The sequence below is a fragment of the Mesorhizobium sp. P2_D5 genome, from assembly GCF_056404355.1.
The window spans coordinates 109,663-167,333 of the sequence record NZ_JBFUEE010000001.1 but is presented as its reverse complement, the minus strand read 5'-3'; the positions used below and the strand labels follow the sequence as shown (position 1 = coordinate 167,333).

Annotated in this window: 38 protein-coding genes (1 of these 38 running past the window's edge); 27 read left to right on the top strand and 11 right to left on the bottom strand. The window is 62.2% G+C overall.

Annotated features, from left to right (window positions below; all coding sequences use genetic code 11):
- The first annotated feature begins 264 nt into the window (after positions 1-264).
- From AC1DYW_RS00775 to AC1DYW_RS00755, 5 genes are all read left to right on the top strand, one after another.
- The gene (locus tag AC1DYW_RS00775; protein ID WP_477224780.1) at positions 265-15,312 is read left to right on the top strand and encodes a hypothetical protein; all 15,048 of its coding nucleotides are present in this window, start codon (positions 265-267) and stop codon (positions 15,310-15,312) included.
- A 250-nt stretch (positions 15,313-15,562) separates the two neighbouring features.
- Positions 15,563-16,063 (top strand): phage tail protein, encoded by a 501-nt coding sequence (locus AC1DYW_RS00770; RefSeq protein ID WP_477224779.1) that lies wholly within the window; start codon positions 15,563-15,565, stop codon positions 16,061-16,063.
- Between the two features lie 12 nt (positions 16,064-16,075).
- Entirely contained in the window at positions 16,076-16,579 is a 504-nt protein-coding gene (locus AC1DYW_RS00765; RefSeq protein ID WP_477224778.1) for a phage tail protein, read from the top strand.
- A gap of 12 nt (positions 16,580-16,591) precedes the next feature.
- Complete coding sequence (locus AC1DYW_RS00760) at positions 16,592-17,110, top strand: phage tail protein (protein WP_477224777.1); 519 nt, start codon at positions 16,592-16,594, stop codon at positions 17,108-17,110.
- A gap of 7 nt (positions 17,111-17,117) precedes the next feature.
- Positions 17,118-17,636: an N-acetyltransferase family protein gene (locus AC1DYW_RS00755; protein WP_477224776.1), complete on the top strand. Its 519-nt coding sequence runs from the start codon at positions 17,118-17,120 to the stop codon at positions 17,634-17,636.
- Between the two features lie 309 nt (positions 17,637-17,945).
- On the opposite strand, the gene AC1DYW_RS00750 is transcribed toward AC1DYW_RS00755, so the two are convergent.
- Complete coding sequence (locus AC1DYW_RS00750; RefSeq protein WP_477224775.1) at positions 17,946-18,524, bottom strand: 2OG-Fe(II) oxygenase; 579 nt, start codon at positions 18,522-18,524, stop codon at positions 17,946-17,948.
- Between the two features lie 72 nt (positions 18,525-18,596).
- A complete protein-coding gene (locus AC1DYW_RS00745) occupies positions 18,597-18,872 on the bottom strand; it encodes a DUF6916 family protein (protein ID WP_477224774.1) in 276 nt (91 codons plus the stop codon).
- A gap of 279 nt (positions 18,873-19,151) precedes the next feature.
- Between AC1DYW_RS00745 and AC1DYW_RS00740 the strand changes: the two genes are divergently transcribed.
- Positions 19,152-19,940 carry a SapC family protein gene (locus tag AC1DYW_RS00740; protein WP_477224773.1) on the top strand — a complete coding sequence of 263 codons (789 nt, stop codon included), beginning with the start codon at positions 19,152-19,154 and terminating at the stop codon, positions 19,938-19,940.
- 180 nt (positions 19,941-20,120) lie between these two features.
- Here the strand turns inward: AC1DYW_RS00740 and AC1DYW_RS00735 are convergent, their stop codons facing one another.
- The 4 genes from AC1DYW_RS00735 to AC1DYW_RS00720 form a co-directional block, all read right to left on the bottom strand.
- On the bottom strand, positions 20,121-20,450 hold the full coding sequence (locus tag AC1DYW_RS00735) for a hypothetical protein (RefSeq protein ID WP_477224772.1): 330 nt from the start codon (positions 20,448-20,450) through the stop codon (positions 20,121-20,123).
- Positions 20,451-20,554: 104 nt separating this feature from the next.
- On the bottom strand, positions 20,555-21,151 hold the full coding sequence (locus AC1DYW_RS00730; RefSeq protein ID WP_477224771.1) for a hypothetical protein: 597 nt from the start codon (positions 21,149-21,151) through the stop codon (positions 20,555-20,557).
- Between the two features lie 26 nt (positions 21,152-21,177).
- Entirely contained in the window at positions 21,178-22,509 is a 1,332-nt protein-coding gene (locus AC1DYW_RS00725) for a gluzincin family metallopeptidase (RefSeq protein ID WP_477225551.1), read from the bottom strand.
- A 137-nt stretch (positions 22,510-22,646) separates the two neighbouring features.
- Entirely contained in the window at positions 22,647-24,524 is a 1,878-nt protein-coding gene (locus AC1DYW_RS00720; protein WP_477224770.1) for a TPR end-of-group domain-containing protein, read from the bottom strand.
- Positions 24,525-24,952: 428 nt separating this feature from the next.
- Here AC1DYW_RS00720 and AC1DYW_RS00715 point away from each other — a divergent pair, with 428 nt between their 5' ends.
- From AC1DYW_RS00715 to AC1DYW_RS00695, 5 genes are all read left to right on the top strand, one after another.
- On the top strand, positions 24,953-25,813 hold the full coding sequence (locus AC1DYW_RS00715; protein WP_477224769.1) for a DUF1963 domain-containing protein: 861 nt from the start codon (positions 24,953-24,955) through the stop codon (positions 25,811-25,813).
- 130 nt (positions 25,814-25,943) lie between these two features.
- Entirely contained in the window at positions 25,944-26,576 is a 633-nt protein-coding gene (locus AC1DYW_RS00710; protein ID WP_477224768.1) for a DUF1963 domain-containing protein, read from the top strand.
- A 567-nt stretch (positions 26,577-27,143) separates the two neighbouring features.
- Positions 27,144-28,358 (top strand): glycosyltransferase family protein, encoded by a 1,215-nt coding sequence (locus AC1DYW_RS00705; RefSeq protein ID WP_477224767.1) that lies wholly within the window; start codon positions 27,144-27,146, stop codon positions 28,356-28,358.
- A 1-nt stretch (position 28,359) separates the two neighbouring features.
- Complete coding sequence (locus AC1DYW_RS00700; protein ID WP_457154935.1) at positions 28,360-29,604, top strand: glycosyltransferase family 4 protein; 1,245 nt, start codon at positions 28,360-28,362, stop codon at positions 29,602-29,604.
- Entirely contained in the window at positions 29,601-30,782 is a 1,182-nt protein-coding gene (locus tag AC1DYW_RS00695; RefSeq protein ID WP_477224766.1) for a glycosyltransferase family protein, read from the top strand. The genes AC1DYW_RS00700 and AC1DYW_RS00695 overlap by 4 nt, the downstream gene beginning before the upstream one ends.
- 81 nt (positions 30,783-30,863) lie before the next feature.
- On the opposite strand, the gene AC1DYW_RS00690 is transcribed toward AC1DYW_RS00695, so the two are convergent.
- Complete coding sequence (locus AC1DYW_RS00690; protein WP_477224765.1) at positions 30,864-31,538, bottom strand: class I SAM-dependent methyltransferase; 675 nt, start codon at positions 31,536-31,538, stop codon at positions 30,864-30,866.
- A gap of 80 nt (positions 31,539-31,618) precedes the next feature.
- On the opposite strand from AC1DYW_RS00690, the gene AC1DYW_RS00685 reads away from it, so the two are divergent.
- From AC1DYW_RS00685 to AC1DYW_RS00670, 4 genes are all read left to right on the top strand, one after another.
- Complete coding sequence (locus AC1DYW_RS00685) at positions 31,619-31,876, top strand: hypothetical protein (protein ID WP_095083927.1); 258 nt, start codon at positions 31,619-31,621, stop codon at positions 31,874-31,876.
- Between the two features lie 16 nt (positions 31,877-31,892).
- Positions 31,893-34,607, top strand: coding sequence for an ABC transporter transmembrane domain-containing protein (locus AC1DYW_RS00680; protein WP_477224764.1), 2,715 nt, complete (start codon positions 31,893-31,895; stop codon positions 34,605-34,607).
- Between the two features lie 182 nt (positions 34,608-34,789).
- Complete coding sequence (locus tag AC1DYW_RS00675; RefSeq protein ID WP_095083929.1) at positions 34,790-35,239, top strand: cyclic nucleotide-binding domain-containing protein; 450 nt, start codon at positions 34,790-34,792, stop codon at positions 35,237-35,239.
- Positions 35,240-35,368: 129 nt separating this feature from the next.
- Positions 35,369-36,223 carry an MBL fold metallo-hydrolase gene (locus AC1DYW_RS00670; RefSeq protein WP_457154172.1) on the top strand — a complete coding sequence of 285 codons (855 nt, stop codon included), beginning with the start codon at positions 35,369-35,371 and terminating at the stop codon, positions 36,221-36,223.
- 1 nt (position 36,224) lies between these two features.
- On the opposite strand, the gene AC1DYW_RS00665 is transcribed toward AC1DYW_RS00670, so the two are convergent.
- Together AC1DYW_RS00665 and AC1DYW_RS00660 are read right to left on the bottom strand one after the other, a co-directional pair.
- Complete coding sequence (locus tag AC1DYW_RS00665; RefSeq protein WP_477224763.1) at positions 36,225-36,989, bottom strand: polysaccharide deacetylase family protein; 765 nt, start codon at positions 36,987-36,989, stop codon at positions 36,225-36,227.
- The gene (locus AC1DYW_RS00660) at positions 36,986-38,074 is read right to left on the bottom strand and encodes a glycosyltransferase family 4 protein (protein WP_477224762.1); all 1,089 of its coding nucleotides are present in this window, start codon (positions 38,072-38,074) and stop codon (positions 36,986-36,988) included. Before AC1DYW_RS00660 ends, AC1DYW_RS00665 begins: the two co-directional genes overlap by 4 nt.
- A 74-nt stretch (positions 38,075-38,148) precedes the next feature.
- Here AC1DYW_RS00660 and AC1DYW_RS00655 point away from each other — a divergent pair, with 74 nt between their 5' ends.
- The 8 genes from AC1DYW_RS00655 to AC1DYW_RS00620 all read left to right on the top strand — a co-directional run bounded on the left by AC1DYW_RS00655 (position 38,149) and on the right by AC1DYW_RS00620 (position 49,185).
- Positions 38,149-39,327, top strand: coding sequence for a DUF3095 domain-containing protein (locus AC1DYW_RS00655; RefSeq protein WP_477224761.1), 1,179 nt, complete (start codon positions 38,149-38,151; stop codon positions 39,325-39,327).
- 85 nt (positions 39,328-39,412) lie between these two features.
- The gene (locus AC1DYW_RS00650; RefSeq protein WP_477224760.1) at positions 39,413-40,756 is read left to right on the top strand and encodes a nucleotide sugar dehydrogenase; all 1,344 of its coding nucleotides are present in this window, start codon (positions 39,413-39,415) and stop codon (positions 40,754-40,756) included.
- A 263-nt stretch (positions 40,757-41,019) separates the two neighbouring features.
- A complete protein-coding gene (locus AC1DYW_RS00645; RefSeq protein ID WP_477224759.1) occupies positions 41,020-42,348 on the top strand; it encodes an adenylate/guanylate cyclase domain-containing protein in 1,329 nt (442 codons plus the stop codon).
- Positions 42,349-42,524: 176 nt separating this feature from the next.
- Positions 42,525-44,420: an ABC transporter ATP-binding protein gene (locus AC1DYW_RS00640; RefSeq protein WP_477224758.1), complete on the top strand. Its 1,896-nt coding sequence runs from the start codon at positions 42,525-42,527 to the stop codon at positions 44,418-44,420.
- Between the two features lie 50 nt (positions 44,421-44,470).
- Entirely contained in the window at positions 44,471-46,315 is a 1,845-nt protein-coding gene (locus AC1DYW_RS00635; RefSeq protein ID WP_477225550.1) for an ABC transporter substrate-binding protein, read from the top strand.
- Positions 46,316-46,317: 2 nt separating this feature from the next.
- Positions 46,318-47,316, top strand: coding sequence for an ABC transporter permease (locus AC1DYW_RS00630; RefSeq protein WP_457155012.1), 999 nt, complete (start codon positions 46,318-46,320; stop codon positions 47,314-47,316).
- Positions 47,313-48,494, top strand: coding sequence for an ABC transporter permease (locus AC1DYW_RS00625; RefSeq protein WP_477224757.1), 1,182 nt, complete (start codon positions 47,313-47,315; stop codon positions 48,492-48,494). The genes AC1DYW_RS00630 and AC1DYW_RS00625 overlap by 4 nt, the downstream gene beginning before the upstream one ends.
- Before the next feature lie 211 nt (positions 48,495-48,705).
- Positions 48,706-49,185, top strand: coding sequence for a class I SAM-dependent methyltransferase (locus AC1DYW_RS00620; RefSeq protein WP_184872685.1), 480 nt, complete (start codon positions 48,706-48,708; stop codon positions 49,183-49,185).
- Positions 49,186-49,433: 248 nt separating this feature from the next.
- Here AC1DYW_RS00620 and AC1DYW_RS00615 read toward each other — a convergent pair whose 3' ends face one another.
- Entirely contained in the window at positions 49,434-50,849 is a 1,416-nt protein-coding gene (locus tag AC1DYW_RS00615; RefSeq protein ID WP_477224756.1) for a DUF5939 domain-containing protein, read from the bottom strand.
- 204 nt (positions 50,850-51,053) lie between these two features.
- Between AC1DYW_RS00615 and AC1DYW_RS00610 the strand changes: the two genes are divergently transcribed.
- From AC1DYW_RS00610 to AC1DYW_RS00600, 3 genes are all read left to right on the top strand, one after another.
- Positions 51,054-51,878, top strand: coding sequence for a hypothetical protein (locus AC1DYW_RS00610; protein WP_477224755.1), 825 nt, complete (start codon positions 51,054-51,056; stop codon positions 51,876-51,878).
- A 74-nt stretch (positions 51,879-51,952) separates the two neighbouring features.
- Positions 51,953-52,471 carry a GNAT family N-acetyltransferase gene (locus AC1DYW_RS00605; RefSeq protein ID WP_457154896.1) on the top strand — a complete coding sequence of 173 codons (519 nt, stop codon included), beginning with the start codon at positions 51,953-51,955 and terminating at the stop codon, positions 52,469-52,471.
- A gap of 119 nt (positions 52,472-52,590) precedes the next feature.
- A complete protein-coding gene (locus tag AC1DYW_RS00600; protein ID WP_477224754.1) occupies positions 52,591-53,976 on the top strand; it encodes a hypothetical protein in 1,386 nt (461 codons plus the stop codon).
- 14 nt (positions 53,977-53,990) lie between these two features.
- On the opposite strand, the gene AC1DYW_RS00595 is transcribed toward AC1DYW_RS00600, so the two are convergent.
- Positions 53,991-55,760, bottom strand: coding sequence for an adenylate/guanylate cyclase domain-containing protein (locus tag AC1DYW_RS00595; RefSeq protein ID WP_477224753.1), 1,770 nt, complete (start codon positions 55,758-55,760; stop codon positions 53,991-53,993).
- A 240-nt stretch (positions 55,761-56,000) separates the two neighbouring features.
- On the opposite strand from AC1DYW_RS00595, the gene AC1DYW_RS00590 reads away from it, so the two are divergent.
- On the top strand, positions 56,001-57,671 hold the 5' portion of the coding sequence (locus tag AC1DYW_RS00590) for an ATP-binding protein (RefSeq protein WP_477224752.1). 1,629 nt of this gene lie beyond the right edge of the window; 1,671 of the gene's 3,300 nt are visible here — the first part of the coding sequence; it begins with the start codon at positions 56,001-56,003; the stop codon falls past the right edge of the window.

The window sequence follows — 57,671 nt, the reverse complement described above, 5'->3', positions numbered from 1 at the left end:
TTTCCCTGCCAGGTATTTTCATCAGTGGCGTTTGATACAACACTCGGGACTGTTTCGGAAGCTAGGCCGGCGCCAAGAAAGCCGGCAAAAGTACTGTGGCCTTTCGGACACACGAAAGAAAATTGGAGGAAACCCCTAGAAATCGAAGGAGCCGAGACTCGCTATACAATACAATCTGCGTAAAACTTAAACACGCGGGACGTGCAGTCCCAGAAGGACTCGCCTGGGATGGGAACTACCGAGAAATCTCGGCAAGTTGGTGAGATGGCGGCGCGTGGGGAGGACTTCCGCGTGCGCGCCGGCTATCGCCGTTCGCAAATTGCCAGGCATCTGTGGAAGACGACGGCGCTTACGACGCTGGCGCTTGGCCTTTCAGGCATGTCGGCTTATGCCGACCCGAACGGGTTGTGGCAGCCGCAGGTGCGCGCCATCGTCGGCGCCGACAACAATGGCGGCAACGCCGCGCTCGAAGGCTTCATCCCGCTGAAGCAGACGGCCGAATCGGTGCTGTTCCTGGATGTCAGGGCCAAGCACGATTTCAAGGACGGTTTCGGCCAGGATGTCGGCCTCGGCGTCCGCCGCATCGTCAATCCGGATCTGATGATCGGCGGCTACGCCTATCTCAACGTCGAGAACTTCAACAGCAACCAGTTCACCGCCGCGACGCTCGGCGCCGAGGCGATCACGCCGCATTTCGACGCGCATGTGAACGTCTATCTGCCGATCAAGGGCGACTACAAAGACCGCTCCACTGACTCGACCCTGTCGATGGTCGGAAACCAGCTGCTCGAGCAGATATCGGTGATCGATCATCGCCAGTACGCGGCCTGGGGCATCGAGGGCGAGGTCGGCGCACAGGTGCCGATCAACCTGCCCGACAAGCATTCGCTGCGGCTGGATATCGGCGGCTACCACTTCGAGGATCCGCACGGCGACGACCACAGCGTCACCGGCGCCAAGGCCGGGTTCGAGTATACGATCGGCGATGTCTTCGGCAGCAACACCTCGCTGGTGTTCGCCGGCGAGGTCCGCAACGACAATCGCGACGACACACAGTTCGCCGGCAGCGTCCGGCTGAACATCCCGTTCAACCCCGGCCACGGCTCTGACAATGCCGACAATGGGGCCGACAGCGGGCCGGAGCCGGTCTATCCGGTCAGCGAAGGCCTGCGCAAACGCGTCAACGAGCGCGTGCGCGGCGATGTAGGCGTCAGGATCCAGTCGCAGGACGTGAACGGCGGCACGACGACGCGCCTCGCCATCAATGCCGCCACGGGCGCTGCTTTCGGCAAGTTCTTCTTCGCCGACGGCGGTAACTCGCTCGGCCTCGGCACCATTGGCGATCCGACGACGCTGGACGATGCGGTGACCAAGGCCGGCAACGGCTTCGTCGTGGCGCTTGGCGGCAGCGGCAATATCACCACCGGCGGCGTGACGCTGACCAATGGCCAGACCGTCATCGGCGGTGGCAGCAGCGTCACCGCCCTGCTTTTCGGCGGCGGCACCAGCAGCTTCAACCTGGGCGGCAGCAACGGCACGATCCAGGGCACCAATCCGGCCAACAACGTCATTACGCTGGGCAATGGCAACACGCTGAACGGCATCACCATCACCGGCGGCGCCAACGGCATCTTCGGCAACAACATCTCCGGCGCCACGCTGACCAATGTCACTGTGACTGGGGCCGGTGGCAATGGCGCCGACTTCACCGGCACCTCGACCGGCATCAAGGGCTCGGACTTCACGGCTGAGAACAACGGCCTCGACGGCCTGCATATCGAGGGCGACGGCACCTACAATTTCACCGGCACGACGCTGCTGCTGGGCAATGGCGACGACGGGCTCGATGCCACCGGCAAGGGCACCTATACGTTCGCGACGCTCAATGCGAAGGACAATGCCGACCGTGGCATTACCGTGCAGGGCACCGCGACATCAGGCAGCTTCACCACCAGCGGCGGCACCGTGTCGGGCAATGGCGGCACCGCCGTCTTCATCGACCCGATCACCGCGCATGTGGTGCTGGATTCGATCACTCAGTCCGGCGGCACGTCGGGCGTGGTGCTCGATCAGGTCTCGGGCAGCTTCACCGTCAACGGCGCGACGACGATCTCGAACACAACCGGACCGGCGATCGCCATTTCGAATTCGCCGGCGGCGATCCGCTTCGGCGACGTTGCCATCTCGGCCCCCGGCGGCGACGGCATTTCGTTTGCCGGCGTCAATGCAGCGGTGGTCGCCGGCAACATCGTCATTTCCGGCCTCGGCGTCGGCACCGGCCTCGACTTCTCCGGCAGCCGTACGAATTTCACCGCACTGTCGCTCAACGTCACCGGCACCGGTGCTGCTGGGTCGATCGGCATCGATCTCTCGTCGCCGACCTCGGGCGGCGCAACGATCGCCATCACCAATGGCGGTACGATCGCCGGGGTCGACACCGGCGTGCGCTTCGGCATTGCCGGCTCGCCGGCTAATTCGGCCAATGCCGAGTTCAGCTTCGGCGGCGGTTCCATTGCCGGCATCACCGCTTCGCTCGACGCGCGTGCCCTCAACCAGACGCTCGGCCACTATGCGTTCGGCTCGACCACGTTCAGCGGCCCGCAACTGTTCGACGTCCAGAATCTGATCTTTGTCGGCGCTTCCGCGACCGGCTCGGGCAACGGCTCCTCGCTGCTGGACCTGGCCACGATCGCGACGGCCGATGCCAACACCGACGCGGATGCGATCTTCGTGCTGGTCAATCGCGGCACGGCCATCGACGATGTCAACGGCTTCTCGCTCAGCGCCGGGCAGACGCTGGCTTCGTTCGGCAACGGGCGGACCTTCTCGCTCGGCGGTATCCCGGTCAACATTACCGGCGACAACATCACACACACAGGCGTCGTCTCGGATGCAGGGGGTGCTGCGACGCTGACCGATTCCGGCAGCGGCGATGTCGTCACCCTGGCCAACAACAGCTCGCTGCGCGATTTCAACATCGCCGGCGGCAGCGCCAACGGTGTCCACGGCAGCAACGTCAGCAATGTCACGATTTCGGGCCTGAATGTTTCGGGCGCCGCTCTCGATGGTCTGCTGTTCGATGGCGTCAACAGCGTCACCGCCAACAATTTGAGCTCGACCGGCAATACGAGCGACGGCCTGCAGATCGACGGCAGCGGCCCGCCGATCGACGGCGCCGGAGCCTACAATTTCACCGGCACGACGACACTCTCGAACAACACCGGCCACGGCCTGTTCGTCGTCGGCGGAGGAACCTATGGTTTCGAGACGCTCGACGCGAAGGACAATGGCGGCGATGGCGTCTTCGTCAATTCGATCGGCGCCGCAAAGCTGACGATCACTGGCGGCACGATTTCGGGCAACGGCCTGGCAGGCTTCACAGTCCAAAGTCTCGGGCTTGCCAACAGCACCCAGCTCGATGTCACACTGGACGCGCTGAGCCAGTCCGGCGGACAGGGTGGAGTCGGCCTGTTCCACACCTCCGGCAATTTCTCCGTTACCGGCGCGACGACGGTCTCCAACGCCCTTTTCGACGGCATTACCATCTGGGACAGCTCCACCACGGTTGGTTTCGGTGGCGCGGTCACCATCACCAATCCATCCCGCGACGGCATCTCGCTCAAAAATGATACCGGCGCCGTCACGTTCGGCCAGGTGAAGATCAACCAGGCTGGTGTGAACGGCATCCTGCTCAGCGGCAATTCCGGCGCTGTAACGTTCGGCGATGTGAGCATCAGCCAGCCGACCCAGAACGGCATCGACGTTTCGGGCACCAACGGCACGATCGGCTTCGGCAACATCGACATCACCGGCCTGCCCACCGGCCGGACCGGGCTCGACCTGTCGGGCAGCCAGTCGACCTTCACCGCCACCTCGCTCGACATCGCCGGCGCCGGCAGTTCGACCGGCATCGATCTTTCCGGCACCACCGGCGGCTCGGTGACGATCGGCACCGGCACCATTTCAGCCGGCACCGGCGTGCAAATGGGCACGCATGGCGCGGCTGGAGCCACCGCCGACACGACCTTCTCGTTCGGCGGCGGATCGATCACCGGCACGACGGCTTCGCTCGACATGCGCGGCCTGAACCCGGGCAGCGGCACTTATGCCTTCCATGACACGGTGCTGAACGGGCCGCAGCTGTTCGACGCCGCCAATGTCATCTATGTCGGCGCCACCAGCACCGGCCCCCTCGGCGATGGCTCCAGCGCCAGCAATTTGATCAATGCCGCCGCCGCCGATGATCTGACCACCAGCGCCAGCACGATCTTCGTGCTGGTCAAGACGGCGGCTGTCCAGACCACCGACACCGACGCCGATGGCTTCACGCTGGCCAACGGCCAGTCGATCGTTTCCTTTGCCAATGGCGGTACCGTCACCCTGGGTGGCCCACCCGCCAATGTCACCGGCACCCATGTCGTTACCGGCGCGACGCAGGCCGATCCATTCGGCTTCGGCGGGGCGACGCTCAACAACGCCGCCAACAGCACCATCGACCTCGCCAACGGCAACCTCGTCAAGAACCTCAGCGTCAGCAACGGCATAGGCGTTGCCATCGATGGAACTGGGGTCAACGGCCTGAACGTCGGTGGCGTGACGATCGCGGGTGCCGCCACCGGTCTCGTCCTCGACGGCGCGTCGGGCACCGTTACAATCAACAATCTGCACATCCAGGCCCCAGGCCAGACCGGCATCGTGCTCGCCAATTCGGCCGCAAGCGTCAACTTCACCGGCAACACGACAATTACCGGCAGCAGCGTCAACGCCGTGCTGGCCAACAATTTCGACGGCACAGCAAGCTTCAACGATCTCGACATCACCGGCGGCAGCGGCTCGGGTGTCGCGGTCCTCAATGGTTCGAGCGGAACCTTTACCTTCGGCGCGGCGAGCTCGATCAGCACCACTTCAGGCACCGCCGTCAACATCGATGCGTCCGCGCCGAACCTGACCTACAACGGCACGATCAACCAGACCGGCGCGGCAAGCGCGGTGAAGATCAACGCGATGACCGGCGGTAGCGCCAGCTTCACCGGCAAGATCACCGCCAGCACCGGCGCCGCCAACGCGATCGACCTGAGCGGCAACACCGGCGGGAAGATAAACTTCACCGGCGGGCTCGACCTGACCACCGACGGCGGTTACGGCTTCAGCGCCATCAATGGCGGTACGCTGACGGTGACCGGCGCCAGCAATACCGTGGCGACCGGCGCCGGGCCGGATGAGAAGGGGATTCTCATCGGCGGTACCGGAATGACCATCGGCGCGGCTGGTGTGAACTTCGCAAGCGTCACCGTGGATGGCTCGGGCGGTATCGTTTCCAGCGGTATCGTCATAGCAAACACCAGCGGCGGCAATGTCACCTTCGGCGCCGTCGACATCAGCCGCGTCAATGGCGATGCCATCCGTTTGACCAATGTCGCCAGCGGCATCTACACGTTCAACGGCACGACGAGCATCGCGACAGTTGTCGGCAACGGCCCCGGCTTCGTGGTGCAGGGCAGCGGCGCGACCGTCAATGTCGGCAACCTGGTGACGACGCTGGTTTCGGGCGCCGACGTCAGCCTGACCAACAACACCGGCACGATCGGCATCGGCGGCACCATCACCAATTCCGGCAGCGGCGATGGCGTCGTCGTTTCCGGCGGCAGCGCAGCGATCACGGTTTCGGCCGGCATATCCAGTTCGGCAAGCGCACCAGGCACGGCGGTCAAGATCGACGGCACCACCGGCGGCTCGGTGACCTTCAGCGGCAGCGTCACGTCGACCGGCACGGGCAATCTGTTTGCCATCGGCACCACGACGGCGCCGACCAACAGCGCGATCAGCTTCACCGGTTCGGCGCTGACGGCGACCGGCGGCGGCGGGGCCGTGATTGGCGGGCTTGGCGCCGGCGCGAGCTTCAGCGCTACAACTCCGCTCTCCGTCACCAATTCAACCGGAACCGGGCTTGCCGTTTCGAATGTCGCCGGTACGGCGATGTTCGGCGCGGTCACGGCCAGTGGCAGCGCGACGGGCATCAGCCTGTCGGGCAATTCGGGTACCGTCACCTTCGGCGCCACCAACGTCACCAATGTTGGCCTGAACCAGAGCGGCGTCAGCGTTGCCGGCACCAATTCGGGCACGCTGTCCTTCGCCAGCCTCGGCATCGCCATGACCGGCAATGGCGCGACCGGCATCACCTTCGCCAATGCCGTGGTCAACGGCACCATCACCGCGCGCGATTTCGACCTGACCAGCGCGAGTTCGACCGGCACGACGGCGGTCAACCTCACCAACACCACCGGCACCGGCACGATCCAGCTCGGCGATCCCGGCGCGCCGGCCAACACCACCGCTTCCGCCATCGGCGGCCCCGGCGCTGGCCCCGGCATCGGCTTCCAGTTCAGCAACACGACCGCGGTCAACTTCATCTATGGCGACGGCGAGGGTGCCGCCGACAAGCTGTCGACGGTCAAGTCGGTCGACATCCTGAATTCAACCGGCGGCTTCCCGGCCGGCGGCACCTACAATTTCAAGGATGTCAACGGCGCCACCGGCGGCTTCATCGGCGATATCTCCGAAGCGCAGGGCTCCACCATCTATTATGTCGACCCGAACGGCACCGGCGATGGCACCGCCGACAATCCAGGCTCGATCGCCGGCGCCGAAGCGTCAGGCGCTAAGATCATTGCGCTGATCGACAGGTCGCAGAACGGCACCAGCAATTTGATCAACATGATGCTGGCGCAGCAGAATGGCGGCGGCAACAACACACTGAACCTCGCCGACGGCCAGATCCTGATCGGCCTCAAGGCCGGCGACTCCATCGACACCGCGCCCTATGGCGGTGTCGGCGGCACGCTCGGCGGCAACTTCAAGTTCAGCAACATCAATTCGTCGAGCATCATCGATGCGCCTGCCGGCGTCGACACCGTGCTGCCGACGCTGACGACGGCGAGTGGCAACACGGTCGATTTCACCGGCCGCGCCAGCATCGACAACGTCATCATCAGCAACACCGGCACCGGCATTGGCGTGCATGGCACCGCCATCACCGAGTTTGTGCTCAACCGGGCGACGATCGCCGGTGGCGACGGTGGCGCACTGTCGATCGTCGACGGGGCCGCCAACAGCGAGGTTGCGCTGTCGAACCTCACCCTCTCGGCCACGGGCGGCAACATCGCTTCGGTCGACGGCACGGCTGGCGCCGGCACCATGAAGGTCAGCGCCTTCTCCGACATCACGCTTCTCGGCAACAAGGGCGAAGCCGGCGGCTTCCTGTTGACGACCGCCATTTTCGACGCCAATGCGGCCACCCCCGGCATCGACCAGGTCGATGGCGGCGCCTTTGTCGCCGGCACCACGACGAACCGCGTCGGCGGCTATGGCCTAGTGCTGGTCGGTGTGGCTGGCGATCTCAAATTCGATACCACCAATGTCGCGGTCAAGACGGCGACCAGCACAACGTTCCCCGGTCCGAGCGCCTTCGGTGTCGTTGCGAACGGCGCGGCGGCAAGCGGCACCAGCATCGACCTCGGCACGGCCACTCTCAATATCGACGGTACCGGCGCCAGCGCCGGGCTCAACAGTGCCTTGTGGGCGAGCATCATCCCGGGCAACCGTGTTGGCTTCTCGGGCGTGGTCACTGTCAACACCGTCGAGGCGGCCGGCCTGGTGTCCGATCTCGGCGGCACGCTGTTCTTCGGCGCGGCCGGCAACACTGTGACGACCACCGGCCTGCCGGCGATCTCGTTCAGCAACGGCACAAGGGTCGAAAACGGTTCCGGCGGCTCGGCGCAGTTCGGCGCCATCAATTCGAGCGGTGGCGGCCAGAACGGTATCTTGCTGTCCGACCTCGCCGCGTCGCCGACGCTGCTGTTCAACGGCCCGGTGACGATCGACGGCACGACGTCCAACGCCATCCAGATCCAGAATACCACCCTCGCCGCGGCATCGGTGACCTTCGCCGGCGCGGTCTCCATCACCAACGCCACCGGCGGCGGCGTCGAGTGGCAGCGTCTGGCCGGCAGCACCGACACGCTGACCTTCTCGGGTGGCCTCGCCATCCAGAACAGCGGCGGCGTCGGCTTCTCTGCCGACCATGGCGCGGTGGCGCTGTCCGGCACAAACACGGTTTCCACCACCAACGGCACCGGCGTCAGCATCAGCAACGCCAGTGTCAGCGGCGGTTTCACCTCGGTCAGCGCCAGCTTCGCCGCCGGCAACGGCATCAATTTGCAGAACCTGACCGGCTCGCTCAATCTCGGCACCGGCACGCTGACCAACACCGGTGCGGGCGCGGCCTTCAACGTCGGCTCGGCCACCAATGCGAGCGGCGGCAATGCGGTCATCTCCTATGGAGGCACCATCGCCAGCAACGGGTCCGGTGCGGCGGTTTCGATCCGGGAACTCACCGGCGGCTCGGTGACGCTGTCGGGCAACCTGACCGACGGCAACGCCGCGGCCGGTGGCAACATCGTCGTTGGCAACATCGACAACGGCACGGCGGCAACCGTCACCTTCTCCGGCGCCAGCAAGCAGATCAGTTCGGGCACCACCGACGCCGTCAGCCTCGGCATCCTCGGCGCGTTCCCTGCGGGTACTCCGGCCCCCAACACGAACGGCACGATCAATTTCACGAATGGCGGTCTCGACATAACGACGACAGGCGGGGCGGGCTTCGTCGCGTTCGGCAGCAGCGTCAGCGTAACCGGCACCAACAACACCATCGCTTCCGGCGGTGACGGGCTGCTGGTGGGCTCTACCAATGTCGGCAGTGGCGGCATCACCTTCGACGACATTTCGTCGGTCGCCACCACTACCGGTGGCGTGCTGTTGAACAACGTCAACCTCGCCGGCAATGTGAACATCGGCGGGCTGACCAATACGGGTGTCATCGGCGTCACCGTGTCCGGAGTGACGACCGGCTCCGGGAAGTCCGTAAACTTCACCGGAACGACCAACATCGACGTCGACACTTCCGGCGTCCAGTTCAGTGGCCAGGTTGCAACGGTGAACATCGCCAATGTCGCCGGGTCCAGCCTGACCATCGACGGCGGCACGCGCGGCATTGATTTCAACGGCGTGATGGGCGGCACCGTCAACATCGGCGGCAATGGCGGCACCGCCAGCATCGGCGCGACGACAAGTACCAGCGACTTTGCCATCGCTGTCGGCGGCAATACCGGTGGCACGCTGAACTACAACGGCTCGGTCAAGGTCAATGCGGGCAGCGTGGTGAGCGCCGGCGGTGGCGACCTCGCCACCCTCAACCTCAGCGGTTCGGTGCTTTCGACCACGGCGTCGACGGCCTTCGTCTTCAGCGGCAACGCCGACGGCGTTTACAACATTTCGAGCACCATAAATCACACAGGCGGCACCGGTGTCCTGGTCGACGGCTCCTCGGAAGGAACGATCACCTTCTCCGGGGCGACAAAGACCTTCAGCACCGGCGCCAACGACGCTATCGTCAAGCAACCGAGCATCGGCCCGGGACAGGGCACGGCAACGCTCGCCTTCACCGGCGGCGGCCTCGGCATCACCACCACCAGCGGCACAGGCTTCACCGCCAGTACCTTCGGCGCCGGCACGGTCACCGTCAACGGCAGCAACAACACCATCACCACGACGACCGGCACCGCGCTCAAGCTCGACAACGCGACGGTCGGCGCGGGCAGCCTCAACTTCAGCTCCATCTCCACCAATGGCGCCGCCACCGGCGTCTCGCTCAACAATGTCGGCGGCGGCGGCATCATCCTCGGCACGGTCAACCTGCAAGGCATCACCTCGCGTGGCTTCGATGTCGCAGGCACGCTTGGCTCGGCGCTGAGCATCACCAGCCTCAACATCGGGCTCGGTGGCGCAAACGCCATCGGCCTCGATCTCAACGGCGCGGTCATCAGCACCGGCATCAACGCCGGCGATTTCGACGTCGCCGGCGGCGGCTTTGCCGGCACGCTCGGCATCGACATGGCCGGGACCACCGGCGCGGCCACCATCCAGCTCGGCGACACCGTCAATCCCGGCGGCACCCAGACGTCGACCATCACCAATGTCGCGCAGGGCATCCAGTTCTCCAGCACGACCAATGCGACGCTGGTGTTCGGTGACGGCGCGGGTCCGGCCGAATCGCTGATCTCGACCACCGGCGGCCAGGTCATCCACGCCACCGACACCTTGCCGCTCAGCGGCAATTACGATTTCGACGACGTCACGTTCGTCGGTGACATCTCGAACCTGTCGGCGATCAGCGTCTACTACATCGACGCCGCCGGCGAGATTTCGGGTACAGGTGACGGCAGCTTCCTCAATCCGGGCAGCGTCGCCCAGGCGGAGGCTTCCAGCGCCAATGTCTTCGTGCTGATCGACAAGACCGTCGACACGAACCAGGCGACCATCAACATCGGCAACAGTTCGCTCGACCTCAAGGACGGGCAAGCGGTGATCTCGTTCATGGCCGGCGATGCGGACATCGACGTGGGCCCGCTCGGCGTTGGCGGCGGCCTTGGCGCGCCGTCCTCCTTCCACTTCACCACCATCCAGGCTTCGACGGTGGTCACGAACCCCGGCGGCCTCGACAATTCACACCCGATCCTGGCCAGCAGTGGCGCGGCCGCGACGATCAACCTGCCATTCAGCGGCACCGGCGTCATCACCGCCGGGGTTCAGAACGTCACGGCCATCAACAGCGGCAGCGGCGCCGGCATTTTCGTCAATGCTACGCTTGCCTCCAATTTCGTGCTCAAGAACAACACCATCACCGCCGGCGGCAACGCACTCGACTTCTCGACGAGCGGCGCGGCGACAGCCGACAAGCTTATCCTCTCGATCGACGGCAACACGCTCAGGTCGACCGCGTCTGGACTGGCGGCGTCCTTCGTCGGCCAGAACATCAATGCGACGGACAATTCGATCGCGATCAGGTCGTTTGCCGGCAACAAAGTGACCGGCGGCGCCGGCAGCGGCGGCATCGTGTTCAACAATGTCCGCTTCGATTCCAACGGCGCCGGCGGCACCGTCAGTGCCGGCACGCTCGGCATGGGCACTCCCGGCACCCGGATCCAGGGCAATGGCCTCAGCTTCACCAACACCAGCGGCACCTTTGATCTGGGTACGCTCAGCCTCGCCAACACTGGTGGCACCGGTGTCATCGCCAACACCAAGACCACCACCTTCACGCTGAACAGCAGCGCCGGCGTGGTCACCACCATCAACGGCGCGGCCTTCGATCTCGATCCGCTGACCGTCAACATGACGTTCTCCAGCGTCAGCGCCGTCGTCAACGGCGTCGCCAGCGGCATCACCTTCGACGGCGTTGCCGGCACCTTCACCGTCACCGGTGCGACGAGCGTTTCCAACACGACGGGCTTCGGCATCGATGCCATCAACACCAACACCGGCACCTTCAATTTCAACACGGTGACGGTGAACAACGCCTCGACAACCGGTGGCGGCATCCACGTTGCATCCGGCACGCTCAATGTCACCGGCCTCGCCAATATCGACACGACCAGCGGCATCGGTCTCTCGCAGGGCGGCGGCACGACCAGCTTCACCGGTGGCCTGACCATCGACACCACCACCGGTACCGGCATCGCCGGCACGGGCGGCACGATGGGCATCACCGCTTCCGCGGCCGCCGAGACCGTGAACGCCACCGGTGGCCAGGCGATCAACCTCTCCGGGGTCATCGCCACCATCGCGCTGGACTCGACCTCGTCGGCCGGCAGCGTCAACAATGTCAGCCTGACCAGTGTCGGCGGCACCATCGGCCTCGGCTCCGGCGCACTGAGCGGCGCTTCGGGCGCTTCGTTCAATGTCGTCGGCGGCACGGCCGCTGTCACCTATGGCGGCAACATCACCCAGGCGAACAATGCCGCCCTGGTCAGCGTTTCGGCCGGACACACCGGCACGCTGACCTTCAACACCGGCACGCTTTCGGCGACCAACGGCACCGGCCTGCAGTTCGCCAATGCGGACGGCACCTACAATTTCAACGGCACCACCACGCTCAATGGCGGCGATGCCGGCGTCGATATCACGACCGGGTCGAGCGGCACCTTCACCTTCGGCGCCGGCACTTCGATCACCAGCCCGACCGGCACGGCGTTCAATGTCGACACAAGCTCGGCGAGCGTCACCTACAACGGCAACATCACCCAGGCCAACAACGCCGCGCTGGTCGCGGTCACGGGCCACACCACCGGAACGATCACCTTCCAGACCGGCACGCTGTCGGCGACCAACGGCACCGGCCTGCAGTTCAACAATGCCGACGGCACCTATCTGTTCAACGGCACGACGACGCTGAATGGCGGCGACGCCGGCGTGGACATCCTCACCGGATCGGGCGGCAGTTTCGGCTTTGGCAGCGGCACCTCGATCACCAACCCGACCGGAACCGCGTTCAACGTCGTCGGCGGCACCGCAGCCGTCACCTACGGCGGCAACATCACCCAGGCGAACAACGCCGCCATGGTCAGCATTTCGGGCGGCCACGCCACCGGCGCGATTACCTTCCAGACCGGCACATTGTCGGCGACCAACGGCACAGGCCTGCAATTCGACAATGCCGACGGCACCTACAATTTCAACGGTACCACGACGCTGAATGGCGGCGATGCCGGCGTCGACATCCTCAACGGCTCGGGCGGCACGTTCAGCTTCTCCAGCGGCACTTCGATCACCAATCCGAGCGGTGTCGGTTTCCTTGTCGCCGGTGGTACATCAACCGTCACCTACAACGGTACGATCGGCAAAACCGCCGCCGCAGGCAAGATCGTCGACATCTCCGGCGTCACCGCCGGCACCATTACGCTGGCCGGCAATCTCACCGCCACGGGCGGATTCGACAACGGCATCTTTGTCCATGGCAACACCGGCGGCACCTTCAATTTCAGCGGCGGCACCAAGACGCTGACCACCGGCGTCAATACGGCGGTAGACCTGGCGACGAACGCTGGCGCGACGATCAACTTCAGCAATGGTGGGCTGGCGATCAACACCACCTCCGGCACAGGGTTCAATGCCACGGGCGGTGGTACGGTCTCGGTGACAGGCGCCGGCAATTCGATCACGACGACGAGCGGCGTCGCCGTCAATCTCGACACGGTCATCGTCGCCGCCGCGGGCGTGAATTTCGCCACGACCACCAAGGGCGCCGGCGGCGGCAGCGCCGTCATCATGGATACGGTCACCGGCACCGGGACGGTCAGTCTCGGCGGCGGCTCGCTGGTCGGTGGCAATGCTGCCGTGATCCGTATCGGCGACGGCGCTGGCGGCGCCAACACCGGCGGCACCGCCGGTCTCACCTATACCGGCACCATCACCAGCGGCACCGGGCGGGGCATCGACATCCAGGACCGGGCGCTGACCGCGCAAAACATCACCCTGTCGGGCAATATCAGCCACAGTGTGGGGGGCCAGACCGGCATCTTCCTCGACGGCAACGCCGCCGGCGCCATCACCTTCTCCGGCGCGTCGAAGTCGATCAGCTCGGGGACGGCTGCCGGCGTCAGCCTGACCAACAACACCGGCGCGACGGTCGACTTTACCGGCGGCGGCCTGGCCATCAACAGCACCAGCGGCATCGGTTTCAACGCCACCGGCGGCGGCACGGTGACGGTACAGGGTAGCGTCAACACGATAACCTCGACCACGGGCACGGCGCTTAACGTTGCCAACACCACAATCGGCGCAAGCGGCCTCACATTCCGGAGTATCTCGGCCAACGGTGCCGTCAACGGCATAGTGCTCAACAACACCGGCGCCAACGGGCTGACCGTGACCGGCGATGGCGCAACATCAGGCGGCTTCCTCGTGCTCAATGGCACCGGCGGCACGATCCAGAACACAACCGGCGACAGCGTGGTGCTGACCAACGCGTCAAACGTCAATCTGCGCCAGATGAACATCACCAATGCCGGCCTGGACGGTGTGCAGAGCATCGGCGGCGGCAACATCAAACTGTCGGCCGTCAACATCACCAATCCCGGCGCGTCCAACCCGGCGTCCGATGGATCGAGCGGCAATCCGGCAGGCTTTGGCGGCGGCAATGGCTGGTTTGCCCAGAACATCACCGGCGTCAACGCCTTCGACAACAACTCGAAGGTTTCCGGCTGGCAGTCGTCGCAGTCGAACGGCGTCCTTCTCTTCAACACCAACACGAACTTCACCTCGTTCACGGTCGACCATGCGCTGTTCACGACTTCTGCGACCGGCGCGGACGGCTTCCTCGCCAACCTGTTCGGGACGACTTCCGGCACGGTGAACGTGACCAGCAGCGAATTCACCCTGATCGATCAGGACGGCGTGCAGATCAGCAACCAGGGTTCGGGCACCGTCAACGCCATCGTGCAGAAGAACAATTTCCACGACGCGGACAATACAAGCGGCGACGGCAACAACACGCTTTATTTGTCCAATTCCGCCAACGGCATTCTCAACTTCACCATTGGCGGACCGACCGCGGCCGACGGCAACATCTTCCACAATCTGGCAAGGTTGACGACCCTGGCCGGCGTGGTTCAGGTGGACGCGGCCGGTGGCAGCGCCGCGACACCCGATGGCGGGCAGATCAACGGCTCCATCCGCAACAACACCATCAGCAACGACGCCGGCTTCGTGAACGGCCGCCGCGCCATCGACGTCCAGGTCGAAGCGGACTCACACGATCTCGGAAAGCTTGCCGTCGCGATTTCCGACAACACGATCAACAACGTCTCCAAGCAAGGCGTTCACATCTCGGTTGTCTCGGTCGGCGGCGGCAGCGTGAACGATGCCAACTGGACCGTCCAGAACAACCACATCGGCGACACCTCGCCGGTCGGCACCGAGGGCAACGTCGACAGCGGTTCGGCCATCGAGTTCGAAACGAATTTCGATACGTTTACGAGCGGTGCCGACATGGTCAACAATCTGCTGATCCAGGGCAACATCGCCGTCAACAACGCCAACAACGCCACCGGCGCAACACTGGATATCACCAACATAGGCGGCACGGTGGCGTCGGGGACGACGGCGGTCCTGAACGCCACGATCCTCAACAATGTGTTTACCAACAACAGCACAACCGGCGGCCACGTTCTGGATGTCCTGAACAGCAGCGCCGGCGACGGCGAAACGCTCAACCTTAACATTTCCGGCAACAACACGACCTTGGGTGCATCGACACTCGGCGAAATCCGGCTGCGGCAGCTGAACGGCACGTTCAACATCCAGGGTGGCGTCGGCGCCGTCAGCGGCAACAACAATGGCGATACGGTCTCGCAGACCGGTTCGTTCGGAACCGTCGGTTCCGTCACGCTGCCGAGTTTGCCGACCGGTGGTTTCTGAGGGTAGTTCGCCTCCATGCGTAGGCTGTCCCGAGGAACCGAATCGGGACGGCCAGCGCCCTGTCATGATAGGAGCGTTGGCCATTAGGTCACTGGCAGCGCTGTTGTTTTGTGCTGCGCGGCGCCCATGGTTGTTTGCCGGCGAAATTTAATAAAAGGCAAGTTAAACAAATTCTTTTAGTTGCCTCTTGCATGACGTTGCGTAAATTAGCAGTATCTGTTTAGTATGGACCAAATGTGAGGGAGCGGCGATGTCGGAACCATTTCTTTCCGAAATCAGAATCATGTCTTTTGTGTTCGCGCCCAAGGGCTGGGCGCTTTGCAATGGGCAGTTGCTGCCCATCAACCAGAACCAGGCGCTGTTTTCGCTGCTGGGAACGACGTTCGGCGGTGACGGCCGCGTGACTTTCGCGCTGCCCAACTATCAGGGACGTACGCCGATCCACGTCGGCAGCGGTCACACGCTCGGCGAGCGCGGCGGCGAGCCGGCCCATACGCTATCGATCTCGGAATTGCCCACGCACACGCACATGATCAATGCCAATAGCAATCCCGGAGGGGTCGCCAATCCGAATGGCGCGATCCTCACCAAAGCTCCTGCCAACACCTACGGCACAGCCACTCAGCTGGTGGCCATGGCGCCGGCTTCGGTCTCGAATACCGGTGGCAGCCAGGCGCATATCAACATGCAACCGTTTCTGACGCTGAGTTTCTGCATTGCCCTGCAGGGCATCTTTCCGTCGCCGAATTGAGGGAGCGCAACCATGGGACAACCCTATGTAGGCGAAGTTCGTATATTTGCCGGTAATTTCGCGCCGGCCGGCTGGATGTTCTGCAGCGGACAACTTCTGCCGATCTCGGAGTACGAGACGCTGTTCCAACTGATCGGCACGAGCTATGGCGGCGACGGTCAGAGCACGTTCGCACTGCCGGATCTGCAAGGCCGCCTTCCGATCCATCAGGGCAACGGCTTCATCCTGGCCGAGACCGGCGGCGTCGAAACGGTCACGCTTACAGTCGCCCAGATTCCGGCGCATTCGCATCCGCCGTTGGGGTCCACGGCGACGGCAACGTCGCAGCTGCCGACCAGTTCGGTGTTGGCCAACACGCAGGCTCAGACCTACTACAATCTGGCTGACAACGCGTCACCCATGGCGGCCAATGCCATCTCGAGCACGGGCGGCAGCCAGCCGCATGACAATTTCCAACCCTACCTTTGTGTCAATTTCATCATCTCGCTGTTCGGGATCTTCCCCTCGCAGACTTAAAGAGGTCCGTCCATGGCCAACCCGTTCGTCGCCGAAATCCGCATCTTTCCGTTCAATTTCGCGCCCAATGGCTGGGCGTGGTGCGACGGGCAATTGCTGCCGCTGTCGCAGAACACCGCTTTGTTCTCACTGCTCGGCACCACCTATGGCGGCAACGGCAAGAGCAATTTTGCCTTGCCGGACCTCCAGGGCAACGCGCCGATGCATCCGGGGCAAGGCCCCGGCCTGTCGTTGCATGACCTTGGTGAAACTGGCGGTTCCGAGACCGTGACGCTGCTTGAGAGCGAGATGCCGTCTCATGCGCACACCATGCTGGGCGCTGAAGACGATGGCTCCTTCAAGACGCCCCAAGGCAACTTCGTGGCGGCGGGCAACCAGATGTACCTGGGCTCAAACCCAGCCGTTAATGTCCAACTGGCGCCGGAAGCGCTCGCGCCTGCCGGTGGCGGACAGCCACACAACAACATGCAGCCCTATCTGACCTGCTATTTCTGCATCGCGCTGCAGGGCGTGTACCCGTCGCGCCCCTGATTTTGCGATGAACGACTTTCACGTGGCGGTTTCGGCCGGTTGGGTACGGGCGGCTGGGGCCGGGCTGACGTTTCGTCCAGTGACTGATGCCGATCTGCCGTTCCTGTCACGGGTCTATGCCTCGACCCGTGCCGAGGAACTGGCCGTAACATCCTGGACCGAGGCGCAGAAGACCGCCTTCCTCGACATGCAGTTTCGGGCGCAGCACACACATTACATCAAGCATTATTCGCAAGCCGACTGGCTGGTGGTGATGTCTGGCGCGGCAGACATCGGCCGCCTCTATGTCGAGCGTTGGCGGAACCAGTATTGCATCATCGACATCTCCTTGTTGCCGGCGTTTCGCCGCAAGGGGTTCGGCGCGGCGCTGCTCAGCGACCTCATCGACGAAGCAAGTTCCGCCGGCAAGGCGGTGTCGATCCATGTCGAGAAGAACAATCCGGCCAGGCGGCTCTATACGCGGCTGGGATTCGTCGTCACCGAGGACATGGGCGTCTACGACCTGATGGAGTGTTCGCCGCGCTAGCCAAAGCGCGTCGCGTGAAACCTCGTGCAAACGCGTTGAACTAGGGATCGTTGGTCCGCGCCGCCCCTCATTGTCCTGCCGGACATTTCTCCCCGTATAGGGACGCGGAGAAAGAGGCTGGCCGCAACGCTGTCGCTTCTTCTGCAACGCTGGCGGTTGGCGAACCGTCGATGACAGCGCCCCTCTCCGCGTCACTATACGGAGAGGATGCAGGCAGGCAGGTGAGGGGCAGCGCCTACGCCTGAAGCGTGTCCTGAGTTCGGTTCAACGCGACGTGCATTCGAGCGGCCGTGACGCCTACGCCGACCGTCACGCCCCGCGATACCACGACACGATGGTGAAACGCTCGTTGCGCGTGACCGGGGTGACTTCGTGCGTTGTTTCCGAACGAAACGCGACGAGGGAGCCTGGCAATGCCGGCATGGCGACGCGCAGGTGCGGACCGCTGTAGGGACCATGCAGGACCAGCGAGCCGCCAGCATAGTTTGCCGGCGAAGGATCGTCCGACTGGTGGTTGAGAAAGATCACCGCCGAGATCCGTCTGAACCGCGACTCGTCGTGGATGAGCGGCGTGTTGCCGTCCTGGTGCGGCACGAAGAAATCACCTTCCCGATAGTGAAGAAACTGGGGTTTTTCAGCACTGCCGAGCGCGAGACCGAAATGCCGTTCCAGAGTCGGCTTCTGCTGCGACAACAGGGCAATCACCAGCCCTTCGGTCGCTTCCGAGACCTCGGCGCGCGTGGTGCGGCGAACCTCAGGCCATGCCGGCTTCTGGTCGTCACGCCCCAACAGGCCGGCCGGCCGACCGCCGGCCGCCCGCATTTCCGCGCACAGCGCGCTGCATGCCGCTTCCTCAAGCACGCCCGCGATCCCGAAATGGTCGATCATCTGTCCAGCTGTCCCCCCTTTCGGAGTACCCTGATCGTCGCCCTGACCGGCCTGACCGCCGAAAATCAAGAATCAGTTGAAGACAGCCTCATAGACATAGCCGGCCGAGTCGACCGAAACCGGGACGATGAAGATGTCGTCGGTGATGGCATCGCTGGTGAGGTGGTAGATGGCCTGCGGCAGCCCTATGTCGCGCGGCCCCTTAAACAGAAGCGTAAAACCGCCGCCGGGACGCGGGCTGGCGGCAATCTGGCGGACTGCGGTCAGCTCGAGGGAAACCATCCTGCCGCCAATCTCGGCAGTGAAAACCGACCCGACCGCCTGTTCGAAATCCGATGCCAACGCCATGCAATTCGCCTCACTCTGCCTGCTGCCGGCGGCACTGTCGCCGCTTCGCCGCAAGCTGTCCAGAGGGTCCCGGCCGGCACCGGCGTCGCGCCAAGTCAATTCGTCGGCACAAACCCCAAAATACAGCACCGCCTGTCCTTTTATGCGCGCAAGAGACGCTGTAGTACTTTGTTCCTGCGCGGGATTGTTTCCAGACCAAGGTCAGCGCAACAAGAACGGATTCCGGGGTTCGGGGTCCGGCAGTGGCGGCCTGATCGGCTTGCGGAAAAGGGACGGACGATGGCAGATGCAAAGACGGAAGTGGCAAGCGATACGATGCCGTTGTTCTACTCGACGCCGGAGGCGCTCAACCCGGTGCGGCATGGCTCGCTCGGCCTGACGGCGCGCAGCGACTTCGGCTTCGCCCGCTCGGCGCACGCCATTCCGGTGGTGGCCTCGGAGATGCCGGCGGCGATGCGCTCCTACCCGATCGTCTTCATCGGCCCGGCCAAGGCGCCGGTGATCATCACCGGCGTGCGCAAGGACGAGAATCTGTTCGTCGATGCCGACGGCAAGTGGACCGGGCCGCACTACATCCCGGCCTATGTCCGCCGCTATCCCTTCATCCTGGCCGAGGATCCGAAGTCGCCCGGCCGGCTGACGCTGTGCATCGACCGGGCAAGCGACCGCGTCGTCGACCAGTTGCTGGCGCCATTCCGCGACGAAAAGATCCTGCCGTTCTTCAACGGCACCGAGGCGACCGAAGCGACCAGGCAGGCGCTCGCCTTCTGCAACCAGTTCCAGCTCGATTTCAACGCCACCCGCGTGATGATCGAAAGGATCGACGCGCACGGCCTGTTCGCGCCGCGCCAGAGCAAGGTGACACTCGAAGGCGGCGAGGTGCTCAACCTCACCGACTTCCAGGTGATTGATGAGCCGGCTTTCAACAAGCTGAGCGACGAGGCGTTTCTCGACCTGCGCAAATCAGGCGCGCTTGGCCTGCTCTACTGCCACCTCGCGTCGACCAACAGCTGGACGTCGCTGGTCCACCAGGCGTCGCTGCGCAAGGCGGGGCTGCCGGCGGGCTGATTTTTCGCTGGCCCTCATGTGGTGAAGGACTTGAGGAGGCAGCTGAGGAAGCCGATCAAGCAGACACTCAACCGCAAAACGTCAAGAACCCGGCAAGATTTTGCCGGCGTGACGGCAAAGCCGTTGATGCCGATGTGACTTGCAGTCGGTCACTGAGTATTTGTTTGGCAGTGACCAGCTTTAGGATACAGTGATAGTTCCATCGTCAGGGCCACTTGCAATCGTTTCACCTGAAGATTTTTTCTTGATCTGAACATAATACTCTCCAGGCGAAGCGCCATGTTCTGCTTTAACCTGAAAGTTGATTTCTGTTGCATTCTCGACTGTTATATCGTCATTGCATAGATATTCGGTGCTCTCTAAAGTAGCAGAGTAAATAAATTTAATTGCCAAGTCTTCTGCCTCTTTAAACCAGCCTGGCGCCACCGTCACACCGACCGTAACCGGATCTTTGCCTCTTACGGCATTCCCTTCAGGTGTAGCGACATGCACTATCTCGACGTTTGCCATGGTCCATCTCCTTCGGCATTTCTCAATTAACGATCAGAAACGCTATCTCCTCGTTTTCAGGCAAATCCGGACGGAAAACCGCTCTCACTTTTCCCGGAATTGCCCTAGTCCAAATCGCCGCGCCCGCCGCGGTTCATGGCGCCACCGGACCGTCCCATCGCACCGCCAGACCTGCCCATCGCGCCGCCTGATCGCCCCATCGCACCGCCGGATCTGCCCATTGCTCCACCCGATCGACCAAACGAACGCGGGTCCAGCTCTGCATTCAACAGGACATCTTCCAGTGTTCCGGTGTCGAGTTCCAGCCGCATTGTCAGGTCACTCTTGTCGTACACCCAGACCAGCATTCCGCGCGCAAACGAGCCTATCTGCGATGACAATCCGGTATAGGCAGGGTCGCTTGGACCGCGGCTCATGACCTTGAGATCGGTGTTTCCCGGGGCTGGATAATCAACCGCGGTGCCAGGCCCATGGACAAGAAGTATGGTCGGTCGGGCCAGCTCGTAGAACTGCGCCTCGAAGGTGAACGCATAGATCCTTGCCAGCAGGCTACCGGAGGCGTCGATCTGGTTCTGCAGGAATCTGTTGTTGCCAGGCCTTGGGGGCCGTCCCCCATCGATCCTCTTCTTAAGCTTCAAATCTTCAAGAACTCTACCGAACAAATGTATGGCCGAGGTATTTAGAATGGTTTCAGGTATCATGGATCACCCCATCTTCTGCATGTCGATCAAAACTCAGCGCCACTTCTGGACATCCAATATTTCTCGAAATAGCTCATGTCCGGCAGACGCGCCTGGTCCAGCGGAAGAGCGATTCGGCCCTCGTGAAAATGGCTCTTTCGGCTTGGTTTCGTCAGGCGAGGCCCGGCGCGGTAGCGAAAAATCCCTCTCCGGTCGAAATCTCGGAAGATGATCCTCGATAGTTCTCCCCCGGTCACACTGTCGTCGACTGCGAGCATCGCTCTCGCCACGTCACCGTAGTCCAGGAAATCCGGGGCGAGAGCCCACAGCGTCTCGGCAAGAAGGGTACCCACGATATCCCGCGCGTCGAGCAGCGCTTCGACGAAACCTTCTGGATTGCGAGCGAAATCGCGGTCGAAGACTTCCTGGACCGGCAGCTCCGCTGCTGGGTCGATCTCGGCGAGGTCGGCAAGATTTTCGGCCTCCGGCGAAATCAGTCCTCGAGCCACCAGGCTCTCGTGAAAGACATCGACCAGAATGTCGAAGACGGCGCCCGTGAGAGGTTGCGACAGTGCATGCTCGTCGGTCCAGCCGTCGGCAAAGTCGGCCATCGTCAGTTTGTTGTTGGCCTCGCGTATCTGGCGGTGCGGCGAGAATTCCGAGAAGCGAGAGAGTTGGTTGGCGATGTAGAGATTCCCGCGTGTCGTCGTCAGAACATTTTCGATCACGGAGGGAAAATGCATGGCCGAAATCAACGAAACGCAGTCGGAAAAGGCCTCCTGAAAGCCCAGATATTCGGGGAACTCAGCTCCCGGGTCAGGTATGCCGAGGACGCTGTAGACGAATGCATGGCCAACCTCGTGCGCGATGATATCGAAGTCGAGGCTGAAGGGGAGCGCGCGTCCGTCTTTCAGGAATTGGCTGCCGAGCTCGAGGAAGCCATAGCCGTATTGGGCGTTATCCCAACCCGGCAGGATCGAGATTTCCAGACGGTCGTAATGATCGCGGAAATGCCAGGTGAGCGGCTGGCCGATGTAACGCTCCCAGACGTCGAGCGTGAAGCGCACGCAACCGAACGCGTGCGCTGCTTCGAAGCCAGGCGTCGAGGGCTGATAGTGATCGAAATTGCCCTCTTCGTCCGGAACGGCCGGATCGAGGATCGCTCGCGTCCAGGGCGGCAGGGAGATGACGGGCGTGCCCAACGGGCCGTGGTTGACGCCATAGGGCCGCGTCTTGTCGACCGGCTCGACGACATACATAAGATCGTCGGACGGGCCAGGTCCGACGCTGCCTCGCGGGGAAGAAACCGTAATGATCTCAGGGCTTGACGTAGGGTCCTCGAACGGAGGCTGAACGAACAACCTGAACCGGGTACCCATTCCCCACCTCTCGGTTATATTAGTAAGATAACATAATATCCGTGGAATGGCGAGGGCGTTGGTTTGTCGGGTAAATCTTCCTGAAGGCCGGTTCTTGATTGTCGGCAATAAAATTGCCTCAAGAACAATGCCTATCGCTACTGCAGGAGCTGGAGCAACTTCTGGTAGCGAGGATGACTGCGAACAGAGGCGAAATCGGAATCGTTCTTGAACCAGAGTCTCATCTCGGCGCCAGCCTGCGGCAGCCACGCTTCCAAAAGGTCGATCGAGCGTTCGAACTCCCCCAACAACGCATAGGTGCAAGCGGCGTTGTATTGGGTGTTCATATCGCTAGGGTCGATCGCCAGAGACCGGTCAAGCCACTTCGCTGCCCTATCGCCTTCACCAAGGAAGGCCAGCACGATCGCGCCCAGGCAGGCACAATTGGCGTTCTCCGGATGCAGACGGAGTTCCTCTTCAGCTCTCTCCATCGCGATCCGCGCATAAAGCTCCGCGTCGTTCTGCTGGCCGAGAGTGCGGAAGACGTTCACCAGCATGACCGGTGCGCCGTAGTCGGTCGGTTTGATCTCCATCGCACGCTTGAAGTACGTCGCGGCGAGCTCGAACTGGCCGCCGGTTACGCAGAACTCGGCATAGTAGCGGTTGGCCTCGTGGCAATTGGGGTCGAGCGCGAGAGCCTGTTCGAACGCCGCGGCGGCCTCGGAACGGCGGCCGGCGAGGGACAGGGCAAAGCCCCTGGCTGAATGCGCCTCGGCCAAATTCGGGTCCAGAGCCAGGGCTTTATCGGCGGTCGCGAAAATGTCGTCCACTTGGATCGGTGAGCCGTACATCGACTGAAGGCGTACGTCGCTGACCGCCAAGCCTGCATATGCGCGGGCATATCCCGGATCAAGCTCGATGGCCCTGATATAACTTTGTCTGGCCATCAGGTGGTTCGCCCTGGTCGCGATGTGGCTGTAATCGCGGCCTCGAAGATAATGCGTATAGGCGTCCACATTGTCCGTCGGCGCCTTCTCAATAGCCTTCTTCTCCTCGGGCAGGAGCCTGACCCTGAGTTGCGCCACGACCGCCTTGGCGATTTCGTCCTGCACGGCGAAGATGTCGGTGAGGTCGCGGTCGTAGCGGGCAGCCCAGACGTGTCCGTCTGTGGCGCCCTCGATCAGCTCGGCATTGATCCTGACCCGGTTTCCCGCCTTGCGGACGCTGCCCTCGACAATGTAGCCGACGCCAAGCTCCCTGGCGATGCGTTCCATCTTGTCGGTCCTGCCCTTGAAGGCGAAGACCGTATTGCGGCTGAGCACGAACAGGCCGGAGACGTTCGAGAGGTCGGTTATGATATCTTCAGTGATGCCGTCACTGAAATACTGCTGGTCGGGATCATTGCTCAGATTGGCGAAGGGTAGGATCGCCACCGACGGCTTGTCGGACCGCACCAGCGTCTGGACGCTCCCGGCCGCAACATGCGTCTCGACATGCGCGGCGCCCTGGTCCCAGTTGGCGAAATAGACGTGCAGCGGCTGAGCAATGTTCTTGACGGTCCTGGCGCCCTGATCGGCGAAGTCGACGCCCAGCTTGTTGCCGACCGCATGGCGCACCGCTTCCGAGCAGGCGATGCCGCCGGGTATCGCGAGGCCCTGCAGCCGCACCGCAAGATTGACGCCGTCGCCGTGGAAATCATCACCGTCGACGATGATATCGCCAAGGTTGATGCCCATGCGAAACTTGAAATGCCGGTCCTCGGGGATGCCGGCATTCCGCTCGGACATGCCGCGTTGGATCTCGACCGCGCAGCGCGCCGCATTGATCACGCTGCCGAACTCCACCAGGAAGCCGTCACCCATCACCTTAAAGATGCGCCCACCATGCTTGGTGACGGTCGGATCGAAGAACTCCCGTCGATGCTGCCGAAGGAGATTGAGAGTGTGCTCTTCGTCAACCTCCATAAGACGGCTATAGCCGACCACATCTGCGGCCAGGATCGCCGCCAGCCGACGTTCAACATGCTCCTCGGACATGTCGTCTCCTGAAATCGCAGACAATCGTTCTGCCTGATTTAGTTCTATCTGATTTACCTCCTCGGCGCCAACGTCGACGTCGTTCGCGGGAGTAGGAACGAACGGAAGTGACCCAGGACATCTATGACGATCCCGAATTCGTCGAAGGCTACAGCCGGCTGGGCCTTTCGGCCGAAGGCTTGGCAGGAGCGATGGAATAGGACGCTTCAGGGCTTCCGAGGCGCTTGGCCTGCTCTACTGCCATCTCGCGTCGACCAACAGCTGGACGTCGCTGGTCCACCAGGCGTCGCTGCGCAAGGCGGGCGGCCAGCCTGGCTGATTTCAGCCGCTGCACTGCCTGATCGGCCCCTTGCTTGCGCAAGGCCTCATATAACGGCAATAATTCGGCTTCGGGAGGAGGCGACGCAGCCGACGATGGGGGTAGCGTCATGGCGAATCTGATGCCGTTGCTTGTGGCCGGGGCGATGCTCCTGATCGTTGGCAGCCTGATCTATCGCGGCATTGCCGGGCTGTTTTCCGGTTCGGCTTCAAAAGGCAAACCACAGGACAGTCCCGCCTTGCCGGTCGGCAAGGCTCGTCAACGCACGCTGGCATCGTCTGAAGCGGCCCACGCCGCATCGCCTCGGCCCAACACTGCGGCGGAAAAGTTGATCGCCGACTTGCAGCAGCAAGCCAAGGACAGCGACGACCAGCGCAAGGCGAAGTCCAAAGCGCATGTCGAGCGCAAGATCCCGCCGATTTCCGTCGATGGCCGCGAAGCGATCGAACGGGGGCAAGCGGCGCGCATCGCGATCAGGCACGTCTTTCCGCCGCGTCTTCCCCAACGCAGCATGAGCTATTTTGGCGGGCTGCCGATCGTCCCGGATGAATTCGACTGGCCGACGGTTCACAATCGGCAGGGATTGCTTGAGCGCCTCAATTTCATGGCGCAAATCGACTGTTCGGACCTGCCACCGGGACCTGGCCGCGACCTGCTGCCCGACAAGGGCTACCTCTATTTCTTCGCGCCGATGTCCGACACGTTTGGGTCGGACGCGCTACACTTCGTGACCCGGTATGAACCGCGCCGGGTGACGCAGAAGTGGCAGCCGCTCGACATGCCCTCCACCGCCAAGATTCTGGGATCGGATCCGACGGACGAAATCCTGCGGGGCAAGCGAACCCACTATGATCGGGTCGAGGTCGAATTTGCCTGGATCGAGGAGCCGACCGACGCCGAAGTCGCGGCGCGTGCGGACGAAGGGTCATGCCTTCGAGGTCGCGGACAAGATTCGCGCCGAAAGGGTTGAGGCCTTCTACGGTTCGCCTGTTACCCCCGATCCGCTGCTTTCCGCTCATCAGGCGCCGAAGGACACGCTTTGGACGCCATATCCGGGTTTTCCGGCCAATTGGCATACTGCGCGGATCGTTCGAAAGCTCGTGGAAGCATATCACCGCGAAGAGACGGCCGACGTCACGGCACAGCTGAAGGCGCTTGGTGATGTTGTCGAAGACGATCCGGAGGCCAAGCGACTACGGCTGGTGCAGCGCGAACTGTCGGCATTCGGTTCGAAGATGTTCAACGCTTTCTTTCCGACGGTCAATGCCGGACTGAAGGAATATGACGCACCTCCAGCCGAGGTGAAGCAGCAGATCGTTGCCTTCCTGGAAGACTTGCGCGCCAACGGCATGCCGTCATCTTCTCCGGCGCGGCGGCCGCATCATCGCCAACTTCCGCAGGTGATGAACCATTGGCTTTCAATCGCGGCGATCCGGGGCGCCGAGGGTGGACTGACAGATCCGGACGGTGCGGCGTTGATAGGCCGGGAAGTCGTAGCCGCCCTGTCTCACCGCCACTCACCCCGTGGCCATCAGATGCTTGGCAAGGGTGAAGTCATCCAGGTCGCAGCCGACGAGATGAAGGACCGCTACCTGCTGTTGCTCCAGATCGGGCCGGATATGGCGGTCGATTGGACCGTTGGCGAGATGGGGCCGCTTCAATATTGGATCACGCCCGAGGACCTTGCGGCCAAGCGGTTCGAGAACGCACTTCTGACAGTCGAAGCCTACTGACCGGTGTTTGGTCAGGGAGCGTCTGAGCGCTTTGGCATCCTCGCCGGCTATCGCAATGGCGGGATCGGATCACGGCCTGCGGGTCGCAATTGCAAGTCGAGATTGGGGAACTATCCCGCTCGTCCCCAGTGCCAGGCAGCAAAAGAGGTCCGGTTACCCGCCCCTTTGTTGTTTTCAGACATAACGAAGATTTGGAGGCGGTTGAAGCGATTCGAACGCTCGACCCCAACCTGGCGATATGAATCTGTGCCAACGCTGCCCCATCGGAATCTCCGCCACGGATGCGATAAACCGTTGAATTTGCTATCTATCGACCAATCCTGGCTTCGCCCTGATGCGCGATTGGCACCCCGTTTGCTGTCGCCTCTGCTTCCATTGCGCCTGGACATGTGGCAAGCGGGCAGCTGAGCAGACGCGGCTTCCTGGCTTCAGCATATGGACCCTCTCGGGTAATACGAATTGAAAATTGCGCTGTCATGTTTCAAAACAGGTCGGTAGACCCGCGAGTTTCGAAGCCTGCGGGGTCGCCACGGTCCTCAGGGCGAGAATCCTAAAAGACGTTCAGCAATGACCCAGCACGTACAAAACGCTCGAATTCTCATGTACAGCCACGACACGTTCGGGCTCGGCCACTTGCAGCGCTGCCGGACGATCGCGCATTCGCTGGTCGAGGATTTCCGCGGACTTCAGGTGCTTATCATTTCGGGCGCGACCATCGCTGGCGCCTTCGACTACCGCGCCCGTGTCGACTTCGTGAAGATCCCCAGCGTCATCAAGTTGCGCAACGGCGAATACACCTCGCTGGAAAAGCATATCGATCTGCATGAGACGCTAAGGATGCGCCAGTCGATCATCCGCCACACAGCCGAGACCTACCGGCCGGATATCTTCATCGTCGACAAGGAACCGCTCGGCCTGCGCGGTGAGATCGAGGACACGCTGTCCTACCTCAAGACGCGGGGCACCACGCTCGTGCTTGGCTTGCGAGAGGTGATGGACGCGCCGAATCTGCTCGAAGCAGAGTGGGCACGCAGGGATGTAATGCGCAAGATAGGCCTGTTCTACGACAAGGTCTGGGTCTATGGTCCGCCGGATTTCTACGATCCGTTGACGGGCCTGGATGTGCCGCCAGCTGTCGGGGCAAAGATGAAGTTCGTCGGTTTCCTGCAACGGAGCCTGCAGCGGAACGAGATGCCCGGCCACCGGCCCGAGGGCGACTATATCCTCGTGACCACCGGTGGCGGCGGTGACGGCGCCGAACTGATCCACGACGTCTTCGATGCCTATCAGCAGGATCCGCAATTGCAGCATAGGGCGCTGATCGTGCTTGGGCCTTACATGCCGGCGCGCAAGCGCAACAAGCTGGTCAGGAAGGGGTCCAAGATCCCCTATATCAAGATCATCGAGTTCGACAACCGCATGGAAGACCTGATTGCCGGCGCCAAGGCGGTCGTGGCGATGGGCGGCTACAACACCTATTGCGAGATCCTGTCTTTCGACAAGCCGGCGCTGATCGTGCCGCGCGTCAAGCCCCGCGAGGAACAGCTGATCCGCGCACGGCGCGCAGCTGAACTCGGCCTCATCGAGATGCTCTTGCCGGAAGAAGCCAAGGATTCCCAGCGGTTTGCCGATGCACTGAAGGTGCTGCCGGACCGGCCCCGCCCATCGCAGAGCAATCCGCATCTGACGCTGGAAGGGCTGCCTCATATTTCCGAAATCGTCGCGGAACTGCTCGAGCGGCGTGCCGGCCATCACCTTTCGGTCATTGAAGGCATGAACTGAGTTGCAACATCGCAAGATCGTCGTGGTTCTGAAAGGCTATCCGCGGCTGTCGGAAACCTTCATCGCGCAGGAACTGCTCGGTCTGGAGCGTGCGGGGTTCGACCTGATACTGTTCGCGCTCAGGCGGCCGACCGATGCAAAACGCCACCCCGTGCATGACGAGATCAAAGCGCCGGTCCACTATCTGCCGGAATATCTGCATGAAGAGCCGCTGCGCGTGGTTCGCTCGCTGTTTGCTCATCTGCTGCGGCCGGGCTTCTGGCGCGCGCTCGGATCGCTGGCGACCGATATCCCCCGCGACTTTACGCGCAATCGCGCGCGCCGTTTCGGGCAAGCGCTCGTGCTGGCGGCTGAATGGCCGGAAGACGCGGGCTGGCTGCACGCACATTTCGCGCACACGCCGGCATCGGTGACGCGCTATGCCAGCCTGCTTCGCGGCCTGCCCTGGAGTTGCTCGGCCCATGCCAAGGACATCTGGACTTCGGCGGACTGGGATCTGGCCGGCAAGCTTTCCTCGGCGCGCTGGACGGTCACTTGCACGAAAACCGGCTTTGACCGTCTGACAAAACTCGCCAACGGCAATTCGTCCGTGCATCTGAGCTATCATGGGCTCGACCTTGATCGCTTCGGCAGTTTCGGCGAGGCGCGAAAACAGCATGACGGCTCGGTGCCGGACGAACCGGTTGTCGTCTTGAGTGTCGGGCGCGCCGTCGAAAAGAAAGGTTACGATACCTTGCTGGAGGCCCTTGCCCTCTTGCCTGGTGATCTGGCGTGGCGTTTCGAGCATATCGGCGGCGGCGAGGAACTGGGACGGCTCAAGGCGCTGGCGCAAAAGCTCGGACTGGATGGTCGCGTCTCCTGGAAAGGCGCGCTTGCGCAGGAGGAGGTGCTTGAGCACTACCGCTGCGCCGACATCTTCGCCCTGGCCTGCAGGATCACCGCAAATGGCGACCGGGACGGTCTGCCGAATGTCCTGGTGGAGGCGGCCAGCCAGCGGCTTGCCTGCGTGTCGACCGATATTTCCGGCGTGCCGGAGCTGCTATCGCCTGAAGATACCGGGCTGCTGGTTCCGACGGAAAACCCAATCGCCCTGGCACAGGCGCTGGAGCGCCTGATCCGTGATCCCGTGCTGCGCGCCCGCCTCGGCGATGCCGCGGAGCGGCGCGTGCGCGGCGATTTCGATCATACGGCAAGCATTGGACAGCTCAAGGAACTGTTCGAGCGGGAGTGGCGGGCCGCCGAATGAAGCGGCTGCGCGCTTTCTTCTACGTCCAACACCTGCTCGGCATTGGCCATCTCGCGCGCGCCAGCCGCATTGCGGCGGCTCTGGCCGATGACGTGTTTGACGTCACCGTCGTAACGGGCGGAGCGCCGATTGCCGGGTTTCCGGGACCGGGTGTAAAATCTGTCACCCTGCCACCTGTCACCTCCGGCGATGAAGGATTTTCCGGACTTGTCGACCTGCAGGGCAAACCCATCGACGATGATTTCAAGAAACGGCGTTCGGAGATGCTGCTGCAGGCATTCCGGGAGTGCAGGCCTGATATCGTCATTGTCGAGGCGTTTCCATTTGGACGCCGGCAGATGCGTTTCGAACTCTTGCCGCTAGTCGAGGCCATCGACGCGACGTCGCCCAGACCGCTGCTGGCGACGTCCGTGCGTGATATCCTTCAGGAGCGTGTCAAGGCGGGCCGAAACGAAGAAACGGTCGATCTCATCAACAGGCATTTCGACCTTGTCATGGTCCACGGCGATCCGGCTTTCGCAACCATCGACAAGACATTTCCACTGGCTGAAGCGATCAGGGCCGAGGTCACCTACACAGGGCTCGTTGCCGCGCCGCCATCGGCCGCGGCCTCCGAGCGCTTCGACGTTCTGGTGTCGGTTGGCGGCGGGGCTGCCGGAAAGAGCCTTGTCAGGTCCACCATAGCAGCGGCGCGCAATGCCAACAAAGGCTGGAAATGGTGTTTGATCACCGGCCCAAACCTGCCGAAAGACGAGTTTGACGCGATCGCACGCGATGCCACGCCGGGCCTGTCCATCTTCCGGTTCCGCGAGGATTTCGCCAGCCTGCTGACCGGCGCCCGCCTGTCAGTCTCGCAGGCGGGTTACAACACGGTCTGCGATGTGCTGCGCGCGGGTTGTCGCTCCCTGCTCGTTCCATTTGCAGCCGGCGGCGAAACCGAACAGACGGTTCGCGCCCTGATGCTCGAAGACCTCGGTCTTGCAACAGTGCTGACGGAAAAGGACCTAACGCCTGAAGGTCTGGCGCAAGCGATCGAACAGGCGCTTGTGGGACCGACGCCATCCGCGCATCGTCTCGACCTGGAAGGTGCGCGCCACGCGGCGCAAATCCTGCGCGAGCGGTATCGAATCTGGTCCCTGAAAGCGGGGCCTGGTTTCGGAAAAGTTCACGGATCCTAGGGCGGTTCATCGTTTCACGGACCGCCCTATCTCTTTGTTTTGACGCAATTCCCCCAGGGGAAGGCGCTACGCGCTATGCCATCAAACAGTTCCAATCAGCATGAAGCGCGTATAATTTTTTGTCGGCAGTTCGCCGGAGAACCGCACCTCCCGCAGCGCCGCCATTGCTTCGAAGGCTGCAAGTGAAGCTACGCAGTTGATGTGCGTCGGCTCGCTGAAATAATCGTTCGATTGCAGCAGTACATTTGTGCCCCGCGGAAGCAGGGCAAGCCAGGCGCCCAGATCGGCTATGTGCTCGCAGCTCGTATTGACCGTCAGATCGGGCCGCGCGGCCGCATAGTCGAGTGCGTACATATCCGCTGTGACCGCCCGGAAACGGTCGCCGGCTTCCCGGTTGAGGGTCCGGGCGACCGGCGCGACTTCGGGATCGATGTCGATGCTATCGACCGCCGCGATGTCGAAGCGGGCGTCGTTGAGAAGCATCGCCGGCAAGACGCCGTACCATCCACCCAGAACCCATATGCGGCCGAACCGGCCGCCGAAGCTTTCGAACAGCCTGTCGCGCGCCCACATCTTGCAGGCGACCTGCTTGTGGTTGAAGGCATTGGCGATATCGGCCTCCGGATGCTTGGCGACGACGCGCGCCAGCCCTGCCACGAGAGGGCTGTTGACATAGGCAGCAATTCCCCGCGTGAGGTCCAGGGCTTGCTCGTGCCAGTCCATGCCGGCATTGCGCGGTTGCGTAACATCCATCATATTCGTCTTGTATGTTGGGATTTCGGGCGACACAACGCAATCTTGCCTCCCGCAAGGCCGTTTGATTCGCGGACGTGATTATGCTGCAAGCCGCTTCGCCATTGCCCGGTGCCGGAGAGAGCCTGTTGCGTCTGTCCGGACCATCGGCGCCGATCCGCCAGCGCCTGCCGCGCAACTGGGGCCTCGTGCTGGAACGCGCCGCCTCACAGGTTCCTTACGGAGTCGAGCGCAGGACAATCGCCGTCCACTGCAGCTTCGAGCTTGTCGCTGGCGACGAAGAAATCGCCGATCCGCCATTCGCCAGCAGGTGCTCTTGCATCCTGCATCCTTCCAACTGAAGGTCCACAGTCGCATATGGAACCCAGCCTAGCCCGCTATATCTGGACGCACACCAAGAAGCAGCAGGTCTGGATATTGATCATCGTCTTGCTTTCGATGATCCCGTATTTCATGTCCTTCGACCTGCCGAAGCTGATCGTCAACGGCCCGATCCAAGGAAGCGGCTTCGAGCAACCCGGCGCGACCCGGCCATTCATGAAGCTACACTACAACCTGCCGTTCATTGGAGAGGTCCAGTTCTTCTCCGGTTTTCAGCTCGACCGCAAGGAGACGCTGTTTGCCCTGAGCCTTGTGTTCCTCTTGCTGGTCGTCATCAACGGCCTGTTCAAACTCTACATCAACACCTACAAGGGCCGCCTCGGCGAACGCATGCTGCGGCGTATCCGCTTCGATCTGGTCGATCGTGTGCTGCGGTTTCCGCCGGTTTACTTCAAGCGGGTGAAATCCGCCGAAGTGGCGACCATGGTGAAGGACGAGGTGGAGCCGCTGGGCGGCTTCATCGGCGATGCCTTCCTGCAGCCGGTACTGCTCGGAGGCCAGGCGCTGACGGCCATGCTGTTCATCATGGTCCAGAACGTCTGGCTCGGAATGATAGCGGTCGTGATCGTGGTGATCCAGATCGTGCTCATCCCGCGAATGCGGCGGCGGCTGATCGTGCTCGGGCGCGAGCGGCAGTTGACGGCGCGGGCGCTTTCGGGCCGGGTTGGCGAAATTGTCGACGGCATCGGCGCGGTCCACGTCCACGATACATCAAACTACGAGCGCGCCGACATAGCTGCCCGGCTCGGGCTCATCTTCAAGATCCGCTTCGACCTTTACCAATGGAAATTCATGGTAAAGTTCCTCAACAATTTTCTCGCGCAGCTCACGCCCTTTCTGTTCTACATGATCGGCGGGTATCTGGTCATCCAGGGACGGCTGGACGTCGGCCAGCTCGTGGCCGTGATCAGCGCCTACAAGGACCTGCCCGGACCGATGAAGGAGCTGATCGACTGGGATCAGGCGCGGCAGGATGTCCAGGTCAAATATCAGCAGGTCGTTGAACAGTTCACCGTCGACGGTCTCATTGAGCCGAAAATCGGGGCATTGACGATCGACGATCCCGGTCCGATGACCAACCCTCTGTCGGCGATCGGTCTGTCCATAGCGGACGATGGCGGTGCCATGCTCCTCGACCGCATCTCCCTCCAGGTCAAGCCGGGTGAGACGGTGGCGTTGGTCAGTACCGCAACAGGTGGAGCTGAGGCGCTTGCAGAAGCTTTCGCCCGGCTGAACTGGCCGGACAGCGGAAGGGTCATGTCGGGCGCCGATGACCTGCTTGAACTCCCCGAAGCAGTGACCGGCCGGCGCATGTCCTATGCCTCGTCGGATGTTTTCCTGTTCCAGGCCAGCCTTCGCGATAACCTGCTCTACGGGTTGAAGCATGCGCCGCTGACATCGGTGACGTATGACGGCGCTGCGGCAGACCAGCACCGCTGGAACATGCACGAAGCGCGCCGGTCGGGTAATCCGGATCTCGATATCCACAGCGACTGGATCAACTATGCTTCCGCCGGGGCTACCGGCCCGCACGACCTCTTTGAAGCCGTGCGCAGGGTGCTCGACGCGGTTGTCCTGTCGCGCGACATTCTGGATCTTGGCTTGCGCTCTTCGGCCGACCTCACGCGTCACACGGAGCTTGCCAGGCGGATCGTCGAACTGCGTGCGGCGCTGCGAACCCGGCTGGAGCAGGAAGGGCTGAGCGGACTGGTGGTTCCTTTCGAACCGGGCGCCTACAACAAGGAAGCGACGATCGGCGAAAACCTGCTCTTCGGCGCTGCCGCCGGCCCCAAGCTGGCCGACAGGGCTCTGGCTGCCAATCCCTATTTTGCTTCCGTGCTGAAAGAAGCCGGCCTCGACCGCACGCTCTACGAAATGGGCATGGAGATCGCCGGACAGGCGATCGAGCTGTTTGCCGACCTGCCGGCCGACCACCAGTTCTTCCAGCAGCTCGCCTTCATGAGCGCCGAGGAGATACCCGCCTACGAAACCTTGCTGCAACGGCTCAAGAACCGTCCCCACGAGGCGGTTTCCGAGAACGACCGCGCCATGATCGTCACCTTGAGCTTTGCCTATATCGAGCCCCGGCACCGCTTCGGCCTGCTGAGCGACGAGCTGATGAGCAAGATCGTCGCCGCGCGCAACCATTTCTATGAAAGCCTGCCGCCCGAGCTGCAAGATGCGATCGAACGGTATGATCCCGCCAAATACATTGCCGCAGCCACCGTCATGGACAATGTCCTGTTCGGGCGTGTGGGCAACAGCCATCCCGACGCGCCGGACCGCATACGCTCCATCGTCTATGACATTCTTGACGAACTTGGGCTCTATGCCGAACTGCTGGATGTCGGCCTCGACTTCAACGTCGGCTCCGGCGGCAGGCGGCTGACCGGTGGACAGCGACAGAAGCTCGATGTTGCCCGGGCCCTGCTCAAGCGTCCCGATTTTCTCATTCTAAACCGGCCGCTGTCGGCGCTCGACCATCGCATGCAGGAGAAGGTGCTGCGAAATGTGCTCGAGGCAGCCAGGTGCGACGGCCATTCGCCGGCAATAGTGTGGGTCGTGACGAGTCCGGCAATGGCGGCGATGTTCGATCGCGTTGTCGTCTTCGACTCGGGTCAATTGGTGGAAGACGGAACACACGAGACACTTTTGGCAGGCAACGGTATCTTCAAGGAACTGCTGTCATAGAGGGATGGACATTCAGATGGGATCATTCTGCCGGTGGGAATTTGTCAGGCGGCATCGCTCGACCAAACAACATCGGGCTCGCCATCGCGTGGTTCGCTTCGCCATCCCGGAAACAGAATTGATTCCATCCGGGCGTTCGTTGCTCTAGTCTGGCAAACGCGAATTTTGGGAGGTTTGCGACAATGCTGCTCAAGGATGAAGTTGGAATGCTGCAACGCATTCCCCTGTTTTCCGGCATCGAGTCGACAAAGCTCAAGCTGCTTGCGTTCACATCCGACCGGGTAAGCTACAGCGCCGGCCAGATCCTTTTCCGGCAGGGCGACGAGGGAGACGCCGCCTATGTCATCCTTTCAGGCAGCGCGGATATTCTGGTCGATTCCGACAGCGGACCGATAAAAATTGCCGAAATGGTGCCAAATTCGATTGTTGGCGAGATTGCCATACTGTGCAACAGCTCGCGCACAGCCACCGTCAGAGCGGCCAGTCCGGTGGAAGCCCTGAGAATCCGCAAGGATCATTTCCTGAGGCTTATGCGGGAGTACCCGGAAATGACCATCGAGATATTGCGGGTTCTTGCCGACCGCCTAAGCCATACGACCGCGGATCTGATCGACGCACGAAGCGCTAAATAACGAATGGCGCGGCTTCAATCCTCGCCGTCGCGATGGCACGGCCTCTGAGAGGGCCACCCGGAGAAAACCTGTCTCGCCTAGTAGCCGTTGTTTGGCTACGATGGGTGACGGGGAGTACGAAGGGCTAGCATGGACGACGATGTTTTCCTGGTCAGGTTTTGGGGGGTGCGCGGCAGCATTTCGGTATCGGGGCCAGAATTCTCCCGCTATGGCGGCAACACCATCTGCATCGAGATGCGATGCGGCAGGCATACGCTTCTGTTCGACGCGGGCTCTGGCCTACGGCCCGCCGGCGCGGCGCTTCGGGCGTCGGGCGTGACCGATTTCGACCTGTTTTTCACCCATTGCCATTACGATCATATCATCGGGCTACCGGTGTTTGCGCCGATCTATGACCGGAGTATCAAGATTGCGCTTTGGTCCGGGCATCTTGCAGGACGCATGACGACCAGGCAGATGGTCGATGAGTTCATACGGCCGCCGTGGTTTCCGGTGACACTGGATATCTGCAAGGCAAGCCTCGACTACCACGATTTCGTATCCGGAGACGTGCTTCGGCCGCGCAAAGGGGTGGTGGTCCGAACCGGCAGCCTTGTCCATCCGGGCGGCTGCATAGGCTACCGGGTCGAATGGGGCGGCCGCGTCGTGGCGGTGATCACCGACACCGAGCATGAGCCGGACAAACTCGATCAGGCGGTGCTCAGCCTGATCGAAGATGCCGACCTCGTCGTTTACGATTGCACCTACACCGAGGAGGAAATGGAACGGCGCCGCGGTCATGGGCACTCGACATGGCAACAGGGCGTCAAACTCTGTGAGGCGGCCGGTGCGCGGGGGCTCGCCCTGTTTCACCACGATCCGACACGCACCGACGAGCAACTGGACGAGATCGAGAAACTGGCCAGAAAAAGGTTTGCCGGCGCTTTTGCCGCGCGCGATGGCCAGACGCTCAAATTCCCAGTCTCATTGCACAAGAAGCGCTGAGCTATTTTCGCCTACCGGCGCTGCGCTCGATCAATGTCCTGATCGGAAGCCACGCGCAGGCTTCAGTCCGTGCGCTGACCGTGAACAGCCGTTCGAGGAAAAGCCAGGCCGATTCATCATGGACGAGATGGTGGGTGAGCAGGCCGACCGGTTCGCCGCCGTCGCATGCATGCTGCAATTGCGCGACGATCGCCTGAACCAACAGGCCATGATCGCGGCAGCCGCGCGTGCCATGCCAATCCATGATGTCGACATTGCTGTTGATGACCGCCAGGGAAGCCGGCTTCGGCGGCCCATAGACCGACAATGCCGCAAATCCTATCGATCCAAGGTCGGATACCAGGCCGGCGTCGATCCTGTTCCAGGGTGGCACCAGCATCGGAACGGCACATGCGCCGTGCAGGCCGGTTATGCGCGACAGCCCGCGAGCCAGATCATCCAGCACCGCCGCGCGTGGCCGATGCGCGCCGAGCTCCTGCTTTTTCTGGTCCCCGGGCGCATGATTTCGGTGCGCCCAGCCATGGATGGCGACCGTGGCGTGCGGCGTCTCGTCAAGCCGGACGACAAGCTTCTCATCCGTCAGGGCCGGAATGACGGCCAGGGTGACCGGAACCGCGAATTTCCCGGTGAGGTCGAGCAGCCGATCAAGCTCAGGCGTCGGCTCCACGGCGTCATCGTCGCGCAGCCAGAACTCCGCCTTGCGGCCCGCCCGTTGCCAGCGCGCCAGTTCTGCCACCAAGGGCTGCCAGATCCGATCGGGTGTCATGAAACGGGGATCCTCGAAAGAAGTTCGGCCAGACGCGCGGCAGCAGCACCAAGGGAGCGTTCTTCGAGGATGAAACGTCTGGCTTTTTCGGCCATGATGGTTCTTTCGTCGTTATGGGCCAGAAGCCTTTCGATGGCGGAAGCGAACGCCGCCACATCGCCCGGCGGGGTGAGAAACCCGGTCTGGCCATCCCGCACGACCTCCGGCACGCCGGCAATGTCCTGAGCCACCACCGGAAGGCCGGCGGCCTGTGCTTCAAGATAGGCAACGCCATAGGCCTCGCCGTAGCCCGGCCAGACGTAAATTCCCCCCCTGTAGAGCACATCAGGCACGGCGGCCGGCTCGATCGCGCCAAGCCATTCGATACGGTTGGCCGGCAAGCCGGCGAATTGCGCTTTGACCTCGTCACGGGCGGGCCCGTCCCCGACGACCGAAATGGTCCAGGGCAGATGGCGGATCGGACCGAGCGCCTGAGCCAGCATGCGATAGCTTTCGACCTTGTCGCCCTGGCGCATCATGGCGACGGTAACGAGGCGCGTCGGACAACCCCGTGCCGGCATTTCCCGGAATACCGATGTGTCGATGAAGGGCCAAAGCATACCGAGAGCGGCGTCGGGAATCGCATTTGCCAGTCCTTGGCGATCCCTTTGCGTGAAGCAGATGTTCAGCGCCGCCTGTTCGACGGCTGCCGCCACCAACGCTTGCGTGTCGGCCCACAAGCCGGCGTTGCGCCGCCTCGAATAGGAGGCTTCCGCGGTCACATAGGGGACGGCAAAGGCCGATGCCAACTCGGGGCCGACCAGGTCGGGCGCCTTGTAATAGGGATGATAGGAGAACCAGAGATCGGGCTTGCCGTGACGATCCCAAAGCTTTGTCAGCCGTGCGGCTTCCTCTCGGGCTTCGATCTTGAGCGCATCGAAACTTTTCGGCTCCGGCTCGCGTAAATAGAAGCGCAGTTCGGATGCCAGTTCGACGCTATGCCCTCCATGCTCCAGCGCCTTGACCAGCATCCGCGCCATCTGGCGGTCGCCGGAGGCAACTGGATGATTGGGCGACTTCAGCGGCGCGTAGAAGGCAATTCGCATCGCGCGACCCTATCATCGGAAAGCCTGCGCAAGTCAATTTCGTAGCATGATCGACTTCACCTCTAAGCAGTGGAATGTGCTATCTGATGGTCATGGAAACAGCTGCCGCGCCCGACCCGTTTGTCGCGTCCTTGCCGGTCTTCGCAAAGTTCGAAAGCGTTGCCGATATCGACAATTATCGGCCTTTGCCCGATGGCTGGGCGCTGGCCACCGCCGACATCGTCGGCTCGACCAAGGCGATCGAGGCTGGGCGCTATAAGACCGTCAATATGGCCGGCGCCAGCGTCATCTCGGCACTGCTCAATGCGCTGGGCCGGCAAGATCTTCCCTTTGTCTTCGGCGGCGACGGCGCGCTCGTGGCGTTTCCCGGCTCGGCGCTGGAGATCACCCGCAACGCGCTGGCGGCTGTCCAGAGATGGGTGGCGGACGAACTGGACCTGACCTTGCGTGCCGCGATCGTGCCGATAAAGGATGTAAGAGCGCACGGCTTCGACGTTCGCGTGGCGCGGTTCCAGGCCTCCGAAGCAGTCTTCTATGCCATGTTCGCCGGCGGTGGCGGCAGTTGGGCGGAAGCCGAGATGAAAGCGGGGCGCTACCGCATCGATCCTGCGCCGGCCGGCGCGCGGCCGGATCTGACCGGCCTCTCCTGCCGCTGGAACCCAATCGAAGCCCGCCATGGCGAAATCGTCTCGATCATAGCCATACCGGGGGCGTCGCGCGACTTGCGCGGTTTTCAGTTCCTGGCTTCCGACATCATCGCCCTCGCCGGCAGGGAGGAACGCGATGGCCACCCGGTGCCGGTGAACGGACCGGGCTACAGTTTGCTGCCCGCCGGCCTCGATATCGAGGCGCGGGCCACCGCGCCGGCAGGATGGCGGTGGGCGTCGAAGCTGTGGATAGTGTTTCTGATGACGCTTACGGCTGTCACCGATCGATTTGGCTGGACGATCGGCCGTTTCGATCCGAAGGTCTACAAACGCGAAGTGGCCAGCAATTCGGATTTCCGGAAGTTCGACGACGGCTTGAAGATGACCATCGACGTTGACGCGGATGTGTTGCAACGGATCGAGAACCGCCTGAAACAGGCGGAAGAGGCGGGCATCTGCAACTATGGCCTGCACCGCCAGAAATCGGCCTTGATGACATGCCTCGTCGCCTCGCCGCTGCAGCGCGATCATCTTCATTTCATCGATGGTGCCGCCGGCGGCTATGCGATGGCTGCCGCAAGCCTGAAGGCGAAGGTGCCGGTCTGACGACGGCTTGCGGAAATCGTTTTTCCGCAATATGCCTCGGCCATGGGAGCGGACAGCCTGTCCGAATTGACGGGAAAGCAGATTCTTGGACGCCTCACAATCGACATATGACCGTCTTCTGAGCCGTATCTCGACGCGCACCGCGCAAGTCGGCGTGATCGGACTGGGCTATGTCGGTTTGCCGCTGGCGGTTGCGATCGCACGCGCCGGCTTCCCGGTTTCCGGCTTCGACATCGAAGCCCGGAAGGTCGAGAGCCTGAACGCCGGCCAATCCTACATCGAGGCGGTGACGTCGACAGCCCTCGCCGGCCAGGTGGCAAGCGGACGGTTCCGGGCCACTGCGGATTTTGCCGAACTGGCGGTCTGCGATGTCATCATTATCTGCGTCCCGACACCGCTGACGAAACACCGCGAGCCGGACCTCTCTTTCGTCAGGGACACGGCAGCCACCATCGCCAAGCACCTGCGTCTCGGCCAGCTGATCGTGCTGGAATCGACCACCTATCCCGGCACCACCGACGACGTGATCAAGCCCATATTGGAAGAAACCGGGTTGCTGTCGAAGACAGACTTCTTCCTCGGCTTCTCGCCCGAACGAGAGGATCCCGGCAACCGCAGCTTTGAAGTCGCGACGATCCCCAAGGTCGTGGCAGGCGACGGCATTGAAGCGGCGACGCTCGTGCAGGCTTTCTACCAGGGTGTGGTCAAGACCGTCGTTCCGGTTTCCACCACGGCGACCGCGGAGGCAGTCAAGCTAACGGAAAACATCTTCCGCTCGGTCAACATAGCCCTGGTCAACGAGTTGAAGGTCGTGTTCGGTGCGATGGGCATCGACATCTGGGAGGTGATCGAGGCGGCAAAGAGCAAGCCCTTCGGTTACATGCCTTTCTATCCTGGCCCCGGACTTGGCGGGCACTGCGTTCCGATCGATCCCTTCTACCTGACGTGGAAGGCGCGCGAATACGAACTGCCGACCCGCTTCATCGAACTGGCGGCGGAGATCAACACGGCCATGCCGCGTCATGTGGTCGATCAACTGGCGAAGGCGCTGGACCGGCGCTGCGGCAAGGCGCTCAGCCGCTCGCGCATTCTCATCATCGGGCTCGCTTATAAGAAGAATGTGCCCGACATCCGCGAAAGCCCGTCATTGCGGCTCATTGAACTCATCGAGGAATGGGGCGGCAAGGCGGAATTCCACGATCCGCATGTGGCTGAGATTCCCAGCACACGGGAGCATATGGCGATCAAGGGGCGTCGCTCGGTCGAATTGACCGAGGCGGCCTTGAAGGATTTCGATGCTGTGGTCATTGCAACCGACCACGACGCGATCGACTATCAGGCGATCGCCGATCACGCTCATCTGATCGTCGACACGCGCAATGTTTTTGGCCGTCTCGGACTAGCCCGGGAAACGGTGGTGAAGGCCTGACGGCGTCTTGCCGGCGAATTTTTTCGACCGATGTCAGGATCGTGGTTGCACTCCGCCGGCAGCCTCGCCACATGATGGCGCAACAGACAAACGCAGTTACGCCCGCTCCTTGCCTGCAACGACAGTCATTCGGGAAATTCTTCGCCGGCTTTTTCCGCCGAAGCCGGCTTCATTGACTTCGAGGGCCTTATCCTTGGATCGTTGGCGGACTGTGTTGTGGCGGATCAAAGGAGTGGCCCATCTTGGACGGGTTTGGAGATAGCATGAGCACAGAAATTTCCACCATTCTTGTGGATAAGGTTGCCGATTGGCTGACCCAATCGGCGCTCGAGGGCAACGACCTGGAAACATTGGTAAAAGGCTTTTGTGAGCGGCTGGCTGCCGCCGGCCTGCCACTGAAGCGGGTGCATCTGAGCTTTTCGATGCTTCATCCGCTTTATGACGCGCTTGGCTTCACCTGGTTTCGCGGCCAGGGCCTCGAAGTGGAAGGCTTCCGCAACGAGGGCGGCGTGCCGTCCGACAGGTTCGTGACCAGCCCATATTACCACCTGCTCAGCAACAAGCTCGACCATCTGCGGCGCCGGTTCGACCCGTCGGTGCCGTCGGAGTTTCCTGTTTTCGATGAACTCAGGCTTATGGGCGTCACCGATTACATGGCTTTCGTCCATCCCTTCAGCGGCAACACCACGCAGGGCATGATGGGGTCTTGGTCGACCGACAGTGCCGCAGGCTTCAGCGACAGCATGATTTCGGCGCTGCTGCGCATCCAGAACCATCTCGCTATCGCAACCAAGATGGCGGTCCTCACCAAGCTCGCCGACAACATGATGACCACTTATCTCGGCGGCGACGCCGGCAGGCGCGTGCTGGACGGCCAGATCAAGCGTGGTGAGGGTGATACAATCCGGGCCGCCCTGGTCATGGCCGATATGCGCGGGTCGTCAAGGCTTGCCGAAACCTCCGGCCGCGAAATCTATATCGATACCCTGAACCAGTTTTTTGACGCCGTTGCCGCACCTTTCAATCGCAAAGGCGGGCAGATCATGAGTTTCATTGGAGATGGCTTCATTGCCGTCTACCCTTGCGAAAGGCACCGCTCGCAGTCCGAGATCGCCTGCCAGGCTGCTCTTGCGGCGGCGCACAAGGCCAGCGCGCGCATGATGGATCTCAATCTGCGCAGGAAGCAGCAGGGGTTGAGCGACATAGGCTTTGGTATCGGCCTGCATGTCGGCAATGTGATGTTCGGCAATGTCGGGCTTACCGATCGGCTCACATTCTCTGTCTTCGGCTCGGCTGTAAACGAAGTCCAGCGCCTCCAGACGCTGACCAAGAAATATCCGCACAGCGTTCTCGCCAGCAAAGACTTCGCCAGCTATTGCGGCACCAACAGCTGGCAAACGCTCGGTAACGAGGAACTGGCGGGCATCAAGAAGCTGACGGTGCTTTCACCCGATCTGTCGGGCGCTCTCGCGCTTGATGAAGACAGTGCAATGGAGCCGATTCACGATCGGATATCGGACGCCGAGCAGGTCATGCTGCTTCATCGCGATGCCGCCGGGCTGTCGGCGGGCGACCGGCGGAAGCTCCAGTAACCGCCACGATCTGATCCGAACGCTTTTGGTCTGCAGTCCGGTCGCCGGTTCCGTCAGGGAACTGGCGACCGTTTAGAATCCAAGTTGCTCTAGGCTGGCAATGCGCTAGTCTCGCTTTTCTGGGCCTGAGCCAGGCAGGCCGCCAGAGTGGGGCTGGTGTGAGAATGAATTCGGGTATGAATTCGGGTGTTGACCTGCTGCGGATCGAAGATGTTGGCATCTCTTTTGCCATTGTCGGGGGACCGTTGCATGCCGTCAGGCGTGCGAATCTTCGCGTCCTACCAGGCAAGGTTACCGCGCTTGTGGGCGAGTCCGGTTCGGGAAAATCGGTTCTCAGCCAGGCCGTGATGGGCATCTTGCCGAAGACTGCCCATGTTCGCGGCCGTATCCTGTTTTCCGATCCTGAAAAGCCCGGCACAACGCAGGATATCCTGCAGATGCCGCGTGACGGGCCCGAAATTCGGGCATTGAGAGGCAGCCGCATCGGCAAGATCTTCCAGGAGCCGATGACGTCGCTGTCGCCGCTGCACACGATCGGCAACCAGGTCAGCGAATCCCTGCAGATTCATACGCCCATGGCTCGGGCGGAGCGCAAGGCGCGGACCGAGGAAATGCTCGGCCTTGTCGGGTTTCCCAATCCCAAGCGCGCCTATGACATGTATCCGTTTGAACTTTCGGGAGGATTGCGTCAGCGCGCCATGATCGCCATGGCGCTTATCTGCCGGCCGGCCTTGCTGATCGCCGACGAGCCGACGACGGCGTTGGACGTCACCATCCAGGCGCAAATCCTGCAGTTGCTGCGCGAGCTTCAGACCAAGCTGAACATGGCGATGCTGCTGATCACGCACGACCTCGGCGTGGTCGCCAATGTCGCCGACGAGGTGGTGGTCATCTACCATGGCGAGATCATGGAAGCGGGACCTGTCGAGGCGATATTCCGCCGGCCAGGTCACCCTTACCTGAAGGGCCTGATGGCAGCCGTTCCGCATTTCGACCTGAAGCCTGGCGAAAGGCTAAAGGCGCTCCGCGAGGTGCCTGTGAATGTCGAGAACCTGCTTGGCAAGCAGACGGCGCCGGCATCGAAGGGGCCGGACGACATCCTGCTGTCCGTCAGGGATCTCACGAAGACTTTCACCACCCGCAAGTCCGGATGGTTCAGCGGGGGTCATCAAACCTCCGTTCGCGCCGTGGACGGCGTGAGCTTCGATATCAGGCGGGGTGAGTGCCTGGGTCTGGTCGGCGAAAGCGGCTCCGGCAAAACCACCGTCAGCAAGATCCTCATGCGGGCTGTCACCCCCAGTGGCGGCTCCGTGATCTTCAACGGCCGCGATGGACCGATCGAGGTCCTGGAAGCCGAGGGAAACGCCCTGCGCATGCTGCGCGCGAAAATCCAAATGGTCTTCCAGGATCCGGTTTCGTCGCTTTCACCGCGCATGACGGTGGAGAACATCTTGAGCGAGCCGCTCGAAATCCATCAACGTGGCAATGCCGCATCCCGACTCGCCACGGTCAAGAGCCTGATGCAGGCAATCGGGCTCGATCCGCGCTTCATCAAGCGTTATCCGCACAGTTTCTCCGGCGGGCAGCGCCAGCGTATCGGCATCGCGCGGGCGTTGGCGCTGGGGCCTGAACTCCTTATCTGCGACGAGCCGGTTTCGGCGCTCGATGTCTCTGTCCAGGCACAGATCCTGAACCTTCTGAAGGACCTGCAGAAGGAACTGGGCCTGACCTACCTGTTCATATCCCACAATCTGGCAGTGGTGGACTACATGGCGGACCGCATCGCGGTGATGTGCGGCGGGCGTATCGTCGAGCTTGCGCCGCGCGAAATTCTGCTTCGGAAACCGGTCCACCCCTACACGCGCTCACTGGTCGCCGCAGTGCCTTTCCCCGATCTCGACAGGCCGATGGATTTCAAGACGCTGAAGCTCAGCGGCGCTTCCGACACCAGCGCATGGGGACCGCAGTTCCGCGACGAGGGCGAAGAGGATGTGCTGTCACCGCTCGATCTTGGCGGCGGCCACTTGGTGCTGGCCAGACGTTCGGCCGATGTCAGCGAGCTACGCCATTGATCAGCCGGCGCACCATCCTTGGCCTCATGGCTTCGGCATTTCTGCCGGGCATGTCGCGCGCCGGCGATCTGGAGCCGGAATTTCTTCAGCCGGAGCTGAAGGCCAGGGCGCTGCCGGCACTCGCCGAACGCCTGCCCAAGAGCCCACGCGCGGTGAATCTCGCTGCGATGGGCCGGCAGCCAGGCCAGTATGGCGGCACGCTGCGTACGATCATCGGCAGCCAGAAAGATATCCGGATGATGACGATCTACGGGTATGCCCGCCTGGTCGGCTATGACGAAAAGCTCAACATGCAAGCCGACATCCTCGAGAGTTTCGACGTGGCGGATGATCGCGTCTTCACTTTCAAGATACGGGAAGGGCACAAATGGTCTGACGGTAGCCTGCTGACGCCGGAGGATTTTCGTTATTGCTGGGAAGATGTCTGGCTCAACGATGAGCTTTCGCAAGGCGGGCTCGCCCCGGCCCTGCTGGCGGACGGCAAGCCGCCACGCTTCGAGATCGTCGATCCGTTGACGGTCCGCTATAGTTGGGATGCGCCCAATCCCGACTTCCTGCCCAAGCTCGCCGCTGCTGCGCCGCTATCGCTTGTCCTGCCGGCCGCCTACCTCAAGCAGTTCCACAAGAAATACCAGGATCCGTTCCGGCTCGCCGGCCTAATGAAGGAGAACCGGGCCCGGAAATGGACGCTCCTGCATATCCGCATGTCGCGGCAGTATCGCCCGGAGAACCCGGACCTGCCGACGCTCGATCCCTGGCAGAACCGGACCAAGCCGCCGGCTGAGCAGTTCGTCTTCGAGCGCAACCCGTTCTTTCATCGAATAGACGAGAATGGCCGGCAACTGCCCTATGTCGACCGGATTGTCATGAATGTCAGCTCGTCGACGATCATTTCCGCCAAGACCGGTGCGGGCGAGAGCGACCTGCAAAGCCTGGGAATTGACTTCACCGATTACTCCTTCCTGAAGGATGCGGAGAAGCGCTACCCGGTGAAGATGCATCTGTGGAAACGCACACAGGGTTCGCGGCTGGCGCTGCTGCCCAATCTGAATTGTGCCGACCTGGTGTGGCGTGGCCTTTTCCGTGACGTGCGCGTGCGCCGCGCACTTTCGCTGGCTGTGGACAGGCGCGAGATCAATTTGGCCGTGTTCTACGGGTTGGCGCAGGAAAGTGCCGATACGGTGCTGCCGGAGAGCCCGCTCTTCCGGCCGGAATTCGCGAAAGCCTGGGTCGCCCATGATCCCGACCAGGCCAATGCCCTGCTCGACGAGGCCGGGCTTCAGCAGCGTGGCGATGACGGGGTGCGGATACTTCCCGATGGACGCCCGGCGCAAATCATCGTGGAAACGGCCGGCGAAAGCACGCTGGAAACCGACGCGCTCGAACTCATCACCGATCACTGGCGCAAGATCGGCATCGCCCTGTTCATCCGGACTTCGCAGCGCGACATCTTCCGTAGCCGCGCGGTTGGCGGCCAGATCATGATGTCGATGTGGTCGGGCATCGACAACGGCGTGCCGACCCCCGATATGAACCCGTACCAGCTGGCCCCCACCATGGATGACCAGCTGCAATGGCCGCTCTGGGGTGCTCACTATTTGTCTCATGGCAAGATGGGTGAGGCGCCCGATCTTCCGCCTGTGGTCGAGTTGATGGCTTTACTCGCGCGCTGGAACGCATCGACCGAAAGCACGGAGCGCGCCGAAATCTGGACTTCAATGCTGTCGATCTATACCGATCAGGTGTTTTCGATCGGCACGGTGAACGGAACGCATCAGCCGGTTCTGGCATCCTCGCGGCTGCGCAATCTGCCTGACAAGGCGCTCTACGGCTACGACCCGACTTCCTATTTCGGTGTCTATATGCCGGATACATTCTGGCTTGGAGAGTCCTGAGCGTGTTTCGATATCTTGTCTGGCGTATCGCTGTGATGGTTCCAACGCTGCTGATCATATCGGCGCTGGTGTTCACGATCATCGAACTTCCCCCAGGCGACTATTTCGACAGCTATGTTGCCGAGCTTCGGGCTCAGGGCGAAGCGGTAGATTCCGACCGCATCGAGATGATGCGCAAGGAATATGGTTTCGACAAACCGGTGGTCGTTCGCTACTTCTACTGGGTCGGCGGGATGCTGCAGGGCGATTTCGGCTATTCCTTCGAATATGAGCTGCCGGTTCGCGACGTCGTCGGGGACCGAATGTGGCTGACCGTGCTGGTTTCCTTCGTCACGATCATCTTCACCTGGCTCATCGCCTTTCCGATCGGCATGTACTCCGCCACGCATCAATACAGCTGGGGCGACTACGGCCTGACTTTCTTCGGCCTTCTCGGCCTTGCCATTCCGAATTTCATGCTGGCGCTGATCCTGATGTATTTCGCCAACATCTGGTTCGGCACATCCATTGGCCATCTCATGGACCAGCAGTATCTCGGCGAGCCGATGAGCTGGGCCAAGGCGAAGTCGATCCTCGCCCATCTCTGGATCCCGGTCCTGATCATCGGCACCGGGGGCACGGCAAGCATGATCCGGCGGCTGCGCGCCAATCTGCTCGATGAGCTACACAAGCAATATGTCGTCACCGCGCGCGCCAAAGGCCTTCATCCCTTCAAGGCGCTGGTCAAATATCCGCTGCGCATGGCGCTCAATTTCTTCATTTCCGACATCGGCTCTATCCTGCCGGCCATCATCTCCGGCGCCGAAATCACGGCGATCGTGCTGTCTTTGGAAACGACCGGGCCGATGCTGATCAAGGCGCTGCAAAGCCAGGACATGTATCTGGCAGGGTCGTTCCTGATGTTCCTGGCTTTCCTGACGGTCATCGGCGTCCTGATTTCCGACCTGGCGCTGGCGCTGCTTGATCCACGAATTCGTTTGCAGGGCGGTAGCACCAAATGAACACGCATTCGCCGCTGCCCGCTCCGGGTGCTCCACTGCAACACTACGTTTCCACCGCGCCCCTTGACCTGCAGTCGGTCGAGGCGATGACGCCGGAGCAGTCGAAGGTCTTCCAGGCGTCGCAGTTGCGGTTGATGTGGTGGAAATTCCGAAAACACCGGCTTGCCCTTGTATCCGGCATATTCCTGGCAGTGCTTTATTCCGGGATACTGATCTGCGAGTTCCTGGCGCCCTACAATCTGCACACGCGCAACATGGACTTCATCTATGCGCCGCCGCAGCGGGTGCGCCTGTTCCACAACGGCGAGTTCGTCGGGCCGTTCGTCTATGGCCGCGAGATGACGCTGGATATGGACACGCTCAAGCGGAACTACATTGAGAACCACGACGATGTTCAGCGGCTCCGTTTCTTCTGCAGGGGCGACAGTTACCTATTCTGGGGCCTGATCGAAGGTGACAGGCATTTGGTCTGCCCTGCCGAAAACGGCCAGCTCTTCCTGGCCGGCACCGACAGGCTGGGGCGCGATGTGCTCTCGCGCATCATTTATGGCGCACGCATTTCGCTGACGATCGGCCTCGTCGGCATCAGTTTCAGCTTCCTGCTCGGCATCGTCATCGGCGGACTGGCCGGCTATCACGGCGGTATCTTCGACCTGATCGTTCAACGCATCATCGAAGTTCTGCAATCGATCCCCAGCATTCCGCTATGGCTGGCTCTGGCGGCGATCATGCCGATCACCTGGAGTCCGGCGGTGATCTATTTCGGCATCACCGTCATCCTCGGGCTGCTCGACTGGACCGGACTGGCGCGGGCAGTGCGTTCAAAACTTCTGGCGTTGCGCGAGGAGGATTACGTTCTGGCCGCGCAATTGATGGGGGCCAACAGCAGCCGCATCATCGGGCGGCACCTCATTCCCGGCTTCATGTCGCATCTGATCGCAACGGCGACGCTCTCCATACCCAGCATGATCCTGGGCGAGACGGCACTGAGCTTCCTTGGGCTTGGCCTGAGGGCGCCGATAACCAGCTGGGGCATCCTGCTCACCGAGGCGCGCAGCGTCAACGTGATCGCGTTCTATCCATGGCTGCTTTTGCCGATGCTCCCCGTCGTTCTCGTCATCATGGCGTTCAACTTCCTCGGCGATGGCTTGCGGGACGCCGCGGACCCCTACAAGTGAGATCGCTATCCCACCGCGCTTCGTGCCGCCTGCGCCACCCCGGTATGACCCTTGCAGGTGGCCTGTCCGGTTGTTGCAATGTTTACCGTTCGCCTCTATACGCGGCGAAATTCGATCGGGGTTTGGCAGGTGCCCTCGGGTTTCAGCCGCGAACCGCCCTGGTCGCGGGCGTCGCCGATTTCTTGGGCTGGTTCAGGACGTACAATTTCATATGAGTCGCCTCGAGAGTTTCATCCGCAGGATGACCGCACAGCGCGACATTCTCGATCAAGTCTGTGTCGAGGTGGCGAAGATCGAGGGCCCCGTGCTCGAACTCGGCCTCGGCAATGGCCGGACGTTCCACCACCTGCGCGAGCGCCTGCCCGGACGTCGGATCGTGGCGTTCGACCGGGCACTTGCCGCACACGACAGCTCAATTCCCGACGCTGAAAACCTCGTGCTCGGCGAGATAAGCGAGACGGCGCCCAGGTTCATTGGCATCGACGCCGCTCTTGTCAATGCCGACCTCGGAACCGGCCATGAAGATCGCGATGTGGTGACCCTTAGCTGGCTTCCCGATCTGATCGCGCGCCTGCTTCGCGTCGGTGGCTTCGCGGTCAGCGGCATACCGCTCCATCACCCGCAGTTGCAACGCCTCCCTCCGCCGCCTTCGGTGCCCACCGATCGTCTATTTGTCTATAGGCGTGTGTGAGGGGCCGAGACGACCCGCGTCCCGTTGAAACGGATTCAGGCGACGCGCTTTGAGTTTTTGTCTTTATGCATCTCGTTGCCCCAAAACCGGGGCCACTTTTGGGCGAGATGCGGTGCAGCGGTTCACCGTTTTACGGAAACGCCGAACCCGCTCTGTCTCTTTGTTTTAACGCAATTCCCCATGGGAACGCGCCACGCGCTTTTCCCGGGAAAACCGTCTCACACTTTTCCTGGAATTGCTCCAAGTATTCAGGGGATCGTATAGACTGCTATCTCCCGCTCAATGCCGCGCAGCGAGACCTCGTGGGGCACGGGCGTCAGCGCTTTCCTGTGCAACAGATCGGCTGTCAGATTGTCATCGACCACCGCACGAGTGGCGAAGATCGCCTGTGCGGTGGCAAGGTTCTGGACCCGCGAAGCAATGTTGACCGTCTGGCCGAAATAGTCCTGTCGCTCGTTCATGGAGACGGCGATGCAGGGGCCCGCATGGACACCGATCTTGAGCAGCAGATCCTCGCGCCCGCTCTTGTCGTTGAGCGCACGCATGGCATCGCGCATCCTGAGGGCGGCGGCAATCGCACGATCAGGCGTCGCGAAGGTCGCCATCACCGCATCACCGATCGTCTTCACCACCGCGCCTGTCTCCGCCGCGACGATCTCGTGCAGAACCTGGAAATGCTCGCGCACGAGATCGAAGGCTGAAAGGTCGCCCACCCGCTCGTAGAGCGCGGTCGATCCGCGCAGGTCGGTGAACAGGAAGGTCAGGCTGGTGATCTTCAGGCGCTGGTCGATGTCGAGCGTGTCCGCGCGATAGAGATTGCGGAACGTCTGGTTGGTGAGCAGGCGCTTGGCCGTCAGGAAGGGCCGGCGTTTGCTCAGCAAATCATGCAATGCCGGTCCGGCAATGAAGACCGTCGGCAGCACGCGGGTGTCGGTCCTGTTTTCCAGCGAAATGCGCATCGGGCCGGGTTGCATCTCCAGCGTCTGGCTCTGGACATGGTCGCGGTCGAAGACCAAGGAGAGGCTTCGGCGCTCCTTTGTTGGTTCGCCCTTCGCGTCGATGAACTGCGCTGAATGGGTGACTGGCTCGAAGACGATAATGAACTCGGGCGGAAGCCGTATGGGCAGAACCGCCTTTTCACCGGGCGCAAGCTCGATACCTTCCAGCAAGAACGCTTCCATCTTTTTGGCGAAATCTTCTTCCGGCAGATCGACGCCGGACGCCCAGTAGATTTGGCGGAAATATTCCAGCAACGGCAGTTCGTGTGGATTGTGGGCAGCAATCCTGCGCACGCGGGGACTGACGGTGAATGTCACCTCGACCATCTCGTCGAGGGTCGGCGGATAGCCCTCGGCGCACAGCGCGCATGTGTATTCGTCCTTCTGCAGGGTTTTCAGCGTGGCATTGGTGTCGAGCACGCCGCCACAGCCGGGGCACAGAACATTCCAGGAAATGTCGAAGATGCCCACCCGTGCCGCGTGGAGAAAGGCGCCTATGGTGCGTTCCTCGTCGAGGCCAAGCTTGCCGGCGAAGGCTGGCGCATTGATGCGGCAAAGTTCGCGGTCCTGGCCCTCCGCGATGGTTTGCTTGATCGCGTCGATTGCCTGCGGATCGACATCGGTCGATTGCCGCAGAAGCGAGAACAGATCCTGAGCTTCGTTCATCGTGCAGGCTCCGGAAAATGCGCCCCCGAGGCGTGTTGATCCGGACCGCTCTCTGGTCCGAGTCGCCATTTTACTGCGAAACTGACCGTACGGCCATTCGAATAGACAAGACTGGTGACAGTCCAATTTCCATTCAGCAGATTTTCACCGGCCGCAAGCGGCACTATGATGGTACATTGGGCATTCATTTTTGGGGCTTCTCCCGTGCCGACATCCGACAATCCGCCATTTCCCGCGGCTCTGCGCCTTTTCTCCGCAGGGGTTATCATCGTCCTGATCGTAGGCGCCGGCCTGTTTTTCGCACCGGCACTGGTCAAGCCGCGCTGGCCCTGGCCCGTCACGCCATTCAGTGCCCGCTTCCTCGGCGGCTTCTACACCGCCGAAATGGCGGTGATGGCGGCACTCTTGTTCTGGAATCGCTGGTCGCCCGGCAGGCTGGTGCTCGTCATGGCCTTCATCTTCACCGTCATCGTGTCGGCGGTTTCGTTGATCAATCTCGGCTATTTCAATTTCGAGCGCAAAGCGGCCTGGCTCTGGTTCTTGGTCTATCTTGCCTCGGCCGCGGTATCCGGGCTGTTCCTGTGGCGGGCCAGGGCCCGTCCTTCAGCAAGAGGCGTGACCTTAAACCCCGCATGGCGCGGCTACATGTTGGCGGAAACGGCGATCCTTGGGCTCTATGGCGTCGGCATGTTGCTGTTTCCCGTGATGGTCAGCAGCACTTGGCCATGGCCGGTCGATCCTTTCCACGCCCAGGTCTACAGCGCCATCTTCCTCGCTGGCGCTGGCGGCGCATATCTGGTCTGGAAAAGCGCGCCGCGCGAGGAACTGCTGGTGCTTGGCCTGGCGCAGTTTCTGGTTGGCCTGCTTTCCATCCTTGGTCTCGTCATCACCGACGCTGCGGTGCATCGGATCGACTGGACGGCGCCCAAGACATTGTGCTGGCTTGCCCTTTTCGGCTGGATCGGCATCAGCGGCGTCTTCAAACTCTCCGCCGCCTCCCGCTATTTCAGCGCGCAATCGGCAGCATAGCTTGCAGAGATAGCTGGATTTTCAGGTGACGTCCGGTGCATCGTGCCGGGCCTATTGCCTTCGCCGGGAACGCCATGACCAGCACGTCATCCTCCGAGAAGATCCAACTGCAGCTCCGCGCCATCCGGCCAAGCGATGCGGAAGCGCTTTGCGCCATCTTCAACATGCCGGGCTTCCGCTGGGGCACGCTCAGGATGCCCTTCGAGATGGTGGAGCAGGTCGAGCGGCGGATCGCCAAGGCCGGCCAGGAAACCACCTGGATCGTCGCGGAGCTGGACGGCAAGGTCGTCGGCCATGGCAGCCTGGTCGTGCAGGGGTCGCCACGCCGGTCGCATATCGGCGAGATCAATATCGGCCTTGACGATGGCTTTGTCGGCAAAGGCATCGGCTCTGCCATCCTTGGCGCGCTGCTTGACGTGGCCGATAACTGGCGCGCGCTGAAGCGGGTCGAATTGACCGTCTATGCCGACAACGAACCGGCCGTCCGTCTCTACACAAGCCATGGCTTCGAGGTCGAAGGTCGGCATGTGAAGGCGGGTTTTACCGACGGGCAGTACCACGATCTGCTCAGCATGGCCCGACTGCGGTTTTGAGATCCGTTGTTTGGAGACTTGCCTGTTTTGATCGAGTTGACGATCTATGTGTGGGCCGGCCGGGTCCAGCAAGTCTGGTCTCCCTTGGCGTTTGCACCGCGAGCGGCTAGACGGGACCAATGACCGCCGTCTCTGACCCAACTGCTGCGCCTCCGGCGGAAATTCTAGCTGTGCTGTCGCTGCTCTGCCCGGAAGTCGTGCGTGATATCGAGCAGAGCTGGAATGCGCCGGTTTCCGATTACGCCCGCCATCTGTGGCGGCCGGTGGCGAGGCCTGCGTCGGGCCCGGCGATCGCTGCCCGCTCGATCCTGCGCGTCGTCCTGCATCAGCGCCTTGGTGCGATCATGCAGCCTCAAGAGATCGGCAAGGCCCTCGAAGAGTTCGAGTGCAGACCGGTGATCCAGTCCGGCCTGCACTGCCTGCTGCTGATGGACCGGATCACCTTCGATGCCCTCCTGCTTGCCTGGCTCGGCGCGGTCGAAAACGGGCTGTCGGCCTTCGTCGGCTTCATGGGAACGACGATGACCATGGAGACGAATGGCCGGGAGGGGCCGGGATGGCTCGATGTCGGCGACGACAAGGTCAATTTGTTTGGCATGGGGCGCCACAAACTGTGCCGCAAGAGCGCCTGCGTGGCCGGTCCCGTCTCCCTCAACAAGCGCGCGCTCGAAGTGGTGGGCGATGAAACGGATGCCAGCCGTTGGCTGGGCACGCTGCTTGCCAGCCAGGACAAGGCATTTGGGACCGCCGCCGATGCGCTGACCGCCCTCAACGAGGATCTGGTCGCCGATTGGGATCGTTCCGGCATGGCCCGGCCGGTCTTCATCGATGATCGGCTCGCCGCAGCCGCCATGGCGCGGCATCTGGAAAACGACGGCAGCCTTCTTTCCAGGCTGCTCATCGAGCCGGCAAGGCGCCAGCGTCTCGACCATGCCTTGCAAGAGGCGGCATCGGGCCCATTTGGCAGATTCCTGCCCAATAGCACGGCCTATTTCTGGGGCATCCGCGAGGAACGCGTGCGCAAGCTGGTGCTCGAGAACGGGCTGTTGATCGAGCCTGACAGGCCGCATGGTCTCTCCATCCCGTTCGAGCGGCCGCATCTCAGGCAGGCGCTGCTGGACGGCGTGCTGCTGCCGAACCTGTTCCTGATGTTCCTCGTCCTTGCCATCTTGCCGCGCGTGCGGGTTGTGGGCGGCCTGAGACAGATTGGCTATGTAGCGCTTTTCCACTCGATCCTGCTGGCTGCGCTAGACGAAAACGCGCCGGAAGAGCGCGATCTGGCTGCGGAGCTGCAGGTTCGGGAAAATGCCTGGGGCATGCGGGTCATCGATGAAAAGATCTCGGTCCGCGAGCAGCTTGCCGGCCTGCCGGAAGGGGCGCTTTTCCCGGATTTGCTCCGGCAATACCGATTGCGGACCTTTGCCGAGACGACCGACGACCTGAAACTGGTTCGCGAAAACGCCCGATGGCGCAAGATCGGCCAGGCAGGCATCAGGGCGACCTGACATTGCCGCAGCTGTCATTGCACGACCCCGGCCTTGCGGAGCCCATCCACCACGAGTTCGAAATCGGCAGGATTCTTGTAGGGCAAGACCTTGCGACGGTATTCCAGCGAATAGTCGGGATTGAGGCGAAGCACCTCCTGCCATGCCGCGCGGGCCTCGGCGAAACGGCTGAGATGGCCGTAGCAGGCGGCTAGGAGCGCACGCGAGACGTCGGTGATAGCGTTGCGAGCCAGCCGTTGCTGCAAGAGGTCGACGGCCTCTTCGTACCTTCCCAGATGAAACGCGGCCAAAGCCTGGAAGTGCAGAAGCACATCGGGAAAGTACGGGTTCAAGGTCTTCCCTCGGGCGAAACTCTTAAGCGCCTCCTCGGGCCTGCCCGAATAATACAGTGCCTCGCCGAGGATGACGTGCCCTTCGGCGAAGTTCGGATTGAGGGCGATCGCGTGCTCGGCCTCGTCGATGGCCCCATCGTGCCGTCGTGTGTACAGCTTGGCTATAGCCAACGCCCAGTGCGCCCAGGGATCACTGTCATCCAGCGTTACCGCTCGCGTTGCGACCTCTTCCGCTTGCGCCATCGATTCCGGCGGCGAGGCACTCCACCTGTTCAGGTAATCGAGTCCGTGCGTGAGGGCGAGGAAAGCGTGGGCAGAGGCAAAGTTCGGGTCCAGGTCGATGGCACGTTGCAAGACGTCACGGGCTGCGACGTTGGTCTCCTTCGTCAGCCGGTGCCACAGCTCCCGGCCCCGCAGGAAACAGTCATACGCCTCCGCGTTGCGCGGGTGCTCAGGCGCCAGCCGCTGACGGTCACCCGCAGTCAGATTGAGCGCCAGCGCACCGACGATCTGCTGTGTCACGTCGTCCTGCACGGCGAATATGTCGGTCAGCTCACGATCGAACCGCTCCGCCCAAAGATGGCCGCCCGAGGTTGCATCGATGAGCTGCGCGGTGATGCGCACCCTGTTCCCCGACTTGCGTACGCTGCCCTCAAGCACATGCCGCACGCCGAGCTTCGTGCCCACCTCCTGCACCTGGACGTTCTGGCCCTTGAAGGTGAACGACGAATTGCGCGCGATGACGAAGAGCTGCGACAGTTTGGACAGCGCCGTGATGATGTCCTCGGAGATGCCGTCGGCGAAGTAGTCCTGTTCGGCGTCACCGCTCATGTTGGCGAACGGCAGGACGGCGATCGACAGCTTCGGCGGCGCTGCCGTCGCCGGTCGGCTCGCGGTTTCCGAGGTCGCGGCCGCCCTGGTCCCGGCGCTGCCGACCTGCAGCGAATAAACCCGGATCGGCTCGGCGATGTTCTTGAGCTGCGTGCTGCCGAGATCGCTGACCGAGAGGTCGAGCCTCGCCTTGACCTGGCGATAGGCATCCTCGGACAGGCAGATGGCGCCCGGCGCCGCGACGCCCTCCAAACGCGAGGCGATGTTGACGCCGTCGCCCATCAGGTCGCCGTCGCTTTCCTCGACCACATCCCCCAGATGGATGCCGATCCTGAACTCGATGCGGCGGTCCTGCGGCACGCCGGCATTGCGCTCGACCATGCCATTTTGAACCTCAACGGCGCAGCGCACGGCATCCACCACGCTGCGGAACTCAACCAGCGCCCCATCCCCGGTGCGCTTGATCACCCGCCCGTTGTGCACGGCGATGATTGGGTCGATCAGGTCGCTGCGCAGGGCCCGCAACCTCGCCAAAGTACGATCTTCGTCCGCGCTCGCGAGCCGGCTGTATCCGACGACATCCGCGGCCAGGATTGCGGCCAGCTTGCGATTCTCGCTCATCGGTCCGTCTCCTCGTCCCCACAATAGCAGGAAGACGGAGGGTCCGAGGGAACTTTCGCAAAAGACGGCTATGCAGCCGCCCGAATCGCCAGCGCTCCGCCCGGGATCCACACGGATCGCTCGATGCCGATTTGCGCTGCCGCTTGCTGGTCGACGCCTAACGGTTCATCCTTGTGAATACCCTGGTCGTGACGTGCGTAGGGAAATCACGCCGCCGCGGCCGCTAGTGAGGTCTTGTCGATGGACTGCTCGGGCTGCGGTTTCGAGGTTGAGAGCGGATTCGCTTTCTGTCCGAGGTGTGGCAAGCGCCAGCCCGTGCCATGCGCCAGTTGCGGTTACCCCTGCGCACCTGATTTCGAGTTCTGTCCGAAATGCGGGGCAAGCGTCGGTGCGGCCGCAAAAGCTGTCGAACGGCCTGCTCCGACACCGAGCCGGACCATCGTGCCCCCTTCTCGAACGCCGTCGCTGCTTACGAACATCGAGAGCGACGATGGGCTGCATCCCGTCTCCGACGCCGATCGCCGGACGGTGACGGTCCTGTTTGCCGACCTTTGCGGCTTCACGACACTCAGCGAGCAACTCGACCCCGAGGTGATGCAAGCGCTGCAGAACGAACTGTTCAAGGAATTGACGGCGGCCGTGCGAAACTTCGGTGGTTTCGTCGACAAATTCATCGGCGATGCACTGCTCGCTCTGTTCGGTGCGCCGGTCGCGCATGAGGACGATCCGGAACGTGCGCTTCGCGCCGCTCTCGACATGATCGCCCGGACGGCGCGGCTGGGCGAAAGCGCCCCCCACTCCGGCTCGCCTCTGTTGCTCCACATCGGCATAAACACCGGCCCGGTCGTCACTGGCGGATTGGGCATCGGCACCGCCAAATCCTATTCGGTGACCGGCGACACCGTGAATACGGCGCAACGTCTGCAATCACTGGCCGCACCGGGTGAGGTGCTGGTGGGCGAGCTCACTCACAGGCTGACCCGGCATGCCTTCTCTTACGAGCCGCTGGGTGATGTCGTGCTTCGCGGCAAGGCTGGCACTGTGCTCGTCCATCGTCTGGATGCACCGCTCGCGGCGCCGCGTGCGGCACGTGGGCTTGAGGCGCTCGGCCTCAGCGCACCGATGATAGGCCGTGATGCGGAGCTGCATAGAATGCTGGCGAGCCTTGACCAGGCGTGCGGCGGCTCGGCCCAACTTGTCCGCCTCGTTGGAGAAGCCGGTATCGGGAAATCGCGGCTGGTGAAGGAGTTCGTCGCCCGCGTCGGCGACGAGGATCGTTTTCGCAACCTCGCCGTGCGGCAGGCCACGTGCTCACCGCTGGGCGAACGATCATTTGGCGCCTTGGGCGCAGTGGTGCGCAGCGCTGCCGGGATGATGCAGAACGACACTGGGGACGAAATGCGGGGGAAGCTCGCAGGCTTGTTGACCGATCTCGGCCTGCAGGGCGAGGAGGCAAAGCGGCTGATGCCCTTGCTCTACCATGTGCTTGGCCTTGGCGACCCCGTTGCCACCTTGCAGCATGTCGAGCCCGAGCAGCTGCGGCGGCAAATTCTCTACGCAGTCCGCACGATCATCGAACGGCGGCTTGCGTTGTCGCCGCTGTTGATCGTCGTCGAAGATCTGCATTGGGCCGACGCCGTGTCGCTCGAAGCACTGCGTTTCGTGATGGACAGGTTGGAACGCACGCGGCTGATGCTGCTGGTCACGCATCGTCCGGAGCCGGACCACGGCCAGCTCGACTCAAGTCGGGTCAGTCACACAGCGCTCAGGCTTTCGCCGCTCAGCCGCGATGACGGACGCAGCCTGCTGGCGGCGCTTTTCGGCGAGAGCTGGGTAAACTCCGCAGGAACGCTTCTTGACCAGATCCTCGAGCGCGCGGGCGGCAACCCCCTTTTTATCGAGGAGATCGTT

What these genes read in the sequence shown, in the direction of transcription:
- AC1DYW_RS00755 (WP_477224776.1), top strand. Translation starts at nt 17,118, where the DNA reads ATGAACGACTTTCACGTGGCGGTTTCGGCCGGTTGGGTACGGGCGGCT.
- AC1DYW_RS00765 (WP_477224778.1), top strand. Translation starts at nt 16,076, where the DNA reads ATGGGACAACCCTATGTAGGCGAAGTTCGTATATTTGCCGGTAATTTC.
- AC1DYW_RS00640 (WP_477224758.1), top strand. Translation starts at nt 42,525, where the DNA reads ATGAATTCGGGTGTTGACCTGCTGCGGATCGAAGATGTTGGCATCTCT.
- AC1DYW_RS00770 (WP_477224779.1), top strand. Translation starts at nt 15,563, where the DNA reads ATGTCGGAACCATTTCTTTCCGAAATCAGAATCATGTCTTTTGTGTTC.
- AC1DYW_RS00635 (WP_477225550.1), top strand. Translation starts at nt 44,471, where the DNA reads ATGTCGCGCGCCGGCGATCTGGAGCCGGAATTTCTTCAGCCGGAGCTG.
- AC1DYW_RS00705 (WP_477224767.1), top strand. Translation starts at nt 27,144, where the DNA reads ATGACCCAGCACGTACAAAACGCTCGAATTCTCATGTACAGCCACGAC.
- AC1DYW_RS00725 (WP_477225551.1), bottom strand. Translation starts at nt 22,509, where the DNA reads ATGGGTACCCGGTTCAGGTTGTTCGTTCAGCCTCCGTTCGAGGACCCT.
- AC1DYW_RS00645 (WP_477224759.1), top strand. Translation starts at nt 41,020, where the DNA reads ATGAGCACAGAAATTTCCACCATTCTTGTGGATAAGGTTGCCGATTGG.
- AC1DYW_RS00615 (WP_477224756.1), bottom strand. Translation starts at nt 50,849, where the DNA reads ATGAACGAAGCTCAGGATCTGTTCTCGCTTCTGCGGCAATCGACCGAT.
- AC1DYW_RS00655 (WP_477224761.1), top strand. Translation starts at nt 38,149, where the DNA reads ATGTGCTATCTGATGGTCATGGAAACAGCTGCCGCGCCCGACCCGTTT.
- AC1DYW_RS00620 (WP_184872685.1), top strand. Translation starts at nt 48,706, where the DNA reads ATGAGTCGCCTCGAGAGTTTCATCCGCAGGATGACCGCACAGCGCGAC.
- AC1DYW_RS00660 (WP_477224762.1), bottom strand. Translation starts at nt 38,074, where the DNA reads ATGCGAATTGCCTTCTACGCGCCGCTGAAGTCGCCCAATCATCCAGTT.
- AC1DYW_RS00745 (WP_477224774.1), bottom strand. Translation starts at nt 18,872, where the DNA reads ATGGCGTTGGCATCGGATTTCGAACAGGCGGTCGGGTCGGTTTTCACT.
- AC1DYW_RS00720 (WP_477224770.1), bottom strand. Translation starts at nt 24,524, where the DNA reads ATGTCCGAGGAGCATGTTGAACGTCGGCTGGCGGCGATCCTGGCCGCA.
- AC1DYW_RS00680 (WP_477224764.1), top strand. Translation starts at nt 31,893, where the DNA reads ATGGAACCCAGCCTAGCCCGCTATATCTGGACGCACACCAAGAAGCAG.
- AC1DYW_RS00675 (WP_095083929.1), top strand. Translation starts at nt 34,790, where the DNA reads ATGCTGCTCAAGGATGAAGTTGGAATGCTGCAACGCATTCCCCTGTTT.
- AC1DYW_RS00760 (WP_477224777.1), top strand. Translation starts at nt 16,592, where the DNA reads ATGGCCAACCCGTTCGTCGCCGAAATCCGCATCTTTCCGTTCAATTTC.
- AC1DYW_RS00625 (WP_477224757.1), top strand. Translation starts at nt 47,313, where the DNA reads ATGAACACGCATTCGCCGCTGCCCGCTCCGGGTGCTCCACTGCAACAC.
- AC1DYW_RS00600 (WP_477224754.1), top strand. Translation starts at nt 52,591, where the DNA reads ATGACCGCCGTCTCTGACCCAACTGCTGCGCCTCCGGCGGAAATTCTA.
- AC1DYW_RS00695 (WP_477224766.1), top strand. Translation starts at nt 29,601, where the DNA reads ATGAAGCGGCTGCGCGCTTTCTTCTACGTCCAACACCTGCTCGGCATT.
- AC1DYW_RS00595 (WP_477224753.1), bottom strand. Translation starts at nt 55,760, where the DNA reads ATGAGCGAGAATCGCAAGCTGGCCGCAATCCTGGCCGCGGATGTCGTC.
- AC1DYW_RS00665 (WP_477224763.1), bottom strand. Translation starts at nt 36,989, where the DNA reads ATGACACCCGATCGGATCTGGCAGCCCTTGGTGGCAGAACTGGCGCGC.
- AC1DYW_RS00775 (WP_477224780.1), top strand. Translation starts at nt 265, where the DNA reads ATGGCGGCGCGTGGGGAGGACTTCCGCGTGCGCGCCGGCTATCGCCGT.
- AC1DYW_RS00685 (WP_095083927.1), top strand. Translation starts at nt 31,619, where the DNA reads ATGCTGCAAGCCGCTTCGCCATTGCCCGGTGCCGGAGAGAGCCTGTTG.
- AC1DYW_RS00605 (WP_457154896.1), top strand. Translation starts at nt 51,953, where the DNA reads ATGACCAGCACGTCATCCTCCGAGAAGATCCAACTGCAGCTCCGCGCC.
- AC1DYW_RS00740 (WP_477224773.1), top strand. Translation starts at nt 19,152, where the DNA reads ATGGCAGATGCAAAGACGGAAGTGGCAAGCGATACGATGCCGTTGTTC.
- AC1DYW_RS00735 (WP_477224772.1), bottom strand. Translation starts at nt 20,450, where the DNA reads ATGGCAAACGTCGAGATAGTGCATGTCGCTACACCTGAAGGGAATGCC.
- AC1DYW_RS00715 (WP_477224769.1), top strand. Translation starts at nt 24,953, where the DNA reads ATGGCGAATCTGATGCCGTTGCTTGTGGCCGGGGCGATGCTCCTGATC.
- AC1DYW_RS00690 (WP_477224765.1), bottom strand. Translation starts at nt 31,538, where the DNA reads ATGATGGATGTTACGCAACCGCGCAATGCCGGCATGGACTGGCACGAG.
- AC1DYW_RS00750 (WP_477224775.1), bottom strand. Translation starts at nt 18,524, where the DNA reads ATGATCGACCATTTCGGGATCGCGGGCGTGCTTGAGGAAGCGGCATGC.
- AC1DYW_RS00670 (WP_457154172.1), top strand. Translation starts at nt 35,369, where the DNA reads ATGGACGACGATGTTTTCCTGGTCAGGTTTTGGGGGGTGCGCGGCAGC.
- AC1DYW_RS00730 (WP_477224771.1), bottom strand. Translation starts at nt 21,151, where the DNA reads ATGATACCTGAAACCATTCTAAATACCTCGGCCATACATTTGTTCGGT.